Source organism: Virgisporangium aurantiacum, from assembly GCF_016863635.1.
Lineage (GTDB): Bacteria > Actinomycetota > Actinomycetes > Mycobacteriales > Micromonosporaceae > Virgisporangium > Virgisporangium aurantiacum.
This window is the reverse complement of record NZ_BOPG01000117.1, coordinates 1-42,810: the sequence shown is the minus strand read 5'-3', so window position 1 is coordinate 42,810 and position 42,810 is coordinate 1. Positions and strand designations below refer to the sequence as shown.

The window sequence follows — 42,810 nt, the reverse complement described above, 5'->3', positions numbered from 1 at the left end:
CAGGCGTCGCCGACCTCGACCTCGAAGGCTGAGGAGACATGGTGCCGCATTCGCCCCTGCTCGACCTGATCGAACATACTGCGGCCGCGATGTACCACCGGCCGTGGCTGCTCGTGATCGCCGTCGCCGCGGCCGTCGGGCGCATCGCCGTCCAGACCGCGGTGTATCGCCGCCGGCACCGGCGGCTCGCCGACGGCGCGCAGCAGCTGACCATCACTCCGCCGGCGCAGGTCGACCCGGCCGGAGCGGCCGCCTGGTGGGCGACGATGCACGAACTCCTCGCCCCCGCTCCCGGCCGTCGGCGCCTGCACGGCGTGCCGCACGTGGCCGTCGAGTACCGGTGGACCGGCCGGCAGGTAAGCATCGTCGTCTGGCTGCCCGGCATCGTCGCCGCGGAACCGGTCGCGGCCGCGGCCCGGGCGGCCTGGCCCGGCGCGGGCACCACCATCACCGACGCCACCCCGCCGATGCCGGCCGCCCGGCACACCGTCGGCGGGACGCTGGCACCGGCACTGCCGGCCTGGTATCCGCTGAGCGTCGACCACAAGACGGACCCGACCCGGGCGCTGATCGCCGCCGGCACCGGACTGCGCACCGGCGAGCACGCCTGCACGCAGATCCTCATCCGGCCCGCCACCCCACGCCAACTTGCCCGGTTGCGTCGAGGCGCGACCGCCCTACGAACCGGGCAGCCCACGGGCGGCCTGCTCGACCCGACCGCACTACTGCGCGGCGCCCTCACCCTGATCACCGAGATCGTCACCGAACTCGCCACCCCCGGCCCACCACGCCGCACCACCCGCACCGGCGACCGCGTGCGTGCCGCCGACCCGATCCGGGACCGCGACGCCCGACCGGCCATCGACAAAAGCCTGCGACCGCAATGGGAGACGGCGATCCGCTACGCCGTCGCCACCACCCGATCCGGCGGACCGGACCTCACGACCGGGCGCCTGACCGCCCTGGCACATGGCATCGCCGCCGGGTTCGGCGCCTACACCGGACGCAACCGGCTCCGCCGCCGGCACCTCTCGGCACCCGGAGCGGTGCTGGCCGCCCGCAGGTTCACCCGCGGATTCCTGCTGTCCGTCGACGAACTGGCCGTCATCGCCGGCCTGCCGACCGACGTCGCGGTACCCGGCCTGGACCGCGCCCGGGCCCGCGCCGTGCCCGCACCGGTGACGGTCCCGACCGGTGGCCGCGGCACCAAGATCCTCGGCAGTGCGGAGGTCGGCGGACACACCGTCGCCGTGCCGATCGCCGACGCCCGGCAACACATCCACGTTCTCGGCGCGACCGGATCCGGCAAGTCCACCCAGCTCTGCCACATGATCATGGACGACATCACGGCCCGCCGTGGTGTGGTGGTCATCGACCCGAAGGGCGATCTCGCCCTGGACGTCCTCGACCGCATCCCCGCGACGTTGGCCGGCCGGGTCGTGCTCATCGACCCCGACCAACCCGGCGGCGCCACCCTCAACCCCCTCGCCGGGTCCTCAGCAAACCCGGACCACGACCTCGTCGTGGACAACATCGTCGCGATCTTCTCGAAGATCTTCCAACGGCACTGGGGACCACGGATCGACGACGTGCTGCGCGTCGCCTGCCTCACCTTGATGCGCAAGGCCAACGCGACGCTGACGCTGGTGCCGCCGCTGCTCAACGACAAACAGTTCCGGGCCCGGTTCACCGCCGACCTCGACGATCCCGAAGGCCTCCAAGGCTTCTGGGACTGGTACGAGTCCACTCCCCCACCGCTGCGGGCACAGGTCATCGGCCCGGTCCTGGCGAGGCTGCGGGCGTTCCTGCTGCGCGACTTCGTCCGCCAGACCCTCGGCGTCCCCCAGTCCAGTTTCGACATGGGACACGTGCTCGACGGCGGCATCCTCATCGCCCGGCTCCCCAAAGGCCAACTCGGTGAGGAGACCGCGAAACTCATGGGGTCGTTCGTGTTCGCGTCCGTCTGGCAGGCCGCCACCGCCCGCGCCCGCCTCCCCGAACCCGAACGCCGCGACGCCGTCTGCTACATCGACGAAGCGCACAACGTCCTCAACCTCGCCGGTTCCGTCACCGACATGCTCGCCGAAGCCCGCGGCTACCACCTGTCCCTCGTCCTGGCCCACCAGAACCTCACCCAACTCCCCCGCGACACCCAACTCGCCTTGTCCGCCAACGCCCGCAACAAGATCTACTTCTCGTGCTCCCCCGAGGACGCAACCCAGTTGGCCCGCCACACCGAGCCGGAACTCGACGGCCACGACCTCGCCCACCTCGACGCCTACACCGCCGCGGCCCGCCTCGTCGTGGCGGCCCGGCAGACCGCCGCGTTCACGATGCGCACCCGGCCACCGCTGCCGATCGTCGGCGAAGCCCTCGCGCTGCGGCAGGCGATCGCCCGCACCGGGCCGCACAAGCCGACCGCCATCGAGCAGCTCGCCCGTCGAGGATCGAGACGGCGGACCAGCACGAGCGCCGAACGCTAACGGTGGATGGACTCGACAGTTACTGGACGTCGACCGATATCGGGGCCACCGCGGCGTTGCCCGCCTCGACCCGCCAGAAGGCGAGGTTGGCGCGGGTCGTCAGGGTGTCCGGATGGTCGGTGCCCAGGACCCGCAGCCGGTCGGTGAGCAGGTCCTGGTAGGCGGTTGCGGCTGCCGCCGGGTCACCGACCTCACCCCGCCAATAGGCGAGGTTGGCGCGGGTGGTCAGGGTGTCGGGGTGGTCGGGGCCGAGGACGCGCAGGGTGTCGGCGAGCAGGTCCTGATAGGCGGCAGCCGCTGCCTCCGCGTCACCGGCCTCACCGCACCAGTCGGCGAAATTGTGGCGGGTGGTCAGGGTGTCCGGGTGGTCGGGGCCGAGGACGCGCAGGGTGTCGGTGAGCAGATCCTGATAGGCGGCAGCCGCTGCCGCGGGGTCACCGGCCTCACCGCGCCAGTCGGCGAGATTCGCCCGGGTGGTCAGGGTGCCCGGATGGTCCGGGCCGAGGATCCGCAGCGTGTCGGTGAGCAGGTCCTGATAGGCGGCAGCGGCTCCGGCCGGGTCACCGGCCTCGCCGCGCCAGTAGACAAGGCTGGCTCGGGTGGTCAGGGTGCCGGGATGGTCGGGGCCCAGGACCCGCAGCCGGTCGGTGAGCAGGTCCTGGAAAGCGGTAGCGGCGCTGGCCGGGTCACCGGCCCTGCCCCGCCAGTTGGCGAGGTGGTGGCGGGTGGTCAGGGTTGCGGGATGGTCGGGGCCCAGCACCCGCAGGGTGTCTGTCAGCAGATCCTGAAAGGCGGTAGCGGCGCCGGCCCGGTCACCGGCCTCGCCCCGGCAATAGGCAAGGTTGGCGCGGGTGGTGAGGGTGTCGGGGTGGTCGGGGCCGAGGACCCGCAGGGTGTCGGCGAGCAGGTCCTGGCAGGCGGCAGCCGCTCCGGACGGGTCACCCGCCTCGCTTCGCCATTGGTTGAGGTGGTTGCGGGCGGCGAGGGTATCGGGATGATCGGGGCCGAGCCGTTGTTCGGCTTGCGTCTGGAGGCGGCGGAAGTACTCGATGGCGTCCCCGACAAGCCCGGTGCGACCGAGGCTGTGGCCGGCTTGGAACAGTACGGGGTGGGCACCGGAGTGGTCGTTCCAGAGGAGCGGGCCGGTGTTGGCGTGAAGGGCGCTGGTGCTGGTTCGTAGCGGTTGGGCATGGGTGTGGTCGCGTTCGATGCCCGGCCATTGCTGGAGGAGGGCGTCGGCGGCGGCCTGGGCGAGGCCACGTTCGTGGTCGGGATCGATGACTTCACGGACGGCGCGTTGGACCAGGGCGTGAACGCGGATGGTGGCGGTGGCTTCGTCGACGGTGATCAGGCTGAAGCGGTGCAGCAGGTGCAGGGCGTCGTCGGTGTCTTCGATTGTGATCTGTTCATCGAGCCGGTTCGCGCAGTAGTCCAGGATCGGCTCGGTGTTGAGCAGGTGGGCGGGGATGGCGTTGGGATCCAGCAGGGCGGCCAGTTCCAGCACCGGTCGAGCCAGACCGGCGGGGGCCAGGCGGTTGGCCCGGTCGATGGACAGTGACCAGGTGGCGGCCACGGTGGCCTGGTGCTGGTCCGGTAGGGCCTGCGGTGCCAACTCGGGTAGGCGACGACGCTGGTCGGCCAGCCGCCGTCGGTAGACCGCGCAGGTCATCGATGCGCCGCGGTCGAGGATGTAGGCCGTGGCCTGGGCCAACGCCAGTGGCAGATATCCGAGGTCGGCGGCGAGTTCAGCCGCCTCGCGGAGCCGGTCGGGTTGGGCGGCGAACTTGTGCCGCAGGTAGGCCACCGCCTGCTCAGGGGTGAACACGTCGACGTCGATGACCTGCCGGCCGGCCAGTAGGGCGCTGTCGCGGCGACGCGTGGTCACCACCACCCGACCTGACGGGGAGGCGGGCGGCCACAACCCGGTCAGGTCGTGCGGGTCGGTGAGGTCGTCGAAAACGATCAGCCACCGGCGCCCATGTCGTTCGGCCAGCCACGCCAGCAGCCGGGCCGCACCCTGCTCCGGGTCGAGGTCATCGGTACCGGTGACGCGGGCGGCGGCCTCGGCCAACGTGGTGGCGATGCTGGTCCGTGACGTCGCACTCACCCAGACCAGAAGCTCGGCCTGCCCGCCGTCCCAGTACCGGTGCGCCAGGTTCGCCACCAACTGGGTCTTGCCCACCCCGCCCAGCCCGGACAGCACCTGACACACCACTACCGCCCCCGCCGTTGATCCGGCCAGCAGCGCGTCAGCGGGACGGTCCTGACGGCAGTCGACCAGCGGTGGGACCACTCCGACCCGGACCGGCCAGGTCACCGCTGCCCGACCGGTGACGGTGACCGGGCCGTGAAACACCCCTGCCGCACCACCGTTGAGCGCGCCAACAGCGGTGAAGGGTCCTGATCCAGAGCTACCGGAGGCGGGGAACCCTAACCCGCCGCCGGCGGGGCCGGGGGGACCGGTGTCCCCTGGTGGAACGTGACCGGCGCATGGAACTCTCCGGCCGCGCCGTAGTTCGTCCCGATATCGATGTTCAAGGTCTTCGCCTTCTCCGGATCGGCGAGGGCGAGCAGCCGCCGTGCAGCGGCCAGGATCTGCTCGTCCTCGGCAGCGCCGGAGTCGGTCAGGGCGTCGCCGATGCGGGCCTGCCACACCTCGGGCTCGATCTCCTCGGCGTCCAGAGCCTGCGCTGCCTCAGCGTTGCCGCCACCGACACAACCCTTGATCAGCTCCTTCAACCTGGCATAGGCGTCCTGAACAGCCGCCGAGGCCGTGTCGTGAAGTCCTGCCCCCGCCCCGGCAGCCAACGCCGCCGCGATCACCTCTACAGACGACATGAACACTCCTACCCCGGTTGCCGACGCTCCAATTCTGACGGACGGCTACCACCCCGTTCGGCGTCGGTCGGTGATCAGCCGAAGCGGGCGAGGACGACCCGACTGGTTCGTTGTAGGTCCTCGTCGCCGCGGATGTCGGCGAATTTGCCGGCGCGGTGCGGGCGGGCCAACTGCTCGCGGAGGTGTGGGACGGCTGGTTCGGCGGCCGGCCCCATCCGGTCGAGGCAGGCGGCGGCGACGGTGGCGGTGGCGGGGTTTTGCGTCCACGCTTGCAGCAGCACAGCGAGCACGGTCGGCGCTTCCGGCGGGCCGGCGATGTCCCAGATGGCCGCGGCGCAGTGCACCCGCACCCACTCGTAGCTGTGGCGCAGGTGTTCGCGCAGCCGGGGCAGTGCGGCCGCGGCGGGTGGGCCGATCGCGCCGAGGACGTCGAACGTGGACATCAGCGGGGAGTCCTCCCCGAGCAGGCCGATCAGCAACGGCACCGCCGCGTCGACGTCTCGCCCGACCGCCCACAGCGCGCCCGCGGCCGCGGAGCGGACGTTCAGGTCCGCCGACGCGGTGAGTGGCCGGATCTCGGGGAGCGCGGTTGCCGCGGCGGGGCCGAACGTCGTGAGGGCCTTCAGGGCCGTGGTCGTGAGGTCCCACCGCTGCCGGTCGACGGCGGCACGGAGGACTCCGACGATGGCGTCGAACGCCCGCGTGTCGGGTGCCGCCCGCGCCAGTGCGGCCAGCACCGACCGGGCGGTCATCTCGACCGTCGCCCGGTCCCGGCTCAGGTCGAGCCGGCGGAGCTGCCCGCACAGGTGGGGAATCAGCTCCGGCGCCACGCCGACGAGCGCGGCCGCGGGGTCGGTCGCGCGCCAGTCGTCGACCTCACGGTCGAACGCGCGTGACAGGCTCGGGACGGCGCGGACGTCACCGAGCCGGGCCAGCGCGGCGACCGCCTCCTGGTGTGCCCGGCGCGTCGCCGGCTCCGTGGCCTCCCACCCCGTCGGTCCCTGGGCGGTGACATGTGCGGCCAGCGCTTCCCGGGCCGGTTCGGCGATGACATGGCAGGCGTGGAGGGCGGCGGCCGCCTCTGCCGCGACCTCATGGTGCGGCGAGCCGAGGTGCGCGGCGATTTCGGTGACCAGGTGAGCGTGGTCGCCCCGCCAGGCCTGCATCAGGGTGATGCTCATCCGGATCGCGTCGATGACGACGCCCGGATCGCGACTGTGTAGCTGCTCGGCGAGCAGGGCGGTGCGGTGCGGCACCCGGCCATCGAGCACCTCGTGGAACGTGCGCAGCAGGGTGGTGGTCGGCGCGTGGATCCGGTTGATCCGGTCGAGGTACTCGAACATGTCGGCCACCTGCGGCGCCACCTGCGGCGCCACAGTGTCCTGGGCCGGTTGCGGTGGGGGCGGCAGCCGCCAGCCCGCGTCGTCGACCGTCTTCAGAAGAGCCACGACGGCCGGAACCAGGTCGTCGTCGATGCGCTCCGGCGCGCACCGGGCCTGGTGGACCAGCGCCGCGATCCGGGTCTCCGGATCGACCGCCGGGTCGGCCGCCAGCCCCGCCAGCCAGGTCTGCGCGTCGGCCGTGCACTCCGGCCGCCGCAGGGCCAGCGTCGCCATCGTTTCCACCACCAGCAGCCGCAGGACGGTACCGCGCTCCGCGCCCAGCCGTTCACGAAGCGCCGCCGCGGCCCGCGCGGCGTCGTCGACGAAGTAGCCCAACCCCGCGATGCCGGACCGGCGCACGCCCGGGTCCGGTGCGGTGGCGAACCGGAAGAACAGGTCGCCGTGCTCGCGCACCACCCGCGCGGCGGCGACGTGGTCGACCATGTCGGCGTGCTCAGGATCGAACGCGTCGACGTCGCTCCACCACTCGCTCTCGCACCGTTCGACGGCCTCCCGCCCGATGGCGGTCACCAGCCCGACGACGTCGCCCCGGGCCGGGGTCACGTTGTCGGTGGCCAGCGTGAACAGGAACGGCAGGCTCGCCGTGGTGCACCGGTAGATGTCGCCCTGGTGGTGCACCGTGCTGTAGAAGCCGCTGAGCGCCTTGTCGCGTTCGGCGGCGTCGGGCGAGCGCAGGCCCAGGATCAGATCGGGGACGTCCTCGGCCGAACCATAGGCGTGCCGCATCGAGGCCCAGTCGACATCGTCGAGTCCGGTCAGCATGGCCGTCACTATGCCCGGCCCCTCCGACAAAACCGACCCCGCCAACCTGGTGTACCTACCGATCGTTGGGCCTCGGTCCCTGGGCGGTTCGGTCATCTGGGCGGTTCGGTTACCGGCTCCGCTATCCGGTCGGGCTGTTCGGGGCGGCACGGTGGTCGATGTGGATGGTGACGGGAACCCGAGGCAGGCCGAGTTCGGCTCTGACCGCCTCGGTGAACCGCTCCATGGCGCGCTCGGCCGGGCGGCGGGCATCGCGCCACTGCGGCCACGTGAATCGGCGCGAGCGTGCGGCGAGGAACAGTTTGTTGACTTCGACGTCGAGGTCGTGAACGGCGGCGGCGACCGGTGTTGAACTGTGCAGCCAGACGGCGACCACGGTCCGGTTGAACGCGGCACCGAGGTCGAGTGCGGCGCTGGCCGCGGCGTCCTCCTCGACGGAACCGGGTTGGTGCACGGCCACGGCGCGGTACGCCTCGCGGGAGGTGTAGTAGGCGCCGGCGAACTGCTCGTAGATCCGGATCCGTTGGTCGCGTCGCCACCGGCGCGCTTCGGTGTGGGTGTCCCAGAACCGTCCGACCGCCAGGCCCAGGAGGGCGGCGAGCCCGGCCACGATCGCAGCGTCCATGTGTTACCTCCCGACGACTTCCCCTGATCTGTTGTCCCTTCACGGTGGACGCGTGACGCAATACGGGGTTTGCCGCGGGTGGACCTGTGGGCGGGGCGGCAGGGGCGACCCTATGCACCCCGCAACGTCCCGTGTTCCACCCAACTGCCCAGCTAGGAGGCACTCATCGCGTCATCACCCGAGGCCGTAAATATCCCTGTAGGGGATACTCCCCGACCGGGGAAGGCGAGAAGCGTAGGCCTGTCGATCCGGTCGCCGTCGTCGACAGCCGGCCGGTCCCCCGACTCTTTGCGTGCGGTGTCCTGGCGGCTGCAGCCCCGCGACTACATACTGGCGGCGTTGCTCGACGAGCACCGCACGCTGACCACCGCCCAGATCTCGGCGATGCTGTTCACCTCGGAGCGGACCTGCCGCAACCGGCTCGGTGCGTTGCGCCGGCTCGGCTTCGTCGACGGGTTCATCCCGATCCGGCGGGGCCGGCGGCTGGCGACCCATTGGCTGCCGGGGCTGCTGTCGGCCCGGTACGTGGCTTTGCGTGACGGTGGTCGCCCGCCGTCGCCGCGGGTGATGCGGGAGCGGCAGGACCGGGTGGTGGCGACCTCGCATCTGGCGCACGTCGACGTCACCAACCAGTTCTTCGTCGACCTCATCGCCCACGCCCGGCGGCGTCCCCGCGGGCGGTTGGCCCGGTGGTGGTCCGGGACCCGCACCGCGGCGGCGTTGGGACGGCGGGTCCATCCGGACGGGCACGGCGTCTGGAGGGCCGGCGGTCGGGAGGTGGCGTTCTTCCTCGAGACGGATCTGGGTACCGAGAACCAGTCGGTCCTGGCCGCCAAACTGGGCCCGTATCACCGGCTGCAACTCGCTGGCGGGCCGGGGTGGCCGGTGCTGTTCTGGATGTCGACGCCGGCGCGGGAAGCCAACCTGCTGGCCCGGTTGGGTTCGGCGACACGGCTCGGCGTGCCGGTGGCCACTGCCAACCAGCTGCACGCCCGGGAGATCGGCCCGGCCGGTCGGGTGTGGACGGTGGCCGGGAGCGGGCCGGGCCGGGTCCGGCTCGTCGACCTGGCGAGCGTGGCCGGCAGCGGGACCGGCACGGTGGGTCCGCTGAATCCTGGCCCGCCGACACCTGACGAGGATCCGCTGTACCTGCTGCGGCCGGCGGATGAGCCGGCCGGCCGGGAACCCAACTGACCCAACCGGCCGAGCCGACAAGTCCGTCCCGTTGGGTTGGGCGGCTACGGTCACAGCGTCTTTTTGACACCACTGTGCACCACCTCGGGCCTCGCCCGCCGGACCGGACGGTCGCACTCGCCCACCCGCCTTGTTGGCCGGTCGGCCGCGACCATGCCCCTCCGGCACGCGCCGCCCACCCGGCACCACCACGCAGTACCTCTGCATCCCCGATCGGCTCCAACGCCGATCAGCCCCCGCGTGGCCGCGGATGCAGACCCTCGGCGCCTTCGCCGCAGACCAACCCCCGTGGATTCGGGACAGCTCTGCGTCGCCGTGCGCCATCCCCATTCCCGTTCATCGAAAGGAGTCGAACTGCCATGCGTCGCGTACTACCGACCCGCCCGATCGACCATCTGCGGATCCGGGTTCAGCCCACCAGAACGGTGCGCACCGCCGTGGTGTGCCTACCGGCCGGCACCGCACCCGTCGACATGCCCCGCCGCGCCGCCGCCGTCCTGACGACCGTCGGTGTGCCATCGGTCGGGGTGCTGCCGCGCTTCGCGGTCAACGTCCAGCACCGCCCGTGGCGGGTCAAGAACCTGGTCGACTGCTGGCAAGGGCTGACCTCCGGCGGCCCGGTCAGGCTGCTCGATCTGGCCCGCATGCGGGCCACCGCGGCCACCACCGCCGACGTCGAGTGGCACGTGTGGAACCAACTGGTTCACGGCACCAAGCCGGCCGAACCGTTCTGGGTCTACCTGGACCGCTTCCGCGGCGACCCCGACCGCCATCCCCTGGCGCGGGTCCAGGCCGAGTACCGGTCCCAGCCGCGGATCATGGCGATGGCCGCGCACAACGCCGCCACCCGCACCACCGGTTGCCCGGTTCCGATGCTGCCGACGTCCGCGGTCGAGACGTTCCAGGCGGGCCACTACACCTATGTCGCCGCGGCACGGCTGGCCGCCGTTCCCGGCGACGCGTTCGCCTCGGTCACCGGCAGGTGGATGACGAGCGCGAGCGGTCGCCTGGTCGACACCCTGGCGTTCCTCACGGCTGCCAACGCACACCTCGATGAGATGCCGTCGGACAGCCAGCTCGTCGCCGTGGCCTCGCCCGCCGGGGACGGAGGTGTCCGGTGATTTCCTCCGACGTCCCCGACGACCTTCAGTCCCTCATCTCCGACCTGGTGCAGGTGGTCGAGGAGCTCGACGCCACCGCGCGGTGGGCCGGTGAAGAGATCGCCGTGGCTGCGGCCCAACATCCGGCCGCGGCCGAGGCCGTCAACGACAGTTTCCCGTTGCTGATGCCGTCGAATCCCGTGCTGGTGACCGAGGAGCTGTACCGGGCGCACTGTGTCGAGCTTCTCGACCGGGTCGTTCGGGGTGCGGACACCCGGCCGGGGACGGCGGTCGAGTGCTGCATCGTGCTGTCGAAGGTCAGCCTGGAGGTGCCGCTGCCGACCCACGCGGTCGGCCTGTACGCGCGGATGTGGCGGCAGGCGGGCCTGCCAGCCAACGAGTTGGCGGCCATGGGAGCTCACTACGAAGCGATCGCCGGCACCCAGATCGACGACCTGGAAGCGGAGATGCGGCAGAAGTTGTGGCAGGACTGGCGAATCCAAGCCAAGAGAAGGGAACAGTGATGAACCCCATCACCTCGCGGTGCCTGGGCCGGGAGCCGGTCGGTCTGCTCTACGTCGGCGACGTCCAGGCGTTGCGGCGGGCCGATTCGGTCAGGTTCGACACCCGCGAAACGCAGTCGGGGCTCGACGCGTGGATCGAGGCCGACCTGTTCCCGCCGTCGGTTGCTGAACCGAGGATCTACACCGCCACGGAGCAGCGGCTGTTCCCCGAAGCCGACGCGTCCGATCGGCGCCGCCGCATCGCCGTCGGTGCCGACATCGCCGGCTTCGACGACCAGCAGCGGTGGCACGACCGCCACCTTCCCGGAACGACGGCGTATGCCCTGATCAGCCCGGCGCGGTTGGACGAGGTGTGGCGTTCGATCGCGGCGTTCGTGCGTGTCGGTGACGTGCTGCGGCTGTACTGGCGCGCCGACAACACCATCGACTGGCTGGAGGATCCCCGACTGCACCGCGACGAGCTGAGCATCGCCGTGCACCGCGGCCGACGCCGCTGGATGTTCCTGCTCGACGTCCAGATCCGCCCCGAGCCGGTCCGGATGATCACCCGGACCTGATCCCCGGGTCGCGCAACGCCCGCACTGGCCACACCACACGGTGTGGCCGTTTCTGTCTGGAGGTACCGATCACCGCCGATCCGACCGAACCGGCGGGCTACACCCGCTTCGCCACCGACGCGTAACCCGCCGCACGAGGGTGTGCGGCGTCCTGTCACATCGACGAGAGGAACAGCTATGTCAGAGCAGAGCCGAGGAGTGGACGGCTTCAGCGCCGACCACGTGTTGAAGATGTTGGCCGACCGGATGTCCGGGGCCAGCCCGATGGTTGCCGGTGAGGGGGTCGAGTTCTACGACGGGACGAAGATCCTGGTGCCGGCCGGTACCACCTACGAGGGTGCCCGCGAGGTCATTGACCGGGCCGAGCGGGAGGCCGAAACTGAGACGCGGTGGCGGCAGGACTACCGGTACCGGTTCAACGACGGCGCGCACGCCCTGCTGGCGGTGTTGAAGCGCCGCTACGGCGGCGCGTTCGGCGAGCGGACGATGCATATGTTCGGCAGCGAGCCGCCGCAGCTACGCACGATCAACGTCAGCGCGGCGGAGACGGCGCAGGTTCCTGAGGGGCGGCTGTCGTTGCCGGCGCTGAAGGGTGTGTCGCTCGCGGCTGTCGAGGTCGCCGACCGGGAGTACGGGGTCATCTTCGGCCTGGTGGTGACCGGGCCGCGCAAGTTTGCCGACGAGGTCAAAGATCTGTTCGCCGACGTCGCCGCCGAGCTGAAGACGGGCAGCATCTACCGCGGCCAGGCCATCGTCGGCGCGAACGCGCCGGAGTTCATCGACCTGACCGGATTCAACCCGGCCGAGATCGTGTTCTCCACCGCGGCGGGCAGTCTGTTGGAGAACACGGTGTGGGCGCCGCTGCGCCACGCCGGCGACCTGCGGGCCGAAGGTGTCCCGCTGAAGCGGGCCGTGCTCCTGCACGGGCCGTACGGCACCGGGAAGACGTCGGCTGGTCTGGTGACGGCGTTGCTGGCCGTCGAGCACGGCTGGACGGCGGTGTTCGCCAAGGCCGGCCGGGACTCCATCGAGGACACCCTGCGCACCGCCCGGCTCTACCAGCCGGCGGTCGTGTTCATCGAGGACATCGACACCGAAACGTCGACCGGTGACACCGAGAAGGTCACTCGGCTGCTGGAGGCGTTGGACGGAGCCACGGCCAAGGGGTCGGAGATCATGCTGGTGGTCACAACGAACCACCTGCACCGCATCCACAAGGGGATGCTGCGGCCCGGCCGGTTCGACGCGGTCATCGAAATCGCCGCGCTGGACGCGCCCGGCATCGAGGCACTGATCAAAGCCGTCGTCGGCCACCGCAAGCTCGACCCCGGTATCGACTACACGCAGGTCGCCGACGCCATGGCGGGATTCTTCCCGGCGTTCGTGCGGGAGGCCGTCGACCGGGCCCGCACCGTCGCCATCACCCGCCACGGCCGGCGCTACCTGTTGTCGACCGAGGCGTTCGTCGCGGCAGCGGAAACCCTCACCGCCCAGCTCCGTGCCATGGAGGCCGCCACCGAGGGCGAGCCGGCACCGACGCTGGACGCAACGTTCCGCAGCATCGTGCGGACCAGCCTCGACGGCTACGGCTGGGTCCACCGCGAGGACGACCCGATTCCGGACGCGTACCTCATGGACCCCGACAAGGCAGAACTCAACGCTGAACTCCGCAGCTAGCAGTCCACTGTGGACAGAACTCACCACGGTATGCGCTAACCGCACGATCGCTCGTCCCTGAGCGACCGCGGCGTCCCCCTGCGGGCGCCGTACGGCCGTATCCGGCAAACCACCTTGTGGACCCGGGAACGGCCGTCGGCCGTTCCCGGGTCCCTTCATCTTCGCTGAAGGAGACCCACGATGAGCAACAAACTCCACCATTCCACGCCACGGTGTGGCTTCCGACGGCTGCGCATCGCCGTCGTCGGCGGCTCCCTGACCGGCCCGACGGTCGCCCTCCTGCTCCTGCAGGCCGGTTTCGAGCGGGTGAGCATCTTCGAGGCCGTGCCGGGCGGATGCGCCCAGACCGGCGGCCTGATCGGCGTCGAACACTCCACCCTCGACGTGCTCGACCGGCTCGGCATCGGCCAGGACGAGTTCGTCCACCACCGGTCCGAACACATCATGCACACGCGGATCCGGCCGGGCCACGCCGAGACGATCCGCCGGGTCTACCCGGGACGCAACACGACCTGGACCCTGCTGCACGCCGCCCTGGCCGCCCGCGTCCCCGCCACCATCCTCCGCTCCGGGCTCCGAGTGACCGGTCTGCACGCCCATCACGGCACCCACGACGGCAGCCCGGTGCTGGCCTTCGTCGACGGCGCCACCGAACCCGCCGATCTGGTCGTCTTCGCCGACGGCCGCGCCTCGACCGGCCGGGCGCTCCTCGACCCCGACCGGCACATCCGCTACGCCGGCTACGTCGCGCACCGCGGCACCGCACCCGCGACGCCAGCGCTGACGGACTTCGAACGGTTCGAGCCGTGTCCCGGCGTCCAGTTCAACATCGCCCCCATCCCCGACGGGGCCGACTGGACGTTCTACCTCAACGCCACGCCCAGGCAGTACGCCGGCATGTTCGGCGCACCGCCGCACCGACGCCCGTTCGTCCTGCCCCGCTACGTCAGCCGGGCAGCCCGCGAGCACGTCGACCGGGCCGCCACCGACCTGGCCGGCGCGGGCCTGACCGGTACCTACGCCGCCGCCGTCCACGACACCGGCCGGCGGATGGCGGTGGCCGTGGCCGACATCGACCCGCCACGCCAAATGGTGTGGACCGTCGGCGACGGCTACGCCGTCCTCCTCGGCGACGCTCTCGCCCCCGTGCGGCCGCACACCGCCCGGGGTCTGAACAACGGCATCGAACAGGCCGCCGGACTCGTCGCCGCCCTCACCCAGGTCGGTAAGTACGGTGCCGACCTCGGCGCCGCCCTGGCCGGCTGGCAGCGCCGACACCTGCCCGCCGCGGTTGCCGCCGTCCGCCTCGGCCCGGTCATCGGCGGCCGGCTCGGTCTGGGCCTGTCACGGCAGGACGACCGGGTGCCAACAGCCGCGGGGAGCCTGCGGTGATGGCCCGGATTCGGGTCGGCGCCGCGCAACCAGCGCGCGGCCGGTTCACGCCCGAGGCCGACCTGCGGACGGCTGTCCTATCGACCCTGCGCGGTGCGGCCCTCCTCGCCGTTCTCGCGGTGACCGCTGCCGGAGTCGCCGGCGCAGCGGCAGCGATGATCTGCGGACCGGTCTGGGCACCGGTCACCGCCGGCGTGGCCGCCTTCGTGTCCGGGTGCGCCATCGCATCCGTGCACTGGCATGCCTGGACCCGGGCCCGCGTCGACCGGGCCCGGCAGGATCCGTTGACCGGCCTACCGACACGAGCGGCCATCGAGGACAGGTTCGACGCCGCGAACCGCGCGGCGGCAGCGGTCACGGTGGCGCTGGCCGACGTCGACGGCCTGCACGCGATCAACGCCAACTTCGGACACGCCGCCGGCGACCAGTACCTGACCGCCGTCGCCTACCGGCTCGCCCGGGCCGTGCCGGCCGGTGGTCTGCTGGTCCGCCAAGGCGGTGACGAGTTCACCATGCTCGCCCCCGGCGTCGACGCCGACGGGCTGGCCACCGCGATCGGGGCGGCCATGGCCGGTCCGGCCGTCATCGCCGGCCACCGGATACAACCCCGCGCCAGCGTCGGCATCGCCACCAACGACGGCGGTTCCCGGCACCGCGGTTCCCGGCACGGCAGTTCCCGGCACGGTGACGCCCGCCACGCCAGGGCCCGGGCCGACATCGCCATGTTCGCCGCGAAGACAGCGGGCGGAAACCACATCCACGTCTGGGATCCCGACCGCCACGGGGAACCGGCCCCGGACGGCACCCGACCGTTGCGGCGTCGCCGCGACATCGACCTGTCAGCCGGCGCCGGCGTCTGGTCGCCGGGCTCCGTCGACGACGACCTCATCCCGTTCCTCCTGCTGCCGGCCGATGCCCGCCTGGTGTACCAGACGCTGACCGGGGCGCGTGACGCCGCGCTCGATCCGGCCCGCTTCGCCCGACTCGCGGCTCGCCTCGGCCAGCTCCTCTACCCGGACGCGATCGACCGTGAGGAACAAGCGCACGACGGTCCTGGCCATCGGGAGGCCTGACGTGGCATCGCGGCAGTACCGACGTGCCCGGGCGGACCTTGGAAGCTCGGCCCGCCGACGCCTGGACCTACTGCCTCCGGGAGCCCTTCAGCACGCCGTCCTCGATCACCTGCGTGCCTATCCGGACACCGACTTCAGCGTTGCTGAACTCGCAAACGCGCTGCGCCGACCCAACTCCCGCAGCGCCATCTCCACAGCATGCCGGCACTGGGTCGCCACCGGACACGCCGTACAGACCCAACGCAGCACCAACCGCTACCAGGCAGCACCGGCCGTGACCAACGACGCCGTGCCCGAGTAGTCCCAGCAATCCCCTTCCCTGCATCGCCGTGCCCGCTCCGCTGCCGTGGGGCGGGCCACCGGCATGCCCGAACTCATCGAGGAGACACCATGTCCGACCCCACTCAGGTCAACCTCAGCGGACCCATCGACCTGATCGCGCTCGTTCCGCACCTGCTCGGCTACCAGCCCGACGACGGTGACATCGTCGTCCTCGGCATGCGTGAGGACATCATCGTGATGACCGCCTGCACCGACTTCGGAGACGTTCCGGTCGGGCTCGAGCAGCAGGCCGTCGTCGGCGCTTTGGCCGGACCGGTCGGCCACGCCCGCATCGATGCCGCCGCCGTCGTGGGCTACGGCGAACCAGAACACATCGGTGCCGCGATGGACAGTCTTCGCGACTTCCTGTCCGCCCGCGACATCCGGATCGTCGACGCCATACGGGTCTTCGGAGGGCGGTACTACCCTCACATCCCGGCGGGCTGGGAAACGCTCCTGTCCGGCGGCATGGCCCGAGTCATGGACGGCGTCACGGACGGAGTCATGGCCGGCGTCATGGATGGCGTCATGGCCGGCGTCCCGTTCGACACCGCCACCGCGGCGGTGACCGCCGCCATGGTGCACAGCGGATCGATGGCGCAGCCGAACCGGGCGGCCGTGGCCGAGCAGTTCCTTCCCGTGACGGGTACCGAACGCGCCGACATGCACGCAGCCACCCTCCGGGCACGGCACCGGCTGCAGCACATGACCGGCGGGATCCCCGACCCGGCGGCAGCCATCGAGCACGCCGGCCGTACCGCGGCCGCACTGGTCTACGGGCGGCACCGCAACGGCGACCGGATCACCGACGACGAGGCGGCCTGGCTCACCGTCCTGCTCACCGATACCGCCGTCCGCGACCACGTCTGGCGGCACACCCACGGCCACCACGGCCACCTCACCCTGTGGACAGACCTGACCCGGCGCGCCGAACCCGACCTTGTCGCGGCGCCGGCCAGCCTGCTCGCCTGCGCCGCCTGGCGAATGGGCAACGGCACCATCGCCAACATCGCCCTGGACCGCGCCCTCGACGCCGACCCCACCTACAAGATGGCCCGCCTCCTTCAGGTAGCCCTCTCTACCGGGATGCCGCCCACCGTCATCGGTGAGCGGTTCCGCCTCGCCGAGGACCCGCTGGATCCCAACGGTTCCGACGCGGACTGAATCGCCAACGACCGATGTGGCGGCCTGCCTGGTCGGGGCCTGCCGCCACATCGGTCCTCCTTCTCGCTGACATCGCTACGACGGGCACCTACCCGGTACTGCCCCTTGTCCACCCCGTTCCGGGCGCGCACCGCGCCCCTTTTGCATTTCTGGAGGACGTGTGAACTCTCATCCACAGCATCGTCCAGGTATCGCCCTGTCCTGGGCGGCCCGTCACCGAATCCGGCGGCCGGCATGACCGGCAAGGCAATCACGACCACGATCGTGCTGATCGTCGGTCTCCTGCTCAGCTGCGTTGCCGGGGCGGTCCTCATGTTCGGCGGCGGACCCGGGTCGGGCTGCACCGGCCCGGTTCCGGACAGCTCCACTGCCCGGTCGTCGACAAGCAGACCACCGGTCGGGCGCTACACCGACGAACAACTCGGCCACGCCGCCACCATCGTGACCGTCGGAACGCAGATGGGCGTTCCGTTGCGGGGATGGGTCATCGCCGTCGCGACCGCGATTCAGGAGTCCGACCTGCGCAACCTCCCCGGCGGACCCGACGACTCCGTCGGACTGTTCCAGCAACGACCCAGCCAGGGCTGGGGCACCGCCGACCAACTCCACGACCCCGCCTACGCCGCCGGCAGGTTCTTCGACAAGCTGCTCGCGGTCGACGGCTGGCAACAGATGCCGCTCACCGAGGCCGCCCAGGCCGTCCAACACAGCGCCTACCCCGACGCCTACGCCCGCCACGAAGCCGACGCCCATCAGCTGGTCCAAGCGGTCGCCGACGCCGAGCCGACCGCACTGGACTGCACTCCGGCCGCGACCGGCGAATGGACCCAGCCCGTCACCGGGGCGGTGGTGTCCGGGTTCCGCACGCCGGAACGACCCACACACCACGGCGTCGACCTCGCCGCCACCCGCGGCACCCCGATCCGGGCCGCCAGCACCGGCACCGTCACCACCGTGCGCTGCAACGTCTCCCCCGCCGACCACGGCTGCGACGTCGACGGCTCACCCCAGATCCGCGGCTGCGGCTGGTACGTCGACATCGAACACCCCGGCGGCGTCGTCACCCGCTACTGCCACATGCTCACCCACCCCTACGTCGAACCCGGGCAAGCCGTTACCGTCGGCGAGGTCATCGGCATCGTCGGAACGTCGGGTAACTCGTCCGGGCCGCACCTGCACTACGAGGTTCACAATGGCGATCACGCTGCCAGCAGCGCGACGAATCCGGTGACCTTCATGGCATCCGTCAACGCTCCATTGGCCGGTTGATGCGCTGTCAGCCGACCCACTTCTGTCGCTTGCCACGTTGATGGGACCGACTCGCGCTGCTCATCGGACGCGGGCGCTGGATCGGCGCCGCTTGATCAACCAGAACGCAACTCACTCAGAAACGAACCCTACCGGCGGGATCGGCCACCCCTTGCGGCTCCAGTCAGCGATCTGCACCCAGAATGTGTCCGGATACGGCACGCGAGCCTCCGGCCACGGCTTGGGCTCCGCGTCCGGGTCCTCAGCGACGTCGAACTCGCGGTCGACGTAGTCGAGCAGATCAGCGCCGTAGAAGATGACGTCGACGCCCCAGATCGACAGAACCGGATGCCCCCACCGGCCCCGGCCGGCAGGCAGGAACCGATGCACATACAGCGGCACCACCGGGCCATCAGCGATGAGTCGTTCCCGCGCGACCCGCGACGCATCGGCAGCATCCGCAGGTCGATCGTCACCCCACCACGGATGCCAGTAACCGTCCTCGATGCGTGCAAGCGCACCTTCGAGGGCGAAGTCCAGATGCTCACGCAGGCGACCCGGATCCCCACTCCGCCAGTCCGGCCAGCCGAGGTCGGTGGTCTTGTCCGGGTCGTCGTCACCATCGGTCCAGACAGGCAGACCTTCGGCCAGGAACGCCCGATGGTCATCAGCGAAGCAGAACCCGAAGCGCTGCTCCACGTCGTCGAACTCGCGATCGGTCAACCCGGGCCGGATCACTGTCCGGCCCAACCCGGCAAGTCGCCGCGCCGCCGCGACGCCCAACGCCACCCCGTCAAGCTCCACCACCACATCAGGCTAGGCGACGCCTCTCGCGTCCAGAGCCTTGGCCCACCGAGCCCATCGCCAACCCACGCCGCGAACGCGCGTCGAAAACTCAACGACGCCTGGACCGGTGCCGCGGCTCAGCGATGGCCCGCGTGACAGATCAGCTGAGCCGGTACTCCCAACCGTGCGCCCGCCACTCGAAATCGGCCGCAACCAGTTCCCGCACCGTGCCTCCGGTGGTCGCGTGTTCCAACGCTCGATACGTGGCGAGGTGACCGATCACCATCACGCGCTGTCCAGCCCACCTGGTCGGCAGATCCGCGAGGAACCGCACCACCCGAGCGATCGCCTGAGCATGACTCTCGCCGCCCGGATAGGGACGATCACAGTAGTCCAAGCGATCTGCTTTTACGTCGGCCGCCGGTGAGCCGTTACGCGTTCCGAAGTCACACTCGCGCAGCCGCCAGTCATACAGGACCGGAATGTCGGTGCCGTCGAACGCGATCTCCGCTGTCTCCGTCGCGCGGCGCAGGTCCGACGCGAACACTGCGGCGATGCCGTCATCGCGTCGACGCCGCCCCATGTCAGCGGCGTTGACCCGGCCACGCTCGCACAAGCGCCCAGGCAGCCAACCCGTGGCGATGCCCCATTCGTTGTCCTCGCTCAACGCATGAGTCTCGAACACGATCTCGATCGACACAACGCGAGGCTACCGGAACGCCCATTGATGATGCCGGAAGCGATCGGCCTCGATCCGATCTGCCGGCCTCAGCACATGGCCAACAAAGAAGGTGACAGATCGGTGAGAACAACTCGGGCGACAACCGCTGAGAAGACCCGGGCGTCCCAGGCCAACGGCCTGACTGGGGAAAAGATCAATGAGAACCTACATGCGCACGACCACGCGCAGGCCTCTCAGCCGGCAGCCGAAGCCACGATGGCGTCCACGACGGGGCAATGACGCTCAGCCAGCGCCGAGTCCCAGACGTTGAGCAGATGGAGAGTCGCTATGCGGAAGGTCAAGGCCCGCACCAGGAGCTGTCCCCATTCCGCAACGCCGTGCCCCAACGCCGGAACCGACGCGATCGGGGCGCCGTGCCAACAAGCCGCATCGACCACAGCGATCGCGGCCCCAAGACCCGCCGGCCGCCAGTAAGGCGCCCAGTCGATGATTGTCGCTGGCTCTCCTGCGGCGAACAGGACGTTCCCCAGCAGGTCACCATGGATCAGCTGCGACGGCGACTCGACGCGACGGAACTCGGCCGCGAGGCGCTTGAGCATCGGATCGGCAGGAAACGGGACCTCGTCCCACGCCATCCGATCTGCCCGAGCCCAGGGGTCGTCCGAGGTGTCGATGAATGTCGGCCTCTCCAGACCGGCGATCGCGCGATGGAACGCATCCCCCGCCCGGACAACGTCGGACACGCGGGTCTCATCCGCAGCGCCGGGTACCCACTGCAAGGCTTCCCAACCGTCCACGACCCACTGGCCTGATGCGGCTTTGATCGGGCGTGGTACCCGAAACTCGCGGGTGTACTCAAGGTGCGAAAGCACATCTGCGCGCCAGTTCGCCTCTTCCCCACCTCCAGTAGGGCGGATGACCACAGGCCCTGCTCGCCATGTCAGCCCGCGGCCACCGTCGAGCTTTACCCGACTCGCCCCGCCGACACCGAACGCGGCAAAGACTCGGTCCGACGGTTCTCGTCGAGCGGTCACGCACGCATCGTATTCAGCCCCCACGGCTGGAAGAGAGAGACCCACACCACCCCATCGACCGGCTTGAAGTGAGCCACCCCGGGAGCTGTGGAGGGCCTGATACCAGGATGATCTTCCTGCTATGACGGTGGCGCAGATGGCGGTGCTGGCGATGCCGCCTGCAGGTCGGCGAGAAGTTCAACCTGCCCGGCCAGGACCTCGGTGAGGATCCGCCGGGCCACGGCGAGGAGTTCGGCGACCTGCGGGCTGGTCAACGAGTAGTACACCAGGGAGCCTTCCTTACGGAAGGTCACCAGTCCGGCGCGGCGCAGCACAGCCAACTGTTGGGACAGGCTGGTGGCCTCCACCCGCACCTCGGGCAGCAACTCCCCGACCGCGTGCTCGCGCTGCGAAAGCAATTCCAGGATCCGGATCCGGGCCGGATGCCCCAAGGTCTTGAAGAAATCCGCCTTCGCCTTGTATAGCGGCAGACTCACCCGCCACCCCCAATCGGCGCAGTTGGCGTCATCCATCAGTTGCAAACGTTAGCAACTGGTCATGTGTTGTCGACCCGCCGGTGTCGACGAGTCCGCGCGGGTCCACGGGGCCAACGGATGCCCACGGAGGAACGTGGTGCAGCAGCGGTGCGGCTGCTGGTCTTCGCCAAGAATCCGATCGCGCCCGCGCCTTCTACGCCCCGGCTCTCGGCCGGGCGCTGCCCGGCGACGGGCGACGCTGCTGCTGGGTGATCACTGGGCGGCGGTAACTCGCGGTTGGGCATCGACAGCCCCGACGCGACGGTGCCGACCATGCCGAGGAGCCGCGCGGGCGAACCCGTCGACGATGGCCCCGCACCGGCCGGCCACCGGTCGCGTTGATGCGGCGAGGACGCCGAGCCAAGTCTGTGCCTCGGCGACGACGCAATAAGACGACGTAATGAGACGACGCAATGAGACGACGTAATGAGTGGCGGCCGTCGTGCACGTGGCGGGCGGCGTTGTTGCGACCCAGCCACTGATAGCGCGCGACGTGCGCCGCGGCGACCCCGGTCCACGTCACCAGGGGTCCAGGCATGCCTGCTGCCGCGCGGAGAGTCGCTTCCGGCCGGGCCGCGGGTCCAGGGCCCGGCCGGACGACGGCATCGTCGACAGGTACAGCCCCTCCGGTCAACGAAGTGTCCCGATCAGCAGTGGAACGCCCTGACGCTCCTCTAACATCCCAGGCCGCGTGCCACGACGAGCCGAGCTGCGTCCAATTTAGATGTCGAGGTTCTCCTCGATCACCCGCAGATGCCGACGAGCGAGCGCAAGGTTCGCGCGGTTCTTGGCAAGCGCGAGATACAGGAACAACCCGGCCCCGGAACGGCCGGTGATCGGCCGAATGAGATGGTATTGGCCGTCCAGGGTGATCAGAATGTCTTCGATCTTGTCGTCCAGATTGAGCAGCTCGATGGTCCGCAACTTGGCCCGGACCACATCGGTGTTGCCGGCCGCCGCGACATTCATGTCGAAATCGCGGCCGCCACCGGCCGTGCCGAGCGCCATTCCGCTCGTGTAGTCAACCAAGGCGGCGCCTAATGCGCCGTCAATCTGCATGGCGTCCTTCAGGGCGATATCCATTTCCGGCATGGCCCCTCCTTCCGTGGTGTCCGATTTTTACGGGCATGCTGAAATTGCCGACGAAGAATTCCACGAAAATCCGAATAATCGACGCTTGCCACTGCGGTGCGGCTTTCTCCATCGGCGGCCGGTTCCCTGCCCTGCAAACACCCTAGGGACGCGAGGTGGAATTGGAACCACCCCCGGACGGGTTGTTGGCATGACCCGATCGGCCACCAAGTGACTATCCGGACGGGCTAGAGCTAACCCATTCGAGGGAACCATCTGGAGCACCGCAGGTCGCAGTTGCTAAAGTTCGCAATTGCGATCAGGGCTTCCTTGTCGAGGAGTTGCCAATGCACGGGCCGCTATACGTCGTCAAGGCTGACCTCTTCAAGATGCTCGGTCACCCGGTTCGAATAAGAATTCTGGAGCTACTGTCCGAACGCGACCAGTCGGTATCAGAAATGCTGCCGCAGGTGGGCATAGAAGCCGCCAACCTTTCGCAGCATTTGACAATACTGCGCTACTCCGGGCTGGTGGCGTCCGGGAAGAGCGGTTCGACGGTGTTGTATACCCTCAGCAGCCCGCGAGTGGCCGAACTGCTCCGCGTCGCGCGGGGGATCCTGACGGAGGTCCTCGACGTTCGAGTAGAGCAGCTCTCCGGCCTCCGGGAGAGCACATGAGAGGGCACCGACACCTCGGCCAAGTGCGACGGTGCCGAATATGTTGAGCCCCCTGTCGGGCGGCGACGCTGCAGATTAGTGGACCACCCGCAGCGTCGCATTCACCGGCGACGGCAATCGGCGGTCGAATTGTCGTCGTGCTGCTGTGGCGGACCGGCAAGCCGTGCCGTACGGGTGGCTGTTCGCCGACCGCGACAGTGTGCCACCGACCGGCTCTACGATGCCGTCGCGCCGTTGACCACGGTCAGGCCGGGAGTCCTCGCCACAGACAGCCTGGCCAACTTCGCCTCGCGGAGGCTCAGCAACCGGACACCCGATGGGCAGGCGCCCGCGGAGCAGCAGTGCAGGTCGCCCGAGAAGGACGCCACCGGTATGGGCGCGGCCGTGCGCCACGGGAGTCCTGCCACACGGCTCGTGTGCCTGTCGGATCCGAGTCGGGGGTTTCGATGGATGCTGCGCGTCATCAGCCGGTGATGCGCTCGGTTCCCCTGGCCACGACAGCACCGACGACGCTGCGGTAGGTGGGCAACGCCGACAGGAGCCCAGTGACGGCCAGAACCAATTCCAAGTGCCGCTGCGGCGTGGCCAGTCGTAGCCAGCCACCGGCGGCGGTGCACCGCTTCGCCTCGTTCATGAGAACGCGTATGCCGGCCAGGTCGCAGAAATGAAGCATCGATGCGTCGACAACGATCCTGATCGCGTCGGCGGCAACGGCCAGCCGCAGATGCTCGGTCAGCTCCGGCGCGTTGTTCGCGTCCAGCTCGCCGTCCAGGACCACCACGCAATGGTCGATCCGCCGCATGATGTTGACGGTCAGATACGCTGACGCGGTCACTGATCGACTCCCGTCCTCGAAGAAATGACCGCGTCCGGCACAGGGCACACGCGGGCGAGCCCGGCGATCACAGGAGGACCTGGCGACGCGGGCTCGACAGACGGGATCGGAGCTGACCTGGTCGGGTATTGTCCTGGGGACGGATGCGATGCGCCGCCACCCGTGGCCGTGCAGGGTCGAATGGACGGACCCTGAAGTGCGTCCCGCGAAGGGGTTCGATGAGTAGGCCGCTGTACCAGGTGAAGGCGGAGTTCTTCAAGGCTCTCGCCCATCCGGCCCGCATCCGGATCTTGGAGCTGTTGTCCATGCGTGAGCACGCGGTCTCCGAGATGCTGCCGCAGGTCGGCATCGAAGCGGCTCACCTGTCGCAGCAGTTGAGCGTGCTGCGCAGAATGAACCTGGTCGTGACCCGCAAGCAGGGCTCCACGGTAATCTATTCACTGGTGTCGCCGCACGTCGCCGAACTGCTTGCGGTCGCACGTCGAATATTGACCGAGGTCCTCGCCACCCAGGTAGATCTGCTCGACGGCCTGCGCGCCGCAGAGGACACACCGACGCGCTAGCGCCGGGCTCGGGCACACCACCCCGAACCGTCGACAGCACCCCCAGGTCACCGGGTATGCCACGAGCGTCGTCACGCCGAATGCCGTCACGAGAATGCCGTCACGAGAATGCCGTCACGAGAATGCCGTCACCGAGAACGCTGGCCATGACGGAGATGGGCGACCATGTCGTCGGAGCGGCTGATCAGAATGGTGACAGCGGTCTCCAGCGCCGCGAGTTGAGTTCGGAGATCGTCATCGCCCCGTCGGGCGTCCTGCCCGGCGGCAGCGGCATTGCGGACGTCCACCTGGATGGCCCCATGCGCTGCAAGGGCGGCGCTTGCGCATCGAATGGCCTGCTGGGCGAGGTCGACGAGGTACCGATCGGATGGCACGGCGTCCACGATCGTCCGGTGGAGCTCCGCTGCCGTGCGGTTCAATCGGAGCGCGGCCAGCCTGTGCGCGGGGGCTCGGTGGGTTCCTGGATCGGACAGGGCGAGAAAGCCGTCGATCACCGTCGATTCTCGATCGGGGTCCACCGGGCATGAACCGCCGACCTGGTCCGCGATCTCGGACTCCACGACCTTCAGCAGCGCCCCGAGCAGGAACGGCAAATGCCGGTCACTCGGCGGGCACAGGCTCGTGGCCGGACACCCGAGAATTGCCAAGGCGGTCAGAACGTGGTTGGACGTGACCGGGCGGCTGTCGTCCATAGCGGTTTCCCTCGACTCGGTGTCGCCGTGCGTCCGGGGGTCGTCCCTGTCGCCAGGTCAGGCGCGCATCGCCATGGCGGGGTCGCGTTCGCCGCGGGCGGCAAGGGCTCGACTCGTCAATACAGTTGCTTAGTTTAGCAACTGACATAAGTACTGTCCGCGAAATCCGACAACTGCACAGAGCGGCAGGTCGGGCTCAGCGAGGGTGCCGCACCATGCCCGTGTAGATGTCGACACCGTCATGGTGAAGCCAGCCGACCCCCGGGAGCCGATGTCCGGGACCGACGACCATCCGACACCCGCCGGTGGCCGCGGCGACTGTGTCACAACCGCGGCCGGAGCCCGCCAGGTGACAAACGACGATTCGGCTCGCCTGAGCCGCCAGCGCACGATCACAATCCGGTCGCCTCGGGTGACGGACCGGTTTCCTCGGCTGCTACACCGACACCGACCTGTCCGGGCGGTGACCGCCGGCTACGTCGCCGCTCGGACGACCGGCGCGATCGCCGGATCGATTCGGGCGGACCTCACGTTCGACCTGGCCACCGTCGGCTTCTCCAACAAGGACCGGCACGGTGCACACCCGTTCGGTTCTCAGTCGACCCGATGCGGGGAGGTCGAGCACCAACGCGGGACCGTCCGGCGACGTGCGAAGAAATCTGGCGTGCGGAACCGCTGCTGACGTGCGTCTGCTTCACGAGCTCCGTTGCGGTTCTCACCACGGCCGGTCCGACAGCGGGACGGATCAGCGGAGCCGGGCGGCACGAAGCGGTACGCCGCGCCCGGTCGAGCGCTCACGCCGGACGAGGTGCCGGTCGACGAGCCGCACGGTTCCGGACTGGCTCAGGTCGACGCGTCCGTGCAGCCATTCCACCGAGCAGCCCTCGTGCTCGCCGATCAGGGTCAGCGCGCTGAGTTCCCGCTGGTCGAGGCCGGTCGACCGCATCGCCGTCCGCAGCCGGTCGGCTGCGGTTGGGCCGTCGCTTGGGGGTGGTCGCTGGTGTTTGACGGACCAGGGCGGCAGGGGGCGCTACGGCTCCGCGGGAGTTGGTCCGGACTCCAGGTAGCGGAGCACCGCCACGACGCGGCGGTTGCTGGTGTCGGACGGCGGCAGGTCGAGTTTTGTGAAGATGTTGGTGACGAACTTCTCGACGGCGCCGGAGGAGACCACCATCCGAGCTGCGATGGCCGTGTTCGACAAGCCTTCGGCCATCAGTGCCAAGACCTCCGATTCGCGGGAGGTGAGGCGGGCCAGGCCCTGCTCGTTCCGCCCGGCGGTGAGCATCCGGGAGACGACCTCCGGGTCGAGCGCCGAGCCGCCGGCGGCCACGCGTTCGAGGGCGGTGAGGAACTCGGCTACCTCGGTGATGCGGTCTTTGAGCAGGTAACCGATGCCGCGGGCGTCGTCGGCGAATAGGCGACGGGCGTAGTGGACCTCGACGTACTGGGAGAACACGAGGATGCCCACGTCGGGGTGGTGGCGGCGGACGTCGATCGCCGCGCGGAGGCCGTCGTCGGTGTGGGTCGGCGGCATGCGGACGTCGACGACGGCGACGTCGGGCGTGTGCTCGGCGACGGCCGGCAGCAGGCTGGTGGCGTCGGCGGTCTCGGCGACCACGTGGTGGCCCTTGGCTGTGAGCAGCCGGATCAGCCCGTCGCGGAGGATGATGGAGTCTTCTGCGATCACGACACGCACGTTGTGATCTCCCGGGTCAGACTGTCGTGGGTAGCTCGACGGTAACGGTGGTCGGGCCGCCCGGCGGGCTGCTGATCCGCAGGGCTCCGTCGACCGTGGCGACGCGGGCGGTGAGCCCGGCCAGGCCCGTGCCGCCGCGGCCCGGGACGCCGTTGGTGACGGCCGCACCGCCGGCGCCGTTGTCGGTGATGCGCAGTGTCAGGGTGGTGGGCGTGCCGGTGAGTTCCACGGTGGCCGTCAATGCGCCGCTGTGCTTGACCACGTTGCTCAGCAGTTCGACGGCGCAGAAGTAGGCGATCGTCTCCACCGCCGGCGGTGGGCGCTTCGGTACGTGTACGTCGACCGATACGGGGATCGACAGGCTCTGGCCGAGGCTGTGTAGGGCCGGTTCCAGCCCGGTGTCGAGCACGGGCGGGTGGATGTTGGCCACCACGCCGCGCAGTTCCACCACCGCGTCCTGCGCGTTACGGTGCGCGGCCTCGACCGCGGTGCGCAGTTGCGCCGCGGCGGCGCTCTCGGCGTCGATGTCGATGTCGGTGAGGAGGTCGCGGGCGAGGCTGAGGTCCATCGCCAGGGTGATGAGCCGGGCCTGGGTGCCGTCGTGCAGGTCACGCTCGATACGGCGTAGCGCCGTGGCGGACGCGTCGACGGCCTGGCCACGGGCTTGCTCCAGTGCGCGGACCCGCCCGTCGAGGCGCGACGGGCCGAGCAGGAACCGCGTGGCGAGACGGCACAGCGTCACCGGCCCCATGAGCACCACCGGCCCGAGAAGGAGCGTGGCAAGGCCGATCAGAGCGGTGACGAATGCCCGGGGCGCGGTGTCGACGTCGTAGGAGCCCAACGACATGTGGGTGCGGGTGTACCACAACGGATAGCTCACCGTGATACCTGCAACGCCGTAGACGCACACGGCCACGCCGGTGGTCACCACCGACAGCGGTAAGCGGATCACCATGTACAGCACGGCCCGCCAGCTCACCAGGTCGGTGAAGACCCGACGCAACCAGCGGCCGAGCCGCGCTGGCTCCTCGGGCGGCGACACGGGCGCCGCCACCCGTTCGCCGAGCATGACCGCGGCCCGGGCCCGCTCGAACCGGCCCCAGCCGCGTGCGCCGATGAGACCGGCGGCCAGCACCAGAATCCCCACGAACAGCGGAACGAAGAAGATCCCGACGCTGACCGTCACGGCGGCCAGCACGATCCCGACCAGCGCAACCGGGAGATCGGTAAGCGCGTACAGCGCTTCTCCGGCGCGCCGCCTGAGAGTGGCTGGCAGGCGGCTCACGAGCAGAGCACCCGATCGATGGTGTCACGAACCAGCGCCTGGCGTGCAGTCGCGAGGTCGGGGTCGAACGTGTTCGTGAACATCGACAACGTCAGCCTACGCCGGCCGTCGGTGGTGACCGCCGGTTCGACCCAGGTGCCAAGGCCCGTGCCGCCGTGATTCCAGTAACCACCGCCGCACGACAACGGCGTGAAGAAGATGCCCGCACCGGCGCCGGCACCGGCCGGCTCACCGGGGACGGTGACAAGCTCGCGCATCTGCGCCCACTGCGCCGGTGCGAGCAGCCGCCCACCGACGAGCGCGGCGAAGAACCGGTTGACCTCGGTCGGGGTGCTGATCATCGACCCGTCGGCGCCGCTGTCGATCCCGCGGACTGCGACGGTCGTGTCGGTGAGGTCTGCGCCGGGTGCGAACTGGTGGTAGTTCCTCGCGTGCGGGTCGGGCAGAAACGGCCACGACCCAGGGGTCAGGGTGCGCCGCAGCCCCAGCGGGGTGAGGATCCGGTCGTGGACTTCGCGCTCCCAGCCACGCCCGGTGACCGCCTGGATCAGCATCCCGGCCAGCACGTAGTTGGTGTTGGAGTAGGCATGCTCACGCGTTCCCGGCGGATGCCGCATCGACACGGCAACCAGCTCCGCGGGCGTGTACGTGCGCCACCTGTTCTCGCGGTACAACTCCGGCGTGGCGTAGTTCCAGATCAGGTCGGACGTGTGGTCGTGGACTCCACTGTTGTGCCGCAACAGGTCGCGGACGGTGACGTTACGACCGTCGTTTCCGTTGCCCGACACCAGACCCGGCAGCCACTGCTCGACGGGGTCGGACAGCGACAGCCGGCCCTCGCCAACGAGTTGCAGCACGACGACGGCCGTGAACGTTTTCGTGGTGCTGCCGATCCGGATGTACGGATCGGATGGCACCGGACGCTTCGTGTCGATGTCGGCGACGCCGGAGGTGATGACCCGGGCGCCCCCGGGTGTCTCGAATCGGGCGTGCACGCCGGTGATGCCCGACGTCCGCAGCGCGTCGAGGTCACGCTGCAACAGCGACGGCGCCGCCGCTGCCGCCCCACCACCTACGGCCACCGTCGTAGCCGTGGCCGCTGGGAGCAGCACCAGGTACAGGATCCGTTTGCTCAAGCCAATTCGCATCACCTGACCCTCGCGGTTCCACGCACAGCGGTCACTCCGGCAAGCCCCCCGACCTCTCAGGGGGATTTCCCCAGCGCCCGCACGGCACACCGCGTGGAGATCGTGATCGACTGCTGTCGCACAGGCCCGAGCAGTTCGGAGCTGGACCGCGCCCGGGACTTCTTGAGCGAACAGACGAGAACCAGAGCACGCAGGGTCGACATGGTCCGAACAGATACCCCACTCTGGATCGTCAAGCCATTGCTGTCGCTCGTTGTCAGCCGTCGATGGCCAGGACCAAGCCGGTGTGGTCGAGCGTCGTCGGCAACGGCGCGGCGGATCGATCTCCGCCCGCGCCGTTGGTGTTCGAGGTGCCAGGTGAGTTGAGGCCGCTTGGCGGTAGACCTCGGCCGGATCGGCCGTGGCCGGACCTTGACGCGGTTGCCGCCCATGCACATCCCACCGGACACCGACATCACCGCGCAGCGCTTGAACACCTCGCCACCGCTTGCACTGGTGCCGCATCGATGGGTGCCGCATCGACTATGCTGCGGACGTGGTTGCCGACCCGCACGACGCTCAGCACGTAGCCGTCGCCGGTTCACGCCGCTCCATACCTTGCCTCGTCGACACGTCCGACGTACGCGCCGATCGTCTAGGGCCTCGCCGCTCCGGGACTATCGCGCCGTCGGACTCACGGGGCAGTAGCTCAACGGGTCAGAGCAACGTCCTTATAAGACGTCGGTCGCGGGCTCAAATCCCGTCTGCCCCACATGATCAAGGCTCTGACCAGTAAGAACGCCGGTCAGGGCCTTTGAGTTTGTCTATGCGATTTTGAACCACCTCCCGAAATCCCCCACAAGACGCGTGGGCGCGGCCACGTTCGTTCGGCGGGTGGGTCTGCCCGCGCTGCGGGCGTCAGGCGTTCATTCGTGCGCGCCTACGCGGCCCGGGAGGCCCATGGTCGCGGCGCTCGGGGCTGGTTGTCGTCGGGCTGGCGCCGAGCTGTTCGAGGATCTGGGAGCTGTCGGGGGCGAGGGCGGGCTTGACGATGTAGTACGTGTTGGTGACGTCCTCGCTGCCGTGCCCGAGCTGGGCGGCGGCGTCTTCGGTGTCGATACCGGTGTCGGCGCGGGCTTGGCTCCACTGACGGCGCACGTTGTGCGGGGACGTCCAGGAGCCGCGCCGGGAGGCGAAGATCTCATCGTGCGCGTTGTCGGCGGCGGTGAGCTTGCGGGCCAACAGCATCCCGACCGCGAACCGGGGCACGATGACGGTCCGGTAGCCGGCGTCGGACTTGGTCCAATTCTGCCGGCTAAAGCCCGTGCCCTTGAGGTAGACGATGGTGCCGCAGATGGTGACGGTCGGCTGTTCGGCGCCGAGGTCGGTGTCTTCCCACCGCACGGCCAGGATCTCGCCGATGCGGGCGCCGGTGGCGAGCATGAGGTCGACGATGTCGGCCAGGTCGCCGGTGTGCCGAGGTCGGCTTGCCGGGGGTGGGCTGTTGCCAGTGGCGGATCGCCGCGCGGACGCCTTCGAGGTGTTCGGGTTCGAGGGCGCGCACGGTGCGCCGGGGTTTACGAATGCGGCCGGTTTCCCGGACGGGGCTGGTCGACAGCGCGCCACGGCGGACTGCCAGGGCGAACATCTGCCCGAGGACGACCTTCGCGTTCTTGGCCGCTGCCGGCCGGGTCCTGGCGACCTCGCGGAGAAACGTGTCGAGGCGGCCCACGGTGGCCTCGCGTACGCGCAGGTTGCCCAGGGCGGGCACGATCGAGGTTCGTAGGTTGGTCTTGTAGTTGTTGATGGTCTGCGGCTGAGCGTGTTCCTCCGCGGTGATCTCTTCGATCCACAGGTTGGCCAGCGTGCTGACGTAGGTCTCTCTGGTGATCTCGTCGTCGTTCGGGGTGGCGCGGTCGCGCAGCTGCTCCTTCAGTGCCCGCATGGCGGCGGGGCCGGTGGGGCCGACGGCCTCGACGTCCCGGGTCTTGCCGTCGTAGTCGCGGTAACGGGTGCGGGCGCAGTATCGGTTGGGCGCTGGTCGTCGATACGTTTCGGAACTCTCGGATTCTGACCCACGGCCTCGGGCCACGTTTGCTCGACGTTTCTAACTCGATCGGGCCTTCGATGTGAACGCCAGGTGGGCTTTGCCCCGCGCCCGATGGGTTCTGACCTCAGCGCGGGCGTGAGCTACTCAACGGAACGGTTGACTGGTCCCGTGTCGATGGCAACTGTCATTGTCGAACGCGGCGTTCGGCGGGTGTCGCAACCGGCCCGCGCGGGACATCACTGTGCTGCGTCGGCCGGGTTGCGCACCGCGCCCAATCCTGACCGGGCGATCGAAGGGCGGACCGCGTCGTTGGACGGGTCACAATCCCGCACCACCGGTAGCGTCGATCACCCTGCCGGTCACCCAGCGGGCGTCGTCGGAGGCGAGAAAGGCCACAACTCCGGCGATGTCGTCGGGTTGCCCGACGCGGCCGAGGGCGGCCAGCGACGCGATCTGGGCCTCGGCTCTCGGATTGCCGCGCAGCCAACTGCTGTTGGCGTCGGTGTCGATGACCCCCGGCGCGAGCGAGTTCGCCGTGATACCACGCGGGCCCAATTGCTTGGCGAGATTGAGGGTGAAGGTGTCGAGGGCGGCCTTGGTGGAGGCGTAGGCGATCACCTCGGGTACGGCGTTGCGGGCGGTGCCGCTGGAGATGTTGATGATCCGCCCACCGTCACGCATTCTCGAGAGCCCCTGCTGGACGATGAAGAACGGTGCACGGAGGTTCACCGCGAAGACTTCGTCGAACGCCCCCTCGGTGAGAAAGGCGAGGGGAGAGCTGCTCACGAGGCCGGCGTTGTTGACGATGATGTCGACACCCGCCTGCTGTGAGTGCCGTCGGATCTCGGCGTCGAAGGCGGCCCACAGTGCGGCGGCGTCGCCGTGCCTGCCCAACTCGGCGCGGATCGCGAACGCGCGGCCGCCGTCCTTGCCGATCCTTTCGACGACCTCGCCGGCCGCGGCGTGATCCTGAGCGTAGGTGAGGGCCACGACGGCCCCCTCTCGACCGAGCCGCTCGGCGATGGCCCGTCCGATGCCCCTGCTGCCGCCGGTGACCAGCGCGACCTTGTTGTCCAGCACGCGTCCGTTCACGATGCTTTCTCATTTCTCGAGTGCGTATGACCTGACCAGCTAGGAGAACGGATGCGGCACCCGGTGCAACTCGGAGTCGCCCAGGTCGGTGGCCCGCCATCCGGCACGGCGGAGTGCGCTACGCGTCCGCGGCATGTGCAGGACCCGTTGCAGCGACCAGCCGAAGTCGATGGGCAGCAAACCCGGCACGATCACGCTGACCGTCCGCAGACCCAACAGTTCCTGTTCCGGTGCGGTCTGATCGACGACGAGTACGTCGAGACCGGCATCGACGAACAGGTCGCGGCAGTACCACACGTCTGCCAGCAGGTCCGTGTTTCGTGGCCGGATCTGTTCCCAGTCCCGGTACAGCGTGGCCATGGGGTTCAGGCGCCTTTCGGACAACAGGAACGCGGCATGGTGCGCCATCCCCGGCGTGGCGAACAGCGCCGGATGATCAGCCAGCGTGCGGACCTTGCCGAAGTCCTCGGTCATCGCCCGGACCTCATCCGGGCGTTTGGTGAACTGATCCGGCATGGTCGGCGCGAAAGAGGCGATCTCCGATAGCGCGGACGCGACGGCATCCTCCGGGTCGAGGGCCGCGCCGGCCGCGAAGGTCAACGTACCCGGACCCCCGTCCCGACGGACCGCCACCGCGAGCACGACCGGAACCGACAGATCGATTCTCGAGTCGAACAGGCGCACGTTGAAGCCGCACAGCCGCAGCCGGTCGATCATGAAGCGGGACTCCCGCCGACACGTGGCCGGATCGATCTCGGGCAGCGACATCTTGCCGTACCACGCGAGCACGAAGGAATCGCGCTCGATCAGCTCCAGCATCCCGTGCAGAATCGCCTCCTCAAGGCCTGCTCCGCTCGCGCAGCCGTTGGAGCTCTCCATCACGAAGTTGCCGTCACGCTCCACCCCGCCGTAGTAGGCGGTGCGCTGCGGCACCCGCACCGTTCGCCGGTCGCGCAGCGAGTAACCCCAGACCCACGGAATTGCCTGTGCGGGGTCGAACGGCGAGAACCGACCCGATTTGTAGACCTCGTCGGCGTAGACCCCGCACTCTCGGGGGTCGAGCGCTTCGTCGGACAGTTCGTCGAAGGTGCCGACCGTGACCGTGGACCACCGTCGTTGCTCAAGGCCGGCGTAGCGTTCGAGCCCTTCGAAGAGCCCGCTTATCTCACTGGTTCCGAAGGAATCGGTCTGTCCGGTCCACAGGATCTCCTGCAGACCACTGCTGTTGCGGAAGTGGAACGAGCCGAAGCTCGGCGACGTGGTCGGAGACAGGTCGTCACGGTGCGCGTGGCGACCGATCACGCCGCAGACCGGATTCGCCAGTGCCGAGACCGGCAGGTCGTAGTCCCGCAGATGACGCTCCCGGTAGCGGCCGGGAGCCGGCTTCGGTCTCGGCCGCAGGTCCAGGACGGCTCGGTCCGCGGTATCCGGTTCACGCGGCAGGCATACGCGACACGCGGCGTCCATCATCAGGTCGAACCGAGACACCTGTAGTGTCCGCAGGTTCAGCTCGTAGACGGGGGCGATCCCTGGGCGTTGGCCCTGGCGGTTCCGGGCGGACGTCCGCAGGAGGTTCCACAATCGCCAGATCGCTTCGATCGCGAACGGTGTCAGGTACGGCGAGGAACTCTTCGACCACATCTGGCGTCCATGCTCGATCGCGTCACGTTCCGGTGCGGGGCGCAGGCGCAGCCACCGCAGCGCCAGGCAGTGCCCGCACGGGGTCGAGCGGCGTTGGTCGGCGACCACCGGGCCGAGGATGGCTGACCCCGCGGCAAAGTAGATTGGAACAAGATCACGACCCTGGCCCGACTCTGGCAGCTGCAGCTGGGTCGCATCGCGGAGACCGAGTGCCTGCACGTGCGGCAGCGATCCCTCGTCCAGGCGCTGCGCCAGGTAGTCCAGAAGCATGTCCGGTGCGGATGCGGACGGCTCACCGGTCCTCCGCTCCACTGACGCCGTCACGCGCTCTCCTTTGCGCGAGGATGACGGTCGACGAATCCTCCCGGTCCGTCACACCACGGTTGCGCAGCCGACAAACGCCGGCTACCTGCGGAGTCCGCGGATAGCCGGCGACTGTCACGCGGCCGAACTGCTAGCACTCAGAGCCCGAGTGGCCGTTTCCACTGCTGCAGCTCGTGCTGGTGCAGCTGGTGGACAAACAGCAGCTCGTGGAACCCGCGGCGTTGGCCAGGTGAATGTCGACGTCGGTGTAGTCCGACACCTCGAAGGTCTCCGACCCCAGCTGTTCCAGTTCCTGGAACAGCCCCGACAGTGGCTTCTCTGCAGTCTGCATGGAGCTTCCTCTCATCCGCACGGGCGGTTACCGGTGCCGAGTATCGCAGCGATCCACTACCGAATCGCTGGCGCGTCGATGGCGCCCGCTGCCTCGTGGACGCCATCAGAACGCCAGCGGTCGGACGCATACTTCTTCCTCGGCGGGACGGACGGCAACCCGCCGGAGAGGTTGCGCGGGATCCCGGTGTCCCGGCACGCAACCACGATGCACGGCATCAATGCTAAGGAAGTGATCGCGACAATGACTGCGACGGAGCTCGAGCCGGAAAGGAAACACACAGGTCCTCCGGGCGCCGACGACTTCGCCGTCAGGCCCAGGCTGGGCCACGATGTGCTGTTCTACGACATCGGCCACGGGGTCGTCGTACGAAACACCGACCAGGTCTACGTTGTCAAGGGACAGTTCGCGTACCGCTTCATGTGCTCGCTCGCGCCCTATCTGACAGGTGAATACACGGTCCGCGATCTGTGTGCGAACCTGGCGCCCGAACGGCAGGCGATGGCCGTCTCACTCGTGCGCTCCCTCGTCGAGCGGGGTTTCGCGCGAAACGTACACCTCTCGAACGACGTCGACATCGATCCGGCCGTCGCGGAGGCGTTCTCCGTGCAGCTGAATTACGTGGAGCACTTCGTCGACGAGTCCGCGGCACGGTTCCAGCGCTTTCGGAACACGACGGTGCTGATGCTGGGCACCGGTCGCGTGAACCGGGCAGCCGCGGAGAGCCTCCTCCGAAACGGACTCGGTTCGCTGAGCCTTGTCGCTTCCTCGTCGAACAACCCGGCCGAGGACACCGCCGCCGTCAGGGAGAGACTGGCCGGGTGCATGGCGGAGTTGGCCGAGGCCGGGACTCCCCCGATGGTTCTGCCGTTGGACCTCACGGTGGGCGAGGTCCTCGCGTCACACGCCCTGAACGCCTACGACTTTGTGATCGCATCCAGCGACGACATCGGGTTGGCCGCGCTCCGGCGGCTTGTCCACGCCGGCGTGACCGGCGGCCCGGTGGTACTGCCCGCCACCTCGATCGGATCGAAGGTGATCATCGGTCCGGTCACCCGCCCGGCGACCGCCGGATGTTGGCAGTGCTCCATGCTCCGCTACGGAGCCAACGCCGACCCGAGCGATGCGGCCGCCCTATGGCACGGCATCGCGAGCGGGGACCTCGCCCCGGCCGCCCCACGGCTCAACCCGCAGCTCGCGGCGATGGTGGGCAATGCCCTCGCCTTCGATCTGTTCCGACTGGTCACCGGCTCGTTCGACGCGGAGACGGACCACGGCGTCCTGATCCAGGACATCTCGACGCTGGAGTCCAAGCGCGAACGGCTGTGGCCCCACCCGCTCTGCCCGTCGTGCGCGGACCACCAGGACTTCGAGGCCGCCGTGCCCGTCACGCCGCAGGTTGTCCACGAGGAGGTGCCGAGACCGTTCAGCGCCGCCCGAGACGACCGGGAGCGCCTCGGAACGGTGTTGGCGGAGGCCGACAAGCTGGTCGGCTTGCACACCGGGGTGCTGTCGACGTTCGACGACGCGACAGTGGACCAGTCACCGCTGAAGGTCAGCCGAGTTCGCCTCGGTGCCCAGCCCGGTACCGGCATGCGGCCTCGGCTGATCACGGCGTTCGATCTGCACTACCTGCCGGTCGCGCGCCGGAGTGCGCTGCGCGCCGCGCTGCTCGTCTATGTCGGCCAGGTCGCGAGTATCCGACGGGCGGTGACCGGTTCGACGGCGATGCCGAACACGCTGTCCCCGACCGAGCTGTCCGGCTCGACAGGGCTGGCGGTCGACGAAGACGAACCGCTCCCGTGGCTTCCCGCGACGTCGTTGATAACCGGGGCGCAACGGCTGGTACCGGCCGCGGCGGTCCACCCGTTCTCGACGCTCAACTCCGACGCGGTGTTCGAACGCAGCGGCGCGGGCGGTGGAGCCGGAGCGACGATCGGCGAGGCCGTCCGGACGGGCCTGTTGTCAGCGCTCGCCTTCGAGGCTCTGCGCGACGCCGTTTCGGCGCGGAGCGAGCCCCGTCGGATCGACCGCGGGGCTCCTCCGGCGGGGTCGGAGCTGGAGTTCCTGCTGAGGACCTTCGACAACCTCGACGCCCCGCCGGAGGTGCTCGAGATCTCACGTTGGCGAAACGCCAGCGTTGTTCTCGCCCGCACCCCGGATCATGCGCCGCAGCCGCTGTGGACCGTACGGGCTGCGCTGTCCCGGGAAGCCGCAGTCGTCGCGGCCCTGCGGGACCTTGCCGGACTGGTCCAGATGCATCACCTCGCGGAAGCGGACGAGGTCGACCTCGGCGGGCCGTTCCTGCCCGGGTTCGACGCCCGCGTCGTGCACGCGTCCGATGATCCTTCACCTGGCACCTCCCGGAACCCGCCCGGCAACGCCGCCGAGCTCGTCGACGAGCTCTCCGACGACGGTCGCGACGTACTCGTCGTCGAAACCACGACCCCCGAGCTCAGGTCTCAGGCGGCTGTGGGCACGGTGCGGGTGCTCCTCACCCGACCCGCGACATGAATTGCCGCGTCCCACAGGTGCTCGCCGATGATCAGCGACTGGTCGCCCACTACCTTCACGACCGGTTGATCCGGGCTGCCGGGCGACGTCAGCACCCGGTGAGGCTGCACGTGGCGCTGCTCGGCGCGCACGACATGCTGTCGGCCGACCCCGGAATGCCACGGCACCCCGACATCCCGGATACCGGCACACGCGGAGTGCTGCCCGTCTATCTGACCGGCGGCACCGTACTGATCGGCCCACTCGGCGGGGAAGGACCCTGTTTCCTCTGCCTTGCACGACGGTGGCAACTGGTCCGGACCGGCGTGGTCCGTGATGCCCTGGAGAGCGGACGACCGGTCGCGGCGCACCACGCGTCGCTGTTCCTGACAGGGTTCGGGTTGGAGGCCATCTGGCAATCGGTACGGCACACCGCAGATGTGCCACCGGCCGCACGGCCCACCGACCGGCACGGCCATCCGTTCGTGCACGAGCTACGGCTCAAGGACCTGACGGTGCGACGCTATCCAATCGTCGCGGACTCCCAGTGCCCGCGATGCGGTGTTCCGACCGAGGACAGCGCCGAGAATGCGCGCGTCATCCTCCGCAGCCGGACGAAACGATCGATCGACGACTTCCGCATCAACCCGGTCGCCGGCTACGACCTGGAACAGGACGCCTACGTCAATCCTGTCTGCGGGGTGGCCGGTACCGGCGCCGATCCGGGCCTGACGAGCACGACGACGGCCCACGTGAAAGGCCACCTCGGCATTCGAGGTGGCGGCTACATCCAGGAGACGCTCTGGGCCGGTCACTCCGACTCCTACGCCCGCAGCGCACTCCTGGGAATGATGGAAGCCCACGAACGGATCGCCGGCACGCAGCCCCGAGGATTCTCGAAGGTCATGGTCGACACGTACCGGAACCTGAGGGACACGGCGCTCGATCCCGCCGAGTGCGGCCTCTACTCCGACGAGTTCTACGCCGGTAGCCGGCACTACGTGCCCTTCCACCCCGATCTTGCGATCCCGTGGGTGTGGGGCTTCTCGCTGCGCGACGTGCGTCCCGTTCTGGTTCCCGCGTCGATCACCTACTACCACCTGGTGGATCAGGTCGGCAGATTCGTCCAGGAGTGCTCCAACGGGTGTGCGTCCGGTGGCTGCCTTGAAGAGGCGATACTCCATGCGGCCCTCGAACTGATCGAACGCGACGCGTTCCTGATCGCCTGGTACGCCAAGCCACAGCTACCGGAGGTCGACGCGCACAGCTGCACGACCGTCCGCAGCCGTCTGATGATCGACCGGATCTCGATGTACGGATACGACATCCGTCTGTTCGACGCCAGGATCGGGTTTCCGATTCCGGTCGTGATCGTCGTCGCCCAACGCAGAGACGGCGGCATGGGCACGCTGATCTTCGGCTCCGGGGCCAGTTTCGACCCCGAAGCCGCGATCGCCTCCGGCCTGTACGAGGTCGCGTCCGCGATTCCGGAATTCGCCGACTACACAAAGTTGCACGCGCGGGAGATCTCCACGAGGGCGGCCGCGTTCGATCGGGTTCTTTCCCTGTCCGATCATGCCGCGCTCTTCGGCCTTCCCGAGATGGCGCACCACGCCGCGCATCTGCTCGGCGACGGACGGCCGGCCGACCCGCGCCCGGTGCAGGCCGTGTACCAGGACTGGCAACGAACCCGACCGCGCACCCTCGATCTGCTGGACGACCTCAATTTCTGCGTTCGGTCCGTGGTCGAGGCCGGCTTCGATCTGATCGTCGTCGACCAGACCTCGCCCGAGCAGGAAGAGATCCCGATCCGCACGGCGAGCGTGGTGATCCCCGGCCTGTTGCCGATCGACTTCGGCTGGAGCCGCCAACGCGCATTGCACATGACGCGCACCCGCACTGTCCTGAACCGGATCGGGTGGCGTGACCGCGATCTCGAAGCCTCGGAGCTCAACCGGGCCCCGCATCCCTTCCCGTGAACCGGCCCGCCGGCACCGCGCACGTATGGAGTCACGCATGGACACAGAGGATCCCATCGAAACGGCGAGCCAGTACCTCGACGCGATCGTGCGCCGCAACCGATCGCCGATGGAGGACTGGGACTTCAAGCCTGACTGGGCCGACCAGCCACGGAAGCACAACGTCTATCCGGGCATCGGCGCGGTCCCGCTACCGGCCGCGAGAATCGCGCTCGCCACCCTCGAGGAGAGCCTGGTCGGGCAGCTTCCCGAGAGCAACGACACGTTCACCATGCCCATGCTCTACGAGATGCTGCGGGACTCCTACGCGTACGGTGGGCGGCGGCTAGCTATCACCCCCAACGACGACTCGATGGCACTGCCGTACTATCCGCTCGCCGTCTGGTCTCGCGGCACCGCCTCGGGCGGTGGCCTGTATCCGCTGGAGATCTACTGGGTCTCCGGCCCCAGCGGACCGACGCTGCCCGGTGTCTACAACTACTCGCCGGCGCAGCATGGGGTCCAGCGGCTACTGATCGGCGACGCCACGGGTCAGGTGCGCCGCGCGATCGCCCCGGCGGAGACCGCGAGTGACCAGTTCCTCCTCGTCACGGTCAAGTTCTGGAAGAACTCGTTCAAGTACCGCAGCTTCAGCTACCACGCGGTCACGATGGACGTCGGCACGGCGTTGGGGACGTGGCAGTTGTGGTCACGCGCGGCCGGTGTACCGCTGCGCCCGCTGTTCACCTTCGATGAGGAAGCACTCAACCGGCTGCTGGGCGTACGGACGCACGAAGAAAGCGTCTTCGCCGTCGTGCCGCTGCCCTGTGGCAAAAACCCTCCGTCGACGGTTCGACACGGTGCCGTCCCGGAGCTTCGAGTTGCGGCTGTCCCGATGGAAAGGTCACGAACCGTCGTCCGGCATCCGATCGTCGAGCGCGTACACGACTCGACCGTCACCGTTCAGGTGGCCGACCGTCCGCCGGCCGAGCAGCTGGCGGCGGCGCGGCCGCGCCACGACGACGGCGGCGGGAACGACGCCATCGCGCTGGCCGAACCATGCCCGCTCCGGACCACGGTGCGGGACGCGCTGCGCCGTCGCCGCAGCAGCTTCGGCCGATTCAGCGCCCACGACGGTCTCGGACAGGCCGAACTCGGTGCGGTGCTGCGCGCGGGCACGCTCGGGGCCCGTCTCGTGTCGGACGTCAAACATCCGGACGGCACGCCGGAGCTGACGAGGCTGGCCGTTTTCGCCAACCATGTCGACGGCGTCGCCCCGGATGTCTACGACTACAGCGTCGCCACCAACACGCTGACGCCCCTGGGCGTCGGTGTCAGCACGTCGTTCCTTCAACGCACCTACTTCCTGAACAACTACAACATGGAACAGGTCGCCGCGGTCGTGACCGTGCTGGCACGGCCGCACGCGGTGTTAGCAGCCACCGGGCAGCGCGGATACCGGGTCCTCAACGCCGAGGTCGGAGCCGCCGCCCAGGCCATGTATCTCGCCGCCGCCGCGATCGGCATCGGCTGCGGGGCCGCGTTGGGCTTCGACAACGTGTCGTACGTCGAGCACATCGACAGCCAGAACGACCCGGACCGCGACGGCGACAACCAGGAATGGCCATTGTTGATCATCATGCTCGGACATGAACGGCGGAATGCCCCCGACTTCCACTTCCGGCTCAGTTGATCTCAGCGACTTGAGGAGGTGATCCCAGTGGTAGAAAGGGATTCCAGGCTCGGCACGAATGGACCGTCCACGGTCGACGGCCATCCCGCACGGCACGCGAACGGCAGGCAGTGGATCGTCACACCGCAGTTCATACTGCGGGTGTCCGGGATGCCGATCGATGCCGTGGCGCCTCTGGCGAACCCGCGCGGGACGCAATGGGCCGATGCCGTGTTGGCGGCCGAGACGGCGTTGGACACAACGAAGAACACCATCGCCGACGCATTGCAGGACTCCATTGCCGACCATACCGACGAGCACCGGCGACGTCAGCTCCTTGCGTTGAGACGTGACGTCTTCAACCGCCGGTTGCCCAAGGACCCGGCCTCGGCCAGGGCGCTCGCCGAACACCTCGAAGACCGGAACCGCGATGCTCTGCTCGGGTGGCTGGACCGGCGCGCCGCCTACGAGGATGAGCTTCGGCGAGGCGCCGCCGTCGTGGCCGAGGAAGCCGAGGTGGCGCGCGCGCATCTGCGTGACCTGGCACGCGATCCCAGGCTGCGCAACGGCGTCCTGCTGGCGTCACCCTCGCTGGACCGCTACCTGCCGACCTACCTGAACGCCAAACCCGGGCCGCTGAACAAGCGTGCGCGCCGCATCGAGCGGTCGCTGCTCGAGTACGTGTACCGCATCGCCTGCAAGACGAGCCCCTTCAGCACGTTCACGGCGGTCGCGCTCGGGCGGTTCGAGTCCGGCAGCGGTACCGTCTTCCCTGCCATCGATCTGGACGTGCCGTGGCACAGCCACGCTCGCCTGAACATCGCAGCGCTGGCGCGCCTGATCGACGTCATCGTCGAGCGGCTCGCACTGCGTCAGGAACTGCCGGTGCGCCTCACGTCGGGCTCGCGGGCGGACACGGAGCGGGTGCGCTACGTGCGGCGGGTCCGGGTGGTCGGTGACTACGACACCCCGACGGGCGTGGACAGCATGCGTGAGAACCTCTTCTACCTCACACAGGGCACCCTCCTCCAGGAGGTCATGACCGTCCTGGGTGAGCGGCCGGACATCTCCTTCGGGAAGCTGACCGAGTTGCTCAGCGCGGCCGATCGGGACAACCGGTCCCCCGAAGACGTGCGCGAGTACCTGAGGCGCCTCCTCCAGCTCGGCCTTCTCGTGGCGCCGAGTCTGCATCTCGACGTCCACCACACCGATCCAGTGGAGTCCTTCCGGCATGGTCTGGCGCGGCTGGACACGCCGTGGGGACGGGACGCCGCAGAGGGGCTCGGCGAGGTCTCACAACTGGCGAAGCAGTATCCGTCGGCCGATCACGAAGCGCGGCGGAGTCTGATCGACACGATCCGGGTGCGTCTGGAAGAGACCCAACGGCAGCTCGGCGCGTCGAACCCGAGCATGCCGAGCAACCTGGTGTACGAGGACGTATCCGTCGCCGGCGCGGGCGCGGTGGCCGACCCGCAGGCGTGGCACCAATCGCTGCTCCCCTCCCTGTGCCAACTGGCGCGTCTGCTGCCGCTGTTCGACTCCACGGTGCCGCAACGGCTGAGCCTGCACGGATTCTTCACCGCCCGCTACGGGATCGGCGGACGGTGCGATGACGTGCTCCGATTCGTGCACGAATTTCACCAGGACTACTTCGCCCACTACCAGAAGGTGACATCGCGCCCGACGTTCGACGAGAACGGCGCATTCGTACCGGACCCGAACTGGCTGCGGTTGCCCGAAGTGGACGCGATGAGTGAAGCACGGCAGGAACTGATCCGTCGCATGACACGGGCGGCCGCGTCCGATACCGACGTGGAGCTCGACGACGAGTTCGTCGACGCGGTCTCCGGCCTTGTGCCCGACTACCTGTTCGATCTCGAACCCAGGAGCTTCTTCATCCAGGTCGGCGACGCGGGCAAGCCGTT

The 42,810-nt window shown here is 69.1% G+C and carries 35 protein-coding genes, 1 tRNA gene and 1 pseudogene; 18 read left to right on the top strand and 19 right to left on the bottom strand.

From position 1 onward, the window contains the following. Window positions 1–38 precede the first annotated feature (38 nt). Entirely contained in the window at window positions 39–2,483 is a 2,445-nt protein-coding gene (locus Vau01_RS59835) for a type IV secretion system DNA-binding domain-containing protein (protein WP_373320502.1), read from the top strand. A gap of 19 nt (window positions 2,484–2,502) precedes the next feature. On the opposite strand, the gene fxsT is transcribed toward Vau01_RS59835, so the two are convergent. From fxsT to Vau01_RS59815, 4 genes are all read right to left on the bottom strand, one after another. Further along, window positions 2,503–4,839 carry an FxSxx-COOH system tetratricopeptide repeat protein gene (gene fxsT, locus Vau01_RS59830; protein ID WP_204013158.1) on the bottom strand — a complete coding sequence of 779 codons (2,337 nt, stop codon included), beginning with the start codon at window positions 4,837–4,839 and terminating at the stop codon, window positions 2,503–2,505. Between the two features lie 74 nt (window positions 4,840–4,913). Further along, entirely contained in the window at window positions 4,914–5,306 is a 393-nt protein-coding gene (locus Vau01_RS59825; protein ID WP_239153011.1) for a Het-E N-terminal domain-containing protein, read from the bottom strand. Between the two features lie 89 nt (window positions 5,307–5,395). Further along, window positions 5,396–7,486 (bottom strand): hypothetical protein, encoded by a 2,091-nt coding sequence (locus tag Vau01_RS59820; protein WP_204013153.1) that lies wholly within the window; start codon window positions 7,484–7,486, stop codon window positions 5,396–5,398. A gap of 121 nt (window positions 7,487–7,607) precedes the next feature. Beyond that, window positions 7,608–8,111, bottom strand: a complete 504-nt coding sequence (locus Vau01_RS59815; protein WP_204013151.1) for a hypothetical protein — start codon at window positions 8,109–8,111, stop codon at window positions 7,608–7,610. A 297-nt stretch (window positions 8,112–8,408) separates the two neighbouring features. Here Vau01_RS59815 and Vau01_RS59810 point away from each other — a divergent pair, with 297 nt between their 5' ends. The 10 genes from Vau01_RS59810 (at window position 8,409) to Vau01_RS59765 (ending at window position 18,382) form a co-directional block, all read left to right on the top strand. Then, on the top strand, window positions 8,409–9,305 hold the full coding sequence (locus Vau01_RS59810) for a replication-relaxation family protein (RefSeq protein WP_204013148.1): 897 nt from the start codon (window positions 8,409–8,411) through the stop codon (window positions 9,303–9,305). A gap of 359 nt (window positions 9,306–9,664) precedes the next feature. Further along, window positions 9,665–10,426, top strand: coding sequence for a hypothetical protein (locus Vau01_RS59805; RefSeq protein WP_204013145.1), 762 nt, complete (start codon window positions 9,665–9,667; stop codon window positions 10,424–10,426). Next, window positions 10,423–10,929, top strand: coding sequence for a hypothetical protein (locus Vau01_RS59800; protein WP_204013143.1), 507 nt, complete (start codon window positions 10,423–10,425; stop codon window positions 10,927–10,929). The genes Vau01_RS59805 and Vau01_RS59800 overlap by 4 nt, the downstream gene beginning before the upstream one ends. After that, complete coding sequence (locus tag Vau01_RS59795) at window positions 10,929–11,486, top strand: hypothetical protein (protein WP_204013141.1); 558 nt, start codon at window positions 10,929–10,931, stop codon at window positions 11,484–11,486. Before Vau01_RS59800 ends, Vau01_RS59795 begins: the two co-directional genes overlap by 1 nt. A 177-nt stretch (window positions 11,487–11,663) precedes the next feature. Beyond that, window positions 11,664–13,163, top strand: coding sequence for an AAA family ATPase (locus Vau01_RS59790; RefSeq protein ID WP_204013139.1), 1,500 nt, complete (start codon window positions 11,664–11,666; stop codon window positions 13,161–13,163). Window positions 13,164–13,343: 180 nt separating this feature from the next. Continuing rightward, window positions 13,344–14,555, top strand: a complete 1,212-nt coding sequence (locus Vau01_RS59785; protein ID WP_204013137.1) for an FAD-dependent monooxygenase — start codon at window positions 13,344–13,346, stop codon at window positions 14,553–14,555. Further along, a complete protein-coding gene (locus Vau01_RS59780) occupies window positions 14,555–15,628 on the top strand; it encodes a GGDEF domain-containing protein (protein ID WP_204013134.1) in 1,074 nt (357 codons plus the stop codon). Before Vau01_RS59785 ends, Vau01_RS59780 begins: the two co-directional genes overlap by 1 nt. A 1-nt stretch (window position 15,629) precedes the next feature. Then, window positions 15,630–15,929: a hypothetical protein gene (locus Vau01_RS59775; protein WP_204013130.1), complete on the top strand. Its 300-nt coding sequence runs from the start codon at window positions 15,630–15,632 to the stop codon at window positions 15,927–15,929. Window positions 15,930–16,018: 89 nt separating this feature from the next. After that, complete coding sequence (locus tag Vau01_RS59770) at window positions 16,019–17,113, top strand: DUF4192 domain-containing protein (protein ID WP_204013127.1); 1,095 nt, start codon at window positions 16,019–16,021, stop codon at window positions 17,111–17,113. A 234-nt stretch (window positions 17,114–17,347) separates the two neighbouring features. After that, window positions 17,348–18,382, top strand: a complete 1,035-nt coding sequence (locus Vau01_RS59765) for a M23 family metallopeptidase (RefSeq protein WP_204013124.1) — start codon at window positions 17,348–17,350, stop codon at window positions 18,380–18,382. A gap of 111 nt (window positions 18,383–18,493) precedes the next feature. Here the strand turns inward: Vau01_RS59765 and Vau01_RS59760 are convergent, their stop codons facing one another. The 5 genes from Vau01_RS59760 to Vau01_RS59740 all read right to left on the bottom strand — a co-directional run bounded on the left by Vau01_RS59760 (window position 18,494) and on the right by Vau01_RS59740 (window position 22,470). Continuing rightward, window positions 18,494–19,168: a hypothetical protein gene (locus tag Vau01_RS59760; protein WP_204013121.1), complete on the bottom strand. Its 675-nt coding sequence runs from the start codon at window positions 19,166–19,168 to the stop codon at window positions 18,494–18,496. Window positions 19,169–19,307: 139 nt separating this feature from the next. Then, window positions 19,308–19,847 (bottom strand): histidine phosphatase family protein, encoded by a 540-nt coding sequence (locus Vau01_RS59755; protein ID WP_204013119.1) that lies wholly within the window; start codon window positions 19,845–19,847, stop codon window positions 19,308–19,310. A 215-nt stretch (window positions 19,848–20,062) separates the two neighbouring features. After that, complete coding sequence (locus Vau01_RS59750; RefSeq protein ID WP_204013115.1) at window positions 20,063–20,572, bottom strand: hypothetical protein; 510 nt, start codon at window positions 20,570–20,572, stop codon at window positions 20,063–20,065. A 410-nt stretch (window positions 20,573–20,982) separates the two neighbouring features. Next, window positions 20,983–21,375: an ArsR/SmtB family transcription factor gene (locus Vau01_RS59745; protein ID WP_239153009.1), complete on the bottom strand. Its 393-nt coding sequence runs from the start codon at window positions 21,373–21,375 to the stop codon at window positions 20,983–20,985. A gap of 723 nt (window positions 21,376–22,098) precedes the next feature. Further along, window positions 22,099–22,470: a roadblock/LC7 domain-containing protein gene (locus Vau01_RS59740; RefSeq protein ID WP_204013112.1), complete on the bottom strand. Its 372-nt coding sequence runs from the start codon at window positions 22,468–22,470 to the stop codon at window positions 22,099–22,101. A 326-nt stretch (window positions 22,471–22,796) separates the two neighbouring features. Here Vau01_RS59740 and Vau01_RS59735 point away from each other — a divergent pair, with 326 nt between their 5' ends. Then, window positions 22,797–23,126 (top strand): ArsR/SmtB family transcription factor, encoded by a 330-nt coding sequence (locus Vau01_RS59735; protein WP_204013096.1) that lies wholly within the window; start codon window positions 22,797–22,799, stop codon window positions 23,124–23,126. Window positions 23,127–23,589: 463 nt separating this feature from the next. Here Vau01_RS59735 and Vau01_RS59730 read toward each other — a convergent pair whose 3' ends face one another. Continuing rightward, window positions 23,590–23,961: an STAS domain-containing protein gene (locus Vau01_RS59730; protein WP_204013093.1), complete on the bottom strand. Its 372-nt coding sequence runs from the start codon at window positions 23,959–23,961 to the stop codon at window positions 23,590–23,592. A gap of 218 nt (window positions 23,962–24,179) precedes the next feature. Between Vau01_RS59730 and Vau01_RS59725 the strand changes: the two genes are divergently transcribed. After that, window positions 24,180–24,524 carry an ArsR/SmtB family transcription factor gene (locus tag Vau01_RS59725; RefSeq protein WP_204013090.1) on the top strand — a complete coding sequence of 115 codons (345 nt, stop codon included), beginning with the start codon at window positions 24,180–24,182 and terminating at the stop codon, window positions 24,522–24,524. A 128-nt stretch (window positions 24,525–24,652) separates the two neighbouring features. Here the strand turns inward: Vau01_RS59725 and Vau01_RS59720 are convergent, their stop codons facing one another. From Vau01_RS59720 to Vau01_RS59700, 5 genes are all read right to left on the bottom strand, one after another. Continuing rightward, entirely contained in the window at window positions 24,653–25,216 is a 564-nt protein-coding gene (locus Vau01_RS59720; RefSeq protein ID WP_204013085.1) for a hypothetical protein, read from the bottom strand. Between the two features lie 745 nt (window positions 25,217–25,961). Continuing rightward, a complete protein-coding gene (locus Vau01_RS59715) occupies window positions 25,962–26,162 on the bottom strand; it encodes a hypothetical protein (RefSeq protein ID WP_204013083.1) in 201 nt (66 codons plus the stop codon). Between the two features lie 84 nt (window positions 26,163–26,246). Beyond that, window positions 26,247–26,912, bottom strand: coding sequence for a response regulator transcription factor (locus Vau01_RS59710; protein ID WP_204013081.1), 666 nt, complete (start codon window positions 26,910–26,912; stop codon window positions 26,247–26,249). Between the two features lie 16 nt (window positions 26,913–26,928). After that, on the bottom strand, window positions 26,929–28,197 hold the full coding sequence (locus Vau01_RS59705; protein WP_204013079.1) for a sensor histidine kinase: 1,269 nt from the start codon (window positions 28,195–28,197) through the stop codon (window positions 26,929–26,931). After that, window positions 28,194–29,345 carry a serine hydrolase domain-containing protein gene (locus Vau01_RS59700; protein ID WP_204013077.1) on the bottom strand — a complete coding sequence of 384 codons (1,152 nt, stop codon included), beginning with the start codon at window positions 29,343–29,345 and terminating at the stop codon, window positions 28,194–28,196. The genes Vau01_RS59705 and Vau01_RS59700 overlap by 4 nt, the downstream gene beginning before the upstream one ends. 677 nt (window positions 29,346–30,022) lie before the next feature. On the opposite strand from Vau01_RS59700, the gene Vau01_RS59695 reads away from it, so the two are divergent. After that, window positions 30,023–30,096: transfer RNA gene (locus Vau01_RS59695), tRNA-Ile, on the top strand. A 146-nt stretch (window positions 30,097–30,242) separates the two neighbouring features. On the opposite strand, the pseudogene Vau01_RS59690 reads toward Vau01_RS59695, so the two are convergent. The 4 genes and pseudogenes from Vau01_RS59690 to Vau01_RS59675 form a co-directional block, all read right to left on the bottom strand. Next, window positions 30,243–31,260 (bottom strand): annotated as a pseudogene (locus tag Vau01_RS59690) (tyrosine-type recombinase/integrase). Between the two features lie 432 nt (window positions 31,261–31,692). Further along, entirely contained in the window at window positions 31,693–32,466 is a 774-nt protein-coding gene (locus Vau01_RS59685) for an SDR family oxidoreductase (RefSeq protein ID WP_239153007.1), read from the bottom strand. Between the two features lie 39 nt (window positions 32,467–32,505). Further along, window positions 32,506–34,431: a TOMM precursor leader peptide-binding protein gene (locus Vau01_RS59680; protein WP_204013074.1), complete on the bottom strand. Its 1,926-nt coding sequence runs from the start codon at window positions 34,429–34,431 to the stop codon at window positions 32,506–32,508. Between the two features lie 130 nt (window positions 34,432–34,561). Beyond that, entirely contained in the window at window positions 34,562–34,762 is a 201-nt protein-coding gene (locus Vau01_RS59675) for a thiazolylpeptide-type bacteriocin (protein WP_204013072.1), read from the bottom strand. A 243-nt stretch (window positions 34,763–35,005) separates the two neighbouring features. On the opposite strand from Vau01_RS59675, the gene Vau01_RS59670 reads away from it, so the two are divergent. From Vau01_RS59670 to Vau01_RS59655, 4 genes are all read left to right on the top strand, one after another. Beyond that, on the top strand, window positions 35,006–37,276 hold the full coding sequence (locus tag Vau01_RS59670; RefSeq protein WP_204013055.1) for a TOMM precursor leader peptide-binding protein: 2,271 nt from the start codon (window positions 35,006–35,008) through the stop codon (window positions 37,274–37,276). 98 nt (window positions 37,277–37,374) lie between these two features. After that, on the top strand, window positions 37,375–39,234 hold the full coding sequence (locus tag Vau01_RS59665; RefSeq protein WP_204013052.1) for a TOMM precursor leader peptide-binding protein: 1,860 nt from the start codon (window positions 37,375–37,377) through the stop codon (window positions 39,232–39,234). Window positions 39,235–39,271: 37 nt separating this feature from the next. Further along, on the top strand, window positions 39,272–40,906 hold the full coding sequence (locus Vau01_RS59660) for a SagB family peptide dehydrogenase (protein WP_204013049.1): 1,635 nt from the start codon (window positions 39,272–39,274) through the stop codon (window positions 40,904–40,906). A 150-nt stretch (window positions 40,907–41,056) separates the two neighbouring features. After that, window positions 41,057–42,810: lantibiotic dehydratase (locus tag Vau01_RS59655; protein ID WP_204013034.1), on the top strand; the 1,754-nt coding region annotated here is incomplete at its 3' end.

What these genes read in the sequence shown, in the direction of transcription:
- Vau01_RS59820 (WP_204013153.1), bottom strand. Translation starts at nt 7,486, where the DNA reads ATGCTGACCGGACTCGACGATGTCGACTGGGCCTCGATGCGGCACGCC.
- Vau01_RS59835 (WP_373320502.1), top strand. Translation starts at nt 39, where the DNA reads ATGGTGCCGCATTCGCCCCTGCTCGACCTGATCGAACATACTGCGGCC.
- Vau01_RS59700 (WP_204013077.1), bottom strand. Translation starts at nt 29,345, where the DNA reads ATGCGAATTGGCTTGAGCAAACGGATCCTGTACCTGGTGCTGCTCCCA.
- Vau01_RS59735 (WP_204013096.1), top strand. Translation starts at nt 22,797, where the DNA reads ATGCACGGGCCGCTATACGTCGTCAAGGCTGACCTCTTCAAGATGCTC.
- Vau01_RS59765 (WP_204013124.1), top strand. Translation starts at nt 17,348, where the DNA reads ATGACCGGCAAGGCAATCACGACCACGATCGTGCTGATCGTCGGTCTC.
- Vau01_RS59785 (WP_204013137.1), top strand. Translation starts at nt 13,344, where the DNA reads ATGAGCAACAAACTCCACCATTCCACGCCACGGTGTGGCTTCCGACGG.
- Vau01_RS59805 (WP_204013145.1), top strand. Translation starts at nt 9,665, where the DNA reads ATGCGTCGCGTACTACCGACCCGCCCGATCGACCATCTGCGGATCCGG.
- Vau01_RS59780 (WP_204013134.1), top strand. Translation starts at nt 14,555, where the DNA reads ATGGCCCGGATTCGGGTCGGCGCCGCGCAACCAGCGCGCGGCCGGTTC.
- Vau01_RS59725 (WP_204013090.1), top strand. Translation starts at nt 24,180, where the DNA reads ATGAGTAGGCCGCTGTACCAGGTGAAGGCGGAGTTCTTCAAGGCTCTC.
- Vau01_RS59815 (WP_204013151.1), bottom strand. Translation starts at nt 8,111, where the DNA reads ATGGACGCTGCGATCGTGGCCGGGCTCGCCGCCCTCCTGGGCCTGGCG.
- Vau01_RS59770 (WP_204013127.1), top strand. Translation starts at nt 16,019, where the DNA reads ATGTCCGACCCCACTCAGGTCAACCTCAGCGGACCCATCGACCTGATC.
- Vau01_RS59670 (WP_204013055.1), top strand. Translation starts at nt 35,006, where the DNA reads ATGACTGCGACGGAGCTCGAGCCGGAAAGGAAACACACAGGTCCTCCG.
- Vau01_RS59720 (WP_204013085.1), bottom strand. Translation starts at nt 25,216, where the DNA reads ATGGACGACAGCCGCCCGGTCACGTCCAACCACGTTCTGACCGCCTTG.
- Vau01_RS59795 (WP_204013141.1), top strand. Translation starts at nt 10,929, where the DNA reads ATGAACCCCATCACCTCGCGGTGCCTGGGCCGGGAGCCGGTCGGTCTG.
- Vau01_RS59660 (WP_204013049.1), top strand. Translation starts at nt 39,272, where the DNA reads ATGGACACAGAGGATCCCATCGAAACGGCGAGCCAGTACCTCGACGCG.
- Vau01_RS59715 (WP_204013083.1), bottom strand. Translation starts at nt 26,162, where the DNA reads ATGCGGTCGACCGGCCTCGACCAGCGGGAACTCAGCGCGCTGACCCTG.
- Vau01_RS59790 (WP_204013139.1), top strand. Translation starts at nt 11,664, where the DNA reads ATGTCAGAGCAGAGCCGAGGAGTGGACGGCTTCAGCGCCGACCACGTG.
- Vau01_RS59745 (WP_239153009.1), bottom strand. Translation starts at nt 21,375, where the DNA reads ATGGATGACGCCAACTGCGCCGATTGGGGGTGGCGGGTGAGTCTGCCG.
- Vau01_RS59740 (WP_204013112.1), bottom strand. Translation starts at nt 22,470, where the DNA reads ATGCCGGAAATGGATATCGCCCTGAAGGACGCCATGCAGATTGACGGC.
- Vau01_RS59675 (WP_204013072.1), bottom strand. Translation starts at nt 34,762, where the DNA reads ATGCAGACTGCAGAGAAGCCACTGTCGGGGCTGTTCCAGGAACTGGAA.